The sequence below is a fragment of the Rhodococcus sp. SJ-3 genome, from assembly GCF_051918125.1.
Taxonomy (GTDB): domain Bacteria; phylum Actinomycetota; class Actinomycetes; order Mycobacteriales; family Mycobacteriaceae; genus Rhodococcus.
The window spans coordinates 2,346,206-2,403,876 of the sequence record NZ_CM123306.1 but is presented as its reverse complement, the minus strand read 5'-3'; the positions used below and the strand labels follow the sequence as shown (position 1 = coordinate 2,403,876).

The 57,671-nt window shown below is 63.9% G+C and carries 49 protein-coding genes, 2 tRNA genes and 1 pseudogene (2 of these 52 running past the window's edge); 19 read left to right on the top strand and 33 right to left on the bottom strand.

Annotated elements, in window-relative coordinates:
- From ACTDXD_RS11045 to mqo, 5 genes are all read right to left on the bottom strand, one after another.
- Nucleotides 1-393, bottom strand: partial view of a cytochrome P450 gene (locus ACTDXD_RS11045; protein WP_440127068.1) — the beginning only. The gene continues 810 nt to the left of window position 1, outside the view; the window shows 393 of its 1,203 coding nt (coding positions 1-393); the start codon lies at nt 391-393; the stop codon falls past the left edge of the window.
- Between the two features lie 78 nt (nt 394-471).
- Nucleotides 472-1,224, bottom strand: a complete 753-nt coding sequence (locus ACTDXD_RS11040; RefSeq protein WP_440127067.1) for a thioesterase II family protein — start codon at nt 1,222-1,224, stop codon at nt 472-474.
- Nucleotides 1,211-2,938, bottom strand: coding sequence for a non-ribosomal peptide synthetase (locus tag ACTDXD_RS11035; RefSeq protein WP_440127066.1), 1,728 nt, complete (start codon nt 2,936-2,938; stop codon nt 1,211-1,213). Before ACTDXD_RS11035 ends, ACTDXD_RS11040 begins: the two co-directional genes overlap by 14 nt.
- Nucleotides 2,935-4,389: a class I adenylate-forming enzyme family protein gene (locus ACTDXD_RS11030; protein ID WP_440127065.1), complete on the bottom strand. Its 1,455-nt coding sequence runs from the start codon at nt 4,387-4,389 to the stop codon at nt 2,935-2,937. Before ACTDXD_RS11030 ends, ACTDXD_RS11035 begins: the two co-directional genes overlap by 4 nt.
- A gap of 197 nt (nt 4,390-4,586) precedes the next feature.
- Complete coding sequence (mqo, locus tag ACTDXD_RS11025) at nt 4,587-5,984, bottom strand: malate dehydrogenase (quinone) (RefSeq protein WP_440127064.1); 1,398 nt, start codon at nt 5,982-5,984, stop codon at nt 4,587-4,589.
- A gap of 206 nt (nt 5,985-6,190) precedes the next feature.
- On the opposite strand from mqo, the gene ACTDXD_RS11020 reads away from it, so the two are divergent.
- Together ACTDXD_RS11020 and ACTDXD_RS11015 are read left to right on the top strand one after the other, a co-directional pair.
- Nucleotides 6,191-7,123, top strand: coding sequence for a LysR family transcriptional regulator (locus ACTDXD_RS11020; protein ID WP_440127063.1), 933 nt, complete (start codon nt 6,191-6,193; stop codon nt 7,121-7,123).
- A gap of 115 nt (nt 7,124-7,238) precedes the next feature.
- Nucleotides 7,239-8,479, top strand: a pseudogene (locus tag ACTDXD_RS11015) (IS256 family transposase).
- A gap of 392 nt (nt 8,480-8,871) precedes the next feature.
- Here ACTDXD_RS11015 and ACTDXD_RS11010 read toward each other — a convergent pair.
- From ACTDXD_RS11010 to ACTDXD_RS10995, 4 genes are all read right to left on the bottom strand, one after another.
- Nucleotides 8,872-11,103 (bottom strand): tyrosine-type recombinase/integrase, encoded by a 2,232-nt coding sequence (locus tag ACTDXD_RS11010; RefSeq protein ID WP_440127062.1) that lies wholly within the window; start codon nt 11,101-11,103, stop codon nt 8,872-8,874.
- 199 nt (nt 11,104-11,302) lie between these two features.
- A complete protein-coding gene (locus ACTDXD_RS11005) occupies nt 11,303-12,502 on the bottom strand; it encodes a tyrosine-type recombinase/integrase (protein WP_440127061.1) in 1,200 nt (399 codons plus the stop codon).
- A gap of 58 nt (nt 12,503-12,560) precedes the next feature.
- Entirely contained in the window at nt 12,561-12,989 is a 429-nt protein-coding gene (locus ACTDXD_RS11000) for an ABC transporter permease (protein WP_440127060.1), read from the bottom strand.
- A gap of 85 nt (nt 12,990-13,074) precedes the next feature.
- Nucleotides 13,075-13,899 carry an ABC transporter ATP-binding protein gene (locus ACTDXD_RS10995; RefSeq protein ID WP_440127059.1) on the bottom strand — a complete coding sequence of 275 codons (825 nt, stop codon included), beginning with the start codon at nt 13,897-13,899 and terminating at the stop codon, nt 13,075-13,077.
- Nucleotides 13,900-14,076: 177 nt separating this feature from the next.
- Between ACTDXD_RS10995 and ACTDXD_RS10990 the strand changes: the two genes are divergently transcribed.
- A complete protein-coding gene (locus ACTDXD_RS10990; protein WP_440127058.1) occupies nt 14,077-16,032 on the top strand; it encodes an acyl-CoA dehydrogenase family protein in 1,956 nt (651 codons plus the stop codon).
- Between the two features lie 61 nt (nt 16,033-16,093).
- On the opposite strand, the gene ACTDXD_RS10985 is transcribed toward ACTDXD_RS10990, so the two are convergent.
- A complete protein-coding gene (locus tag ACTDXD_RS10985; protein ID WP_440127057.1) occupies nt 16,094-17,386 on the bottom strand; it encodes a lipase family protein in 1,293 nt (430 codons plus the stop codon).
- 62 nt (nt 17,387-17,448) lie between these two features.
- On the bottom strand, nt 17,449-19,152 hold the full coding sequence (locus tag ACTDXD_RS10980; RefSeq protein ID WP_440127056.1) for an alpha/beta hydrolase: 1,704 nt from the start codon (nt 19,150-19,152) through the stop codon (nt 17,449-17,451).
- A 121-nt stretch (nt 19,153-19,273) separates the two neighbouring features.
- Between ACTDXD_RS10980 and ACTDXD_RS10975 the strand changes: the two genes are divergently transcribed.
- The 3 genes from ACTDXD_RS10975 to ACTDXD_RS10965 all read left to right on the top strand — a co-directional run bounded on the left by ACTDXD_RS10975 (nt 19,274) and on the right by ACTDXD_RS10965 (nt 22,235).
- Nucleotides 19,274-20,437, top strand: coding sequence for a hypothetical protein (locus tag ACTDXD_RS10975; protein WP_440127055.1), 1,164 nt, complete (start codon nt 19,274-19,276; stop codon nt 20,435-20,437).
- Between the two features lie 92 nt (nt 20,438-20,529).
- Nucleotides 20,530-21,438, top strand: a complete 909-nt coding sequence (locus ACTDXD_RS10970; protein WP_440127054.1) for a DUF2268 domain-containing protein — start codon at nt 20,530-20,532, stop codon at nt 21,436-21,438.
- 29 nt (nt 21,439-21,467) lie between these two features.
- Nucleotides 21,468-22,235, top strand: a complete 768-nt coding sequence (locus ACTDXD_RS10965; protein WP_440127053.1) for a MerR family transcriptional regulator — start codon at nt 21,468-21,470, stop codon at nt 22,233-22,235.
- Nucleotides 22,236-22,360: 125 nt separating this feature from the next.
- Here ACTDXD_RS10965 and ACTDXD_RS10960 read toward each other — a convergent pair whose 3' ends face one another.
- The 6 genes from ACTDXD_RS10960 to ACTDXD_RS10935 form a co-directional block, all read right to left on the bottom strand.
- Nucleotides 22,361-23,332, bottom strand: a complete 972-nt coding sequence (locus ACTDXD_RS10960) for a R2-like ligand-binding oxidase (RefSeq protein ID WP_440127052.1) — start codon at nt 23,330-23,332, stop codon at nt 22,361-22,363.
- A gap of 44 nt (nt 23,333-23,376) precedes the next feature.
- Entirely contained in the window at nt 23,377-24,549 is a 1,173-nt protein-coding gene (locus ACTDXD_RS10955) for a Dyp-type peroxidase (RefSeq protein ID WP_440127051.1), read from the bottom strand.
- Nucleotides 24,542-25,051, bottom strand: coding sequence for a copper chaperone PCu(A)C (locus tag ACTDXD_RS10950; RefSeq protein ID WP_440127610.1), 510 nt, complete (start codon nt 25,049-25,051; stop codon nt 24,542-24,544). Before ACTDXD_RS10950 ends, ACTDXD_RS10955 begins: the two co-directional genes overlap by 8 nt.
- A gap of 96 nt (nt 25,052-25,147) precedes the next feature.
- The gene (locus tag ACTDXD_RS10945) at nt 25,148-25,648 is read right to left on the bottom strand and encodes a hypothetical protein (RefSeq protein WP_440127050.1); all 501 of its coding nucleotides are present in this window, start codon (nt 25,646-25,648) and stop codon (nt 25,148-25,150) included.
- 65 nt (nt 25,649-25,713) lie between these two features.
- The gene (locus tag ACTDXD_RS10940) at nt 25,714-26,859 is read right to left on the bottom strand and encodes an RNA polymerase sigma factor (RefSeq protein ID WP_440127049.1); all 1,146 of its coding nucleotides are present in this window, start codon (nt 26,857-26,859) and stop codon (nt 25,714-25,716) included.
- 1 nt (nt 26,860) lies between these two features.
- Nucleotides 26,861-27,268, bottom strand: coding sequence for a YciI family protein (locus ACTDXD_RS10935; RefSeq protein WP_440127048.1), 408 nt, complete (start codon nt 27,266-27,268; stop codon nt 26,861-26,863).
- 190 nt (nt 27,269-27,458) lie between these two features.
- On the opposite strand from ACTDXD_RS10935, the gene ACTDXD_RS10930 reads away from it, so the two are divergent.
- From ACTDXD_RS10930 to ACTDXD_RS10915, 4 genes are read left to right on the top strand one after another with little or no spacing between them, the layout of a single operon-like run.
- On the top strand, nt 27,459-27,665 hold the full coding sequence (locus tag ACTDXD_RS10930) for a heavy-metal-associated domain-containing protein (RefSeq protein WP_440127047.1): 207 nt from the start codon (nt 27,459-27,461) through the stop codon (nt 27,663-27,665).
- Between the two features lie 30 nt (nt 27,666-27,695).
- Complete coding sequence (locus ACTDXD_RS10925; RefSeq protein ID WP_440127046.1) at nt 27,696-27,863, top strand: hypothetical protein; 168 nt, start codon at nt 27,696-27,698, stop codon at nt 27,861-27,863.
- Between the two features lie 26 nt (nt 27,864-27,889).
- Nucleotides 27,890-30,139, top strand: coding sequence for a heavy metal translocating P-type ATPase (locus tag ACTDXD_RS10920; RefSeq protein ID WP_440127045.1), 2,250 nt, complete (start codon nt 27,890-27,892; stop codon nt 30,137-30,139).
- Between the two features lie 48 nt (nt 30,140-30,187).
- A complete protein-coding gene (locus ACTDXD_RS10915; RefSeq protein ID WP_440127044.1) occupies nt 30,188-30,535 on the top strand; it encodes a metal-sensitive transcriptional regulator in 348 nt (115 codons plus the stop codon).
- 63 nt (nt 30,536-30,598) lie between these two features.
- On the opposite strand, the gene ACTDXD_RS10910 is transcribed toward ACTDXD_RS10915, so the two are convergent.
- From ACTDXD_RS10910 to dnaA, 14 genes are all read right to left on the bottom strand, one after another.
- Nucleotides 30,599-30,671, bottom strand: a tRNA-Ala gene (locus ACTDXD_RS10910).
- A 138-nt stretch (nt 30,672-30,809) separates the two neighbouring features.
- A tRNA-Ile gene (locus ACTDXD_RS10905) sits at nt 30,810-30,883 on the bottom strand.
- A 75-nt stretch (nt 30,884-30,958) separates the two neighbouring features.
- Complete coding sequence (locus ACTDXD_RS10900) at nt 30,959-32,146, bottom strand: DUF3566 domain-containing protein (RefSeq protein ID WP_440127043.1); 1,188 nt, start codon at nt 32,144-32,146, stop codon at nt 30,959-30,961.
- A complete protein-coding gene (gyrA, locus tag ACTDXD_RS10895) occupies nt 32,147-34,651 on the bottom strand; it encodes a DNA gyrase subunit A (RefSeq protein WP_440127042.1) in 2,505 nt (834 codons plus the stop codon). It lies immediately after the preceding gene.
- Nucleotides 34,652-34,779: 128 nt separating this feature from the next.
- Complete coding sequence (locus tag ACTDXD_RS10890; RefSeq protein ID WP_440127041.1) at nt 34,780-35,604, bottom strand: MHYT domain-containing protein; 825 nt, start codon at nt 35,602-35,604, stop codon at nt 34,780-34,782.
- A 460-nt stretch (nt 35,605-36,064) separates the two neighbouring features.
- Nucleotides 36,065-36,619, bottom strand: a complete 555-nt coding sequence (locus ACTDXD_RS10885; RefSeq protein WP_054715879.1) for a GTP-binding protein — start codon at nt 36,617-36,619, stop codon at nt 36,065-36,067.
- A 13-nt stretch (nt 36,620-36,632) separates the two neighbouring features.
- Nucleotides 36,633-37,007: a DUF742 domain-containing protein gene (locus tag ACTDXD_RS10880; protein ID WP_054805600.1), complete on the bottom strand. Its 375-nt coding sequence runs from the start codon at nt 37,005-37,007 to the stop codon at nt 36,633-36,635.
- Nucleotides 37,008-37,020: 13 nt separating this feature from the next.
- Nucleotides 37,021-37,437 carry a roadblock/LC7 domain-containing protein gene (locus ACTDXD_RS10875; protein WP_054805599.1) on the bottom strand — a complete coding sequence of 139 codons (417 nt, stop codon included), beginning with the start codon at nt 37,435-37,437 and terminating at the stop codon, nt 37,021-37,023.
- Entirely contained in the window at nt 37,434-41,021 is a 3,588-nt protein-coding gene (locus tag ACTDXD_RS10870; protein WP_440127040.1) for an ATP-binding protein, read from the bottom strand. Before ACTDXD_RS10870 ends, ACTDXD_RS10875 begins: the two co-directional genes overlap by 4 nt.
- A gap of 382 nt (nt 41,022-41,403) precedes the next feature.
- Nucleotides 41,404-43,440, bottom strand: coding sequence for a DNA topoisomerase (ATP-hydrolyzing) subunit B (gyrB, locus tag ACTDXD_RS10865; protein WP_440127609.1), 2,037 nt, complete (start codon nt 43,438-43,440; stop codon nt 41,404-41,406).
- Between the two features lie 214 nt (nt 43,441-43,654).
- A complete protein-coding gene (locus ACTDXD_RS10860) occupies nt 43,655-44,212 on the bottom strand; it encodes a DUF721 family protein (RefSeq protein WP_440127039.1) in 558 nt (185 codons plus the stop codon).
- Nucleotides 44,202-45,437 (bottom strand): DNA replication/repair protein RecF, encoded by a 1,236-nt coding sequence (gene recF / locus ACTDXD_RS10855; protein ID WP_440127038.1) that lies wholly within the window; start codon nt 45,435-45,437, stop codon nt 44,202-44,204. The genes ACTDXD_RS10860 and recF overlap by 11 nt, the downstream gene beginning before the upstream one ends.
- A gap of 25 nt (nt 45,438-45,462) precedes the next feature.
- On the bottom strand, nt 45,463-46,647 hold the full coding sequence (dnaN, locus tag ACTDXD_RS10850) for a DNA polymerase III subunit beta (RefSeq protein WP_440127037.1): 1,185 nt from the start codon (nt 46,645-46,647) through the stop codon (nt 45,463-45,465).
- A 544-nt stretch (nt 46,648-47,191) separates the two neighbouring features.
- On the bottom strand, nt 47,192-48,841 hold the full coding sequence (gene dnaA, locus ACTDXD_RS10845) for a chromosomal replication initiator protein DnaA (protein ID WP_169689081.1): 1,650 nt from the start codon (nt 48,839-48,841) through the stop codon (nt 47,192-47,194).
- A gap of 488 nt (nt 48,842-49,329) precedes the next feature.
- Between dnaA and rpmH the strand changes: the two genes are divergently transcribed.
- The 9 genes from rpmH to ACTDXD_RS10800 all read left to right on the top strand — a co-directional run bounded on the left by rpmH (nt 49,330) and on the right by ACTDXD_RS10800 (nt 56,269).
- Complete coding sequence (gene rpmH, locus ACTDXD_RS10840) at nt 49,330-49,473, top strand: 50S ribosomal protein L34 (protein WP_040744549.1); 144 nt, start codon at nt 49,330-49,332, stop codon at nt 49,471-49,473.
- A 21-nt stretch (nt 49,474-49,494) separates the two neighbouring features.
- Nucleotides 49,495-49,872, top strand: a complete 378-nt coding sequence (gene rnpA / locus ACTDXD_RS10835) for a ribonuclease P protein component (protein ID WP_440127036.1) — start codon at nt 49,495-49,497, stop codon at nt 49,870-49,872.
- Nucleotides 49,869-50,159 carry a membrane protein insertion efficiency factor YidD gene (yidD, locus tag ACTDXD_RS10830; RefSeq protein ID WP_440127035.1) on the top strand — a complete coding sequence of 97 codons (291 nt, stop codon included), beginning with the start codon at nt 49,869-49,871 and terminating at the stop codon, nt 50,157-50,159. Before rnpA ends, yidD begins: the two co-directional genes overlap by 4 nt.
- Before the next feature lie 71 nt (nt 50,160-50,230).
- Nucleotides 50,231-51,337 (top strand): membrane protein insertase YidC, encoded by a 1,107-nt coding sequence (yidC, locus tag ACTDXD_RS10825; RefSeq protein ID WP_440127034.1) that lies wholly within the window; start codon nt 50,231-50,233, stop codon nt 51,335-51,337.
- Between the two features lie 22 nt (nt 51,338-51,359).
- Nucleotides 51,360-51,902 carry a Jag family protein gene (locus ACTDXD_RS10820; protein ID WP_169689077.1) on the top strand — a complete coding sequence of 181 codons (543 nt, stop codon included), beginning with the start codon at nt 51,360-51,362 and terminating at the stop codon, nt 51,900-51,902.
- Nucleotides 51,903-52,009: 107 nt separating this feature from the next.
- Nucleotides 52,010-52,687: a 16S rRNA (guanine(527)-N(7))-methyltransferase RsmG gene (rsmG, locus tag ACTDXD_RS10815; RefSeq protein ID WP_440127033.1), complete on the top strand. Its 678-nt coding sequence runs from the start codon at nt 52,010-52,012 to the stop codon at nt 52,685-52,687.
- Nucleotides 52,688-53,338: 651 nt separating this feature from the next.
- On the top strand, nt 53,339-54,313 hold the full coding sequence (locus ACTDXD_RS10810; protein ID WP_440127032.1) for a ParA family protein: 975 nt from the start codon (nt 53,339-53,341) through the stop codon (nt 54,311-54,313).
- The gene (locus ACTDXD_RS10805; RefSeq protein WP_440127031.1) at nt 54,310-55,521 is read left to right on the top strand and encodes a ParB/RepB/Spo0J family partition protein; all 1,212 of its coding nucleotides are present in this window, start codon (nt 54,310-54,312) and stop codon (nt 55,519-55,521) included. Before ACTDXD_RS10810 ends, ACTDXD_RS10805 begins: the two co-directional genes overlap by 4 nt.
- Before the next feature lie 55 nt (nt 55,522-55,576).
- Nucleotides 55,577-56,269 carry a GNAT family N-acetyltransferase gene (locus tag ACTDXD_RS10800; RefSeq protein ID WP_440127030.1) on the top strand — a complete coding sequence of 231 codons (693 nt, stop codon included), beginning with the start codon at nt 55,577-55,579 and terminating at the stop codon, nt 56,267-56,269.
- 63 nt (nt 56,270-56,332) lie between these two features.
- Here the strand turns inward: ACTDXD_RS10800 and ACTDXD_RS10795 are convergent, their stop codons facing one another.
- On the bottom strand, nt 56,333-57,511 hold the full coding sequence (locus ACTDXD_RS10795) for an N-acetylmuramoyl-L-alanine amidase (RefSeq protein WP_440127029.1): 1,179 nt from the start codon (nt 57,509-57,511) through the stop codon (nt 56,333-56,335).
- 117 nt (nt 57,512-57,628) lie between these two features.
- On the bottom strand, nt 57,629-57,671 hold the 3' portion of the coding sequence (gene trxA, locus ACTDXD_RS10790; protein ID WP_169689071.1) for a thioredoxin. It continues 281 nt past the right edge of the window; only the last 43 of its 324 coding nucleotides appear in the window; its start codon lies off the right edge, out of view; its stop codon occupies nt 57,629-57,631.

The following is a 57,671-nucleotide window of genomic DNA, read 5'->3' as shown; positions in this document are numbered from 1 at the left end:
GTACTCGCACAGGTCGATGTCGTCCCCTTCGGGGATCTCGGCGACGATCTTGCGCACCTCGGACCTGATCGTGTCGGCCTGCCGCTGAATCGACGTCTTCGACAGACACCGGTTCGCCGGGCCACGATGATTATCGTGAATCTCCCCGTCCGAGACGGTCATCGTGATGTCGCGGGCAGTATCCGGGTAGTCGATCGACTCGATAATCGTGCCGTACCTCGAGGTGAACAGTTCGTCGTCTCGAAGAATCGTGTTGCACTCCGCGTATCCATAGAAGGAGTGATAGCGGCCGCCCGCGCTCGAGAAAGACTCCAGGTACCCGGAGTGCTCGTTCCGGACGGTAAACCATGCGGAATGGACGTCAGTGGAAGCATAGAATTCGGGATCGGACATCCAAGTCTTCGAGTCGGGTAGCGATACGATATTGGGGCTTGACTCACCTGTCTGCACAGGGCTTCCTTTCAGGAATGGTCAGTTCAGGCCATGACATAAGATGCGACAGAGATCGTCCGGCGCTTCCATGAAGGCGTAATGGCCGCCAGCAAGAACGCTGTATTCGATCGTGGCGTCGGGGAAACTCTCTCGCCACTCGTCACTGACCGCGACGTCGCACGGGACGACCTCATCATCCGACCAACCGACGATACGGATGTCGAGACCGCCGTCAGCGATCGCGTCGAAAACATAGGTCCGCTGCTGACGGACATCGAACTCGAGTTGCTCGGCATAGATTTCGACAAACTCGTCGATGAGATCAACACCCGTGGCGCGTGCCACGTTCCGGACTTCGTTGCCATACGAAATCTGTTCGAGGTCAGCAAAGTTCAGATCTCCGTACAACCCCTTGTGCGGTGGCCCCCAACCACTGAACACGACACTGTGCGGGAGACGATCGCGACCGTGGTTGTGCTCGATCGCCCGAAGGGTTTCGACGACATACGGAATGGCCCCGCAGTGCCCGAAGACCGCATACTTGCCGCCGACCGCAGATGCGATGTCACTCGCCAGATCACGAGCATAGGAGGCGTGTGATGCCGCGCGATCTTCGGTGAATCGCGCCTCGATGCCGGGCGGACGGATCGCGAACAACTTGACGCCCCATTCGCGCGAGAGCCTGTCCCCGAGGCGGTTGTATATCGACGGGCCACATCCCGCGAACGGAAAGGCCAGTACCGCCGGGCCGTCGATCTTGGCCGCGGAAAGCCACCCGCTAGGCGCCGACACCAGCGTTCTCTTTCCGATCCGAGATCGTCGTCGCAAGCTTACGCGGGCTCGGGTTGGAGAACAGTTCCCTCGCCGAGGCCACCAGGCCGGCATCGGACAACGACTGCAGAAGCGACATAGAGTTCAGTGAGTTCCCGCCCAACTCGTAGAAATTGTCGTCTGCGCCGACGTCGGCGATCCGCAGTTCGAGGCCGAACAGACCCGCGATCGTCGATTCGACCGCGCCCTCGGGCGCCGAGTACTCGGTCGAGAGACCGATCTCCCCGCGATTCAGATACGGCTTCGGCAGCAGCGATCTGTCGATCTTTCCGGATTCACTCGTCGCAAACTCCTCCACCTGTACGAAGAGGTCCGGAATCATGTACTTCTCCAGCGCAGAGTCAGCGCGCCTACGGAGCGTGGTCGCGTTGACGCGTGCCTGCGTGGAGACAAAATAGAGACAGAGTTTCGGGGCGCCGGTATCCGCGTCCACCACCACGCAGACGCAGTTGCTGATCTCCGATTGCGTCAAGTAGAAGGATTCGATTGCACCGAGTTCGACGCGGTACCCACGAATCTTGACCTGATGGTCGGCGCGTCCGCGGAAAGTGATCGTCCCGTCCTCACCGACGACGCCGAGGTCACCCGACCGGTACATCACTGCGCCAGACCCCTCAGGGCACGGCAGGAAACGCGTCGCCGTCGCGGCGAGATTGGCGTAGTAGCCGTCGGCGAGTCCGCCCCTGATGAAGATCTCGCCCACGTCCCCCGGGCTGCACGCCGACAACTGGTCGTCGAGGACGAGGACGTCCTTCCCGCGCATCGCCTTCCCGATCGGTACCTCGTCGGCGAACGACCCGTCGGACTGTTCGAGCGTAGTGAACACGACGGCTTCCGTCGGCCCATAGGCGGCGCGCAGTCGATCCCCCATCACTTCACGTGCACGAGAGAAGCTTTGCGGCGAAATGGTCTCTCCGCCGACGAAGAGATTCCCGATGGAGAAGAGCACATCCCGCCGCGACGACTGTTCGATGGCCTGGAAGAGCTTTGTCGTGAGGAACACGCGATCCGGAGCAGTCTGGGAGATGACGCCACACAGCTCGTCGAGATGGACCGAGTCCCCGGAATACAGGAGCAAGGTGCCGCCACCCAGGAGGGTCGGCCAGATCTCATACACAGTGGCGTCGAACGACACCGATGCACAGCACAAACAGCTTTCGGGCGAGTTCATCGCGATTCGCTCGTCGAGAGATACGAAGCCCCACAGCGCGCTATGGGATACAGCGACACCCTTCGGTGCCCCGGTCGTTCCCGACGTGTAGATGATGTACGCCAGGGGGTTGTCGCAATGCCGGCCCGCCGACCGCCCAGCGATCTCTTCCGCGATGCGTTCCACCCCAGGACCTTCCGGACCCGCCGAAATCGTCGCCGCAGCAGCACAATGGTCCGCGATCGATGTGCGTCGGGCCGACGGCGTATTCGCTGCTACCGGAACATATGTCACACCACTGCGAACGCAGGCCACCACCGCGGCGATGTAGTCGACCGACCTGTCGAGCTCGATCAGCACGCGGTCGCCCTGCTCGACCCCCGCACCACAAAGTGCGTCCTGGATGACCGCTGCCGCGGCAGAGAGGTCATTCCCGTGCACCAGCGTTGCGCCGTCCGAGACGACGACCCGATCATGCCCGCTACTCAGGGCCCGCTCGAGAGCGTCCTGTAGATGCGTCCTCATGCAACCAACCCTTTCTCGGCCTGAATCCGTTTGCGCGCAGCGCTTCTGTCCACCTTTCCGTTCTCCTTGACGGGCAGATCATCGACGACATGGACGGTCATCGGCTGCAAGGAGGAAGGCACGGCCCCCAGAATTTTCGATCGAACGTCGTTCCGTCCGGTACCCGGAGTGACTGTCACAGCAACCGCGACCGCCTCACCCAGTAGATCGTGCGGCTCCCCGAATGCCAGTGCACCACTGACCCCGTCAACCCGCTCCACGATTCGCTCCACCGTTGCCGGAGGTATGGTCTCGCCGCCCCTGTTGATCATCTCTTTCGCCCTCCCGATCAACCGGAACTCGTCGTCAAGCGACTTATCGACCAGATCGCCACTCGCAACGAATCCTGCGATTGACGCCGGTGACACGTCACGACGGTCGGTGTCGTAGAAGCCGCACATCCGATGCGGCCCATCGACCAGGAGCTCACCCCGTTCGCGTTCGGACGGAGCGGTTTCACGACCGACCCGACACACCACGGACGGCGTCGGCCTGTACGGCGAGGCGAGGTCGTCGATACGACGCAGGGTCCTGGTCATGATCGTGCCGGGCAGTTCGGTCAACGCGTACGTATCGATGACGGGAACCGAGTACGCATCGAGCAATTGACCGAGAAGTTGCGGGGTCAGGGTGTCGGATGCGATCCGGACTCGGTCCGGATTGAACCGATCGCCGTTGAACAGTTCGCGCACCTTCAAAATGTAGCGGTGCAACGTGGGCGACGCGGAAACACATGACACCCTCTGTTCCATGGCACTTCGCATCGACATCACATCGCGGGGATCCGCCAGCACCACCGTTCCGCCCGACGTCAGCGGGGCCAGGAGTGTCGTCACGAGGCCGTGCGTGTGGTTCAGAGGCATCACGGCAAGCGACACGTCGGCTGCCGACAGCCGCATCTCCTTCGCGACGAGTCCCGCCGCGGACGCAAGAGTGTTGCGCGAGTGCACGACCCACTTCCTCGCTCCCGTCGTCCCTGACGTCGACACGAGTATCGACGGCTCGCTCGGATCCGTCCGGGCACATGTCGAATCGCGAGCGCCATCCCGTATATCCTCGTAGCTGAGCCTGTATCGACCTGCAGCTGTTACGTGTTCCCCATCCGGAGCAACACTGATGTCGATCGGGACGTCCGAAAAGTGCCCGGCCTCGATGTCCCGTGATGTGGCAGGAATGGCCAGCCCGACGAGCGAGGCCGCGAGTAGCGCCACGACCGAGTCCACAGAATGGTCGATGACGACCAGAACATGGCGCCGGTATCCGGTCTTGGTAGCGGCAAGCTCGGTATCCAACACTGCGGCAGCGTGATTCACCCGAAAGGCGAGCTCACCGTAGGTCAGCTGTTCGGACAGGCTGCGTAGGGCGATTGCCGTGCGTTCTCCGAAGACGAAGCCATCGGGTATCAATTCCATTCCCCCCCTATGTCCGGGCATCAGGTGCCCGACGCGGCCGTCGAAACCTGGCCCGTTTCCGACATTTGTTCTGTCAGTAGCTTTGAAACCGCTTGGTCTTTCGGATTCATACCGACTCCACGCCAGTCTGGCGTGGCCCCCCGGTACGGTCCGCGTGATCGAATGCCCTCAGATAGGAGACGTTCGCCACCCGTCGATCACCTTGTAAGGCCGAGAATCTCTCCCGTGACCTCCAGGTTTTGGTCAACACCGATCTGATCGGTGTCCACTGGTGATTCCAGCGCCGGCACCAACGAGTTCAACGTTGGTTGCCACGATCTGTAATCATCAGGGAAGCACCGCGCTAGCAAGTCAAGCATGATCGAAGGCGCGGTTGATGCACCTGGTGAAGCTCCGAGTAGTCCAGCGATTGATCCATCGGAACCGGTCACCAATTCAGTACCGAACATCAGAACGCCTGCCCGGTCTTCGGCCGGCTTTATCAGCTGAGCTCGTTGCCCGGCTTGGATGAGGTGCCAATCCGCCGAAACCGCTTCAGGATAGAAGCGCTGTAGTTCTTTGAACTTCCGCTTGCGCGAGGCTACTAGCTGAAGCACCAGATAACGCACTAGCGAAGGATTCTGAATCCCGACGGACAACATTCCCTGGATATTGTTCAGCCTAATGGTGGTAAACAGGTCTATGAGCCGACCTCTTTTAAGTAACCGGGTACTGAAAGTCGCGTAGGGGCCAAACAGAAGCGACGAATCACCATCGACCACCCGCTTGTCCAGATGCGGCACGGACATGGGTGGCGCCCCTAGATCGGCCTGACTGTAGACCTTCGCATCATGACGGCGCACTACGTCAGGATTGTCCGTACGGAAGAACTGGGCGCCGAAGGGAAATACGCTATATCCGCGCACTTCGGGGATCTTTGCCTTCTGGAGCAGCTTAAGGGCGTACCCGCCAGCCCCGACGAAGACAAACCGTGACCGCACGTCTACCGTGCGCCGATTTCGCCGGTCTCGCACCTTAAGAGTCCAGAGTCCGTCCGCATTTCTCTTTAGAGCAGTCACTTCATGCTGAAGATGCACGTCGGCACCGGAGACGGTCATAGTCCGAACCAGAGCCTTCGTGAGCGCGCCAAAATCGACGTCCGTTCCAGCCTCATATCTGGTGGCCGCCACCGGCCCAGTATCAACTCGGCCCTCCATCAGCAGGGGGGACCACGACGCAATCGTCTCGCGGTCTTCTGAGTACTCCATCGCAGAGAACAGCGGCAAGCCCTTCAGCGTATGAAACCTCTGACGAAGATAGTTCACATCCCGCTCACCAAAGACGATATCCATGTGCGGAGTAGGATTGATGAAGGCGCCCGGTTCCGTCAAATCACCGTCCTTGACAAGAGATGCCCAGAACTGTCGTGACAGATGGAATTGTCGCGCGATATCAGCCGCCTTGCTTGGGTCGGCCGGATCCGGCATGTAGTTCAACTCACATAGACCGGAGTGGCCGGTGCCTGCGTTATTCCACGGGTTCGAACTTTCGTCCGCAAGCTCGTCCAACCGCTCGAACAACGAGACAGACCACTCCGGTTGAAGCTTGGCGATCATCGCTCCGAGAGTCGCAGACATGACGCCGCCACCAATGAGAGCCACATCGAGAACGCCCGCTGTGCTAGAGCCACCGTGGACACCGTGCTGCCCAGAACTATCGAGTACGCCCATCCGATGTGTCCTTTCGTTGTGCTTCTGCAGGCAACCATGGCGCACGTTGGGGGTTTCGTCCAATGTCCGTATCGCCGACTTATGATCCAGCTATGGATGAAACGTTGTCACCTCAGCTAGAGGGGCTCATTCCTCTGCTCGCAGCCTTCGAGGTCGCCGCCGAACAAGGCCACATCACGCGCGCTGCGCAGCGACTTGGGGTTCCGCAATCCTCGTTGAGTCGCAGGCTCAAGACCGTAGAGAGGACACTCGGGGTGCAGCTGTTTCAGCCAGCCGGACGACGGGTGACCCTGACACCACAGGGACGCGAATTCTTCGAGCGAACGCATGCCTTGGTCTCCGCGCTCGACGATGCGGTCCAGCTGGTCCGTGGGAACGCTGACGCTGAAGGTGGACGCGTACGGTTCGGCTTCCCCTTGTCACTCGGGCCGGTGAGCATCCCTTCACTTTTAGCGGAGTTTCACGAGCTGGCTCCGAGAGTCCGACTCCATCTAACGCAGGCGCACGGCGAGGCCCTCGCCAACGAGATACGTGCGGGCCGTCTCGACCTGGCCGTAATGATCCCTTCGCCAGACACTGCCTCCGCGAAAGTACTGGGCCGTCAGCAACTTCATCTGTACGTTGCGAAGGAGCACCCACTCTCTACCGCTGGATGCGTTGACCTCACTGACTTGCGCAACGAGATGTTCATCGCTAACCCACCTGCGTTCCACCTCCGCCAGGTGCTCGATTCGTTTTGTGCCGAAGCGGGTTTCGTTCCCCATGTCGCCTTCGAGATCACAGAGTTCGACACCTTGCGCGAGCTCGTAGCGAGAGGTCTTGGCGTTGCGCTCCTCCCTGCAGCTGAACGGCACCATCCCGAGCTTGTGAGAGTCGAACTGTCAGATCCCCGTTACCGCAACATCGGTCTAGTCTGGGCCGACCGCGCCAATCCCGCCGTACTTCGCCTCCGGGACCACATCCTTGCGAAGGCGCACGTCTTCGTACATGCCGACAACAGTCCACTGCCTGCATCGGACCGGTAGGTCACTTCTGTTCTGGGGGGGGAGTGTCTAAATATCGGTGGATCCGGGTTGGCCTGACACGCCGAGCAGTGGCCTTGGCGGGAGGGGGTCGACCGTGACGGAAACACTGGAGCCCATGGCGGACGAGGCGAACCAGCTGGAGCTGGCGCAGCAGCTGCTGGCGCAGGCCAAGGAACAGGGTGTCGAGCTGATGGGTCCCAACGGCCTGCTCGGGCAGTTGACGAAGAACGTGCTCGAAACCGCGCTCGAAGCGGAAATGACCGAGCACCTCGGCTAGCCGGCCGGCCGCGGCAGCAGCAACTCCAGAATCGGCACGAGATCGAAGACTGTGACCGAGATCGGGCCGGTCGAGATCGCTGCGCCCCGGGACACCGAGTCATCGTTCGAACCGAAGATCGTCCGCAAGCGTCAGCGCCGCTTGACCGGGATCGACGAGATCGTGTTGTCTTTGAACGCAAAGGGATTGACAACCGGAGAGATCGCCGCCCCCTGCGACGACATCTACGGCGCGACGGTATCGAAGGACACCATCTCACGGATCACCGACAAGGTGATCGAGGAGATGACCGAATGGCAGAATCGTCCGCTGGACCGCGTGTACCCAGTGGTGTCATCGACGCCATCCACGTCAAGATCCGCGACGGGCAGGTCACCAACCGGCCCATCCACGTGGCAATCGGGGTCGCCGTGAACGGTGAACGCGACATCCTCGGACTGTGGGTCGGCGACGGCGGCGAGGGCGCGAAGTTCTGGCTGTCGGTGCTCCCCGAGATCAAGAACCGTGGTGTCGAGGATGTGTGCATCGTCGTCTGTGACGGGCTCAAGGGCCTGCCGGACACGATCAACACGGTGTGGGAACTCGCGATCGGGCCGAACTGCGTAATCCACTTGATAAGCAACACCTTCCGGTTCGCGGCGCGCCAGTTCTGGGACGAGATGGCGCGCGACCTCAAGCGTGTCTACACTGCACCGACACAGGCTGCGGCGAAGGAGAGATTCGTCGAGTTCGCCGGCAAGTGGGGACCGAATTACCCGGCTATCGTGCGGTTGTGGGAGAACGCGTGGAGCGAATTCGTCCCGTTTCTCGACTACGACGTCGAGGTCCACAGGGTGATCTGCTCGACGAACGCGATCGAGTCGGTCAACGCCCGCTACCGGCGCGCGATCCGCGCCCGCGGGCACCTCCCGAACAACCAGGCCGCCCTCAAATGCCTGTACCCGGCGACCCGGACGCTGGACCCCACCGGCCGAGGTAGGGCACGATGGGCAGTCAGGTGGAAGCCTGCACAGAACGCCTTCGCGATCACTTTCAAAGGACGCATCAACCAACCAATCCTAAGCTGGATCCACCGTTGATCGGACACCCCCGTTCTGGGGGAGGCATATTCGTCCGTATGCCTGAGTCGGTGACGGAGTGGATATACCTGAAGCCGTGACCGAGGGTAAAGAACCCTCGATGCATTTGTCGATGGTCTTCTCGGTGCAGAGACGCATGGACCATGGGACGACGGCGGGCGGGAACACGCGAGGGACGATCCTCACCGGGGCCGCATGACGATGTAACCGATGGCGCAGCTGCTCGACGTCTATCACGTGTGTCGGCCAGCCCGCGGCGGTGAGGTATCCGTTCCTCATCGCGTCGATACGGTCGTTGACCACCGTCTGCCGAATGCCCGTGTCGCCGGCGCTGGACCGCTGACGGCCCCATGGCCCCCAGTGTGGACGGCGCCACTGGGCAGCATCCGATGTCACGATCCCACACCGCGCGTAGGAATTCCGAGGCTGACACTGTAGTTGTCGTGTGCGATCCGGCGGGCTTCATCGCGTTTGGATCGTAGGCAGGCCAGAGTTCGATCGATGGCCTCGATTTCGCCCAGCCATTGCTCGTCGATGGCGCGTTGTTTACGAGTGAGTAGGTCGGCTTCGAGTTCGTTCAGGCGGTCGATCATCTTCGGGTTGACGTGCAGCTGGCTGCATCGGAGGCATGCGTGTTCGTGTTGGCAGCTGGTTCCGTAGGGGCGGCCGCAGGATCCGAGTTCGACCTTGCGTTTGTCGAAGTGTTCCTCAAACTCCGTCCACTCCTCATCGGTTGTGGGGCGGTATTCCTCTTGGGGGCGCAGAGTTCGTCGACGGTCAAGGAACTGTTGGACGTGTTGGATCACGTGTTCTTCGAAGACTGCGACGTATCCCTGTGTGGTTTGGAGGTTGAGGTGGCCGAGCAGTGCCGCGCCAATGTGGATCGGCAGGCCGTTGTTGACGAGGTCGGTTGCGAACAGGCGCCTGAAGTCGTGCGGGGTGAAGTGAAGGTCCTGGAAGGCCGGGTTGGTCTCGGCGAGGAGTTGGCACTGTTTCCTGATGTTGTTGAGGACGGTTCCCGGGCTGGTTACTCTGCGGACTTCTCCGATCTGGCGTTGAAACAAGTACGGCATTGGTGGCGTCCAGAGTCGTTCGTGCCCGTCGTAGCGTGGCAGCGATGGGATCGGCCCCTGAGCGGTTTGGCGGGTGATGACTCTCGCGATGACGTGGAACAGCTCGGCCGACATGGGCAGGACCCGTTCGCGGTCAGTCTTGGATGGCGCGATGACGAGCAACGCGATGACTTCACCGTTGGGGCGTTGGTATTGGCGGATGCTGGTGTGCGCGAGCTCGACTAGCTCTTCTACGCGGATGCCCGTGTGGCGTAGTACCTCGACGTGCGCCCAGTCCCAGAAGGCGGATTCCTCTTCTTCGTGGATCTTGCGGATGCGCCCGGTTGCGTGGTCGCGGCCGCGCACGATCGGGAAGGTGTCGTCCTTGGTCTGCCGGTCTTGGCGTTCGTCCGGGCGGATGAATGTCCGGCCTGCGTGGGTGAACTCCGCGCCGAGTGGGGTATCTCGCGCTGTCTCGTAGAGCTTGCTGATGTCGACGTACCGGTCGTCGAGGTGCGCGATGAGCGCCGGAAGCAGTGGTTGGCGCTGGCGGGTCCGGTCGGTCATGCGTTCTTTGATTCGTCGTCGTTGAACCCCCATTCCTCGGAGGTCCGACGGTGGGATGGGGCACGGTGCCGCCCATCTCCCCCAGCGTTCCGGTTCCTCGAGCGCCCAGCTCTGGATATCCAGGTAGAACGCGCGCACCGGCAGTAGGACGCTCTGACCGCCATCGATCCGAGGGGTGCCGTCGCGGCGCAGGCGGATGTGGGTTCGCCACTGGTCGTACAGTTCGGGTGGGATCGTCAGGCTTCGATGTCCCGGCGCGAGTTGTTCGATCGTGGCCCAGAAACGTCCGGCGATCGCGCGGGCGAGGCCGTCTCGGGTGTTGTAGTCGGTGTCGTTTTGCCGGCGCAGTAGGTAGTCGATGATCAGTTGCCGGATTTGTGGGTCGCGGACGCCGTAGTGGTCGACCATCTGCTCCGGGGTGCGTTGCCCCTTGTAGATGAAGCTCCGCAGCGTGGGCGGTGTGTCCGGCGGGAAGTGTCCCATCTGGTGCAGGATCTCCCAGGCCAATAGGCCGGCGAAGCGGTTGCTGCCGGCGCGGGCGCCGGCGACGAGGTCGTGTCGACGGCATTCGTCGGCGTAGTGGAGCAGCCCTTCTGGTGTCAGATCCGCCAGGGCGATGCCCTGGGTGGTCAGTGTGCAGCACACGTCGAACAACGCTCGGTCTTGGTGGCGGGTACCGGCTCGTATCTGTCGGGCCTGATCGAAGAATTTGTCCAGCAACGGATCTTGCTGTGATCGACGAAAGAGCGTGGCGTAGTCGACGAACTTGTTGGCGCGGAATGCCGGCAGCGATGGCTTGATCAGTCGCATCAGCAGCAGTGATTTGAGTCCGTAGGTCATATCGTAGCCGTGGTACTTGGTGTCGGCGAGGCAGGAGACCGGTCGTGGGCGGTCGTTCAGCCCACTGGCCTCCCATCGATGTTGCCAGGTCTCGCCGGTGAACTCGGAGAGGTGGTTCAGCAATCTCCTGGTGCCTCGGCGACGCTTGCCGAGCGATTTGCCCATCGCTCCGAACGTTGGAGATCCGGCCAGCTCGACGACTTCCTCGATTGACGCCTGGGCGAGGTCTCCGAATGGGAGCACTGGACCGGACGGCGTCGATGGGCTCGGGGAGGTTGTGTCGACGGCGAAGCGCGATCGTCTCGCACGGTCTGCGTCATCGGCCCGGACCGACGGAGACCGCCGATTGCGCATGGTGTAGCTCTCAGCCACCGAACACCGCCTTGATGTCCTCTTCCGCGTATCCCGCGGAGTACGCCGGCGTTGGCCGGGGCCGATTGTAGTGCTCCTGCAGTTTGTCGAAGATGTCCTCTATTCTCACGGCGGTGTAGCGTCCGGTGGTCTCGATGCTGGCGTGCCGCAGCACTGATTGCACATCTGTCAAAGTCAGGCCCGGGTCGTTGGCCATTCTTGTTGCGGCTGTGTGCCGTAGGTCGTGAAGCGTCCAGTTGGTGCCGAGCTTGTCGTTGGCCCGCTGTAGTACACGCCGCATGGCCCAGTACGACAGTGCGCGCTTGTCACCTCGACGGGTCCGCCACAATGGCTCACCGACAGCCGGGATACCATCGGCGTCCAGATACTTGGCCAGGTAGCGCAACGCTTCCGCAGAGACAGGAACGGGCTGCCGGATCCGTGTCCCCTTGGACGTCACATACATCTGGCTGGCTGCCCAATCGACGTCGGCGACTCCGACGCCGAGGAGTTCACTGGCCCGGGCACCGCTCGAGACGTAGGCCAGCAGGAGGGCGCGATCGCGATCACACGTCATCGCCGCAACCAACTCGTCCCACAGAGCGTCCGGAATCGCACGCGGCGGGGCCTGAACGACCCGTTGCCGCAATCTGGCACGCCTGATCTGCGGCGTGACCTCGAGCGGGCTGCGATGAGCGAGCGCCGAACGACGTGACCGCGACGAGGGCACCGGATTGACGACTGGCCCCCGCCCACAATGCGCATGGAATGCATAGAAGCCGTGGACCACGCTCAGCGCATGGTTGATCGTTCTGGGCGAATAGCCTTCCCCCAGTGCTAGTTTCCCAGTTCGAGCGTTGACGGTTCCGGGAACTGATCCGGAGCGTCGCGGCCGCTGTCGTTGAGGATTGGGCGCGGACTTCAGCCAACCGACGAGAACATCGACCTCGCTCCCAGTTGCTCGGTCCCACTCGACGTCGAGCATCCACAGCAGGCGGAACCACCGCAACAGGTCATAGCCGTAGCTCCGACAGGTCAACGGGCTCACATCACTCAGCGCCAGATCACGCAGATACTGGGTGATCGGCTCGACCTGCGCACCAGCACCGTCCACCACGATGTACGGCGGAAATCTCGTCTCAGCCGCGGGCACCGCGCCGATCCGATCGCAGTCGACCTGGCCCTCCATCAACTGCCTTCGTAGTTCCGACATGCACCAACTCCTACGATCCGGGACGCGTGCCATCTTGGGTCGACGGCGCTTGGTGCAGTCAACTATTCAAGGCCGGCATGGGTTGCCCGAGAACGTAGACATTCGTGTCCAGTGTGAGCAGGCCGAGAGCGAGAGCGACCGTACACGAGAGCAGCGCGGCCACGAACGCGACCGTCGCGACGACCACGGCCTTCGCGGCAAGAACTGTGTGCCGCGCGGGAGCAGCGATCAGGATCGGAGTGAGCGTGCCGGACGAGTATTCGCTCGTGATCACGAGCGCGCCCCACACGCCCAGTGCGGCCATTCCGAGGATCGCACCGGTGAGTGCCCCGCCGAGGATCGTATCGTCGGCGTTCAGGCTTCCTGTGAGTCCGACGAACACCGCCATCACCGGGACGAGCAGTGTCGCGGCTATGGGCAACCATCGCAGATTCCGAACCGTCCGGATCTTGATGAGCTCTGATCTGATCATGTTGCGTGCCGACATCAGTGCACCTCCGTGTTCGCACGGTGACGGCCGTGCTCTTCGACGAGTCCGGTGTAGACGTCCTCGAGGGTCCTCCGGATCGGAATCAGTTCGGTGAGCGGTATTCCGCACTCAGGCTGATGCCACCGATCGTGCGCGCGTCGAGTCCGCGCACGAGCAGCCCCCCGCCGTCGACGTCGACGTGAGCGCCCCGCTCACGCAAACGAGCGCCCAATGCCGCATCAGCGGTCGATGCCACCCGCACCGAATGGCCGCTGTGCCGCTCGATGAAGTCGTGCAGCGGTTCGTCGGCGAGCAACCGTCCGGCACCGATGACGACGAGATGGTCTGCAATGAGTTCCATTTCGCTCATGACGTGGGATGACAGCAATACGGTGCGACCCTCGTCCGCGAAGGTCCTGAACAGCGACCGCACCCAGCGGATGCCATCGGTGTCGAGTCCGTTGACCGGTTCGTCGAGAATCAGGACCGGTGGGTCCCCCAGCAGCGCGGCGGCGATGCCGAGTCGCTGCAACATGCCGAGTGAGAACGCACCGGCGCGCCGTGAGGCGGCATCGACGAGCCCGACCGTCGCGAGGACGGCATCGACTCGGGTGTCGCCGATCCCCCCGACCGCGGCGAGCATCCGGAGATGGTCGCGTGCGCTGCGGCCGGGATGGACGTGTCCGGCGGCGAGCAGAGCTCCCACCGTGCGCATCGGGTCACGCAGGTCCCGGTAGGCACTACCCGCGACCGTAGCCGTCCCCGAGGTCGGGGAATCGAGACCGAGCACCATCCTCATCGTGGTCGTCTTCCCGGCACCGTTCGGGCCCAGAAAGCCGGTGACGCGGCCAGGCCCGACCTTGAATGACAGGTCCTCCACCGCCGTCGTGTCGCCGAACCGTTTCGTCAGGTTCTGTACATCGATCATGGCTTCGACGCTACGAAACGCCTGGTCGCTGCACATCCCGCTGGAGGGGGACCCCGACTGTCCCCCTCCAGCGGGACAGTCGGAGTTACCGGTCGGTATCGAATCCGTGCAACTGCATGACGCTTACCACAGAAGAGTGGATACTCGCGGGTAGACACTCTCCGATGGAGGCGCATCATGACCGGATCCGCGCACGTCACCGAAGAACAAGCACGCGCAGTCGCCGAAGAATCACGCGAAGCCGACTGGGACAAGCCCTCGTTTGCGAAGGAGCTGTTCCTCGGCCGGCTCACACTCGACCTCGTCCACCCGTTCCCACGACCCACCCCCGACGAGGACGCCCGCACCGAAGAGTTCCTGACGAAACTGCGGAACCTGTGCCGCACGATGGACGGCTCCGTCATCGAACGCGACGCGAAGATCCCCGACGACTACGTTGCAGGTCTCGCCGACCTCGGATGCTTCGGTATGAAGATCAAGCCCGAATACGGCGGACTCGGGCTTTCCCAAGTGGCCTACAACCGCGCATTGACACTGGTGGCGAGCGTGCATCCGAGCATCGGTGCGCTGTTGTCGGCCCACCAGTCGATCGGCGTGCCAGAGCCACTCGCGCTCGCGGGCACCGACGAGCAGAAGCAGGAATACCTCCCACGCTGCGCGAAGGGTGCCATCTCCGCGTTCCTGCTCACCGAACCCGACGTCGGCTCCGACCCCGCTCGCCTCGCCTCCACGGCAACCCCGATCGACGACGGCGAGGCGTACGAACTCGACGGAGTCAAACTGTGGACCACCAACGGTGTCGTCGCCGAACTGCTCGTCGTCATGGCACGTGTGCCCCGCAGCGACGGCCACAGTGACGACGCACATCGAGGCGGGATCTCGGCTTTCGTCGTCGAAGCGGATTCACCGGGCATCACGGTGGAGCACCGCAACACGTTCATGGGATTGAAGGGCATCGAGAACGGTGTCACGCGCATGTACAAGGTACGTGTTCCCGCGCAGAACCTCATCGGACGCGAAGGCGACGGCCTCAAGATCGCGCTGACCACCCTCAACGCCGGGCGTCTTGCGATTCCAGCGATGTGCGCGGGGGCGGGAAAGTGGTCGCTGAAGATCGCGCGCGAGTGGTCGTCCGCGAGGGTTCAGTGGGGCAGACCCGTCGGTGAGCACGCCGCAGTGGCGTCGAAGATCTCGTTCATCGCTGCCACCACCTACGCGCTGGAGTCCGTCGTCGAGCTCTCCGGGCAGATGTCCGACGAGAAACGCAACGACATCCGCATCGAGGCCGCCCTCGCGAAACTGTGGTGCAGCGAGATGGCGTGCATCATCGCCGACGAGCTCGTGCAGATCCGTGGGGGTCGCGGATACGAGACCGCGCAATCGCTTGCAGCGCGCGGCGAACGTGCCGTGCCGGCCGAGCAATTGGTGCGTGATCTGCGCATCAACAGGATCTTCGAAGGGTCGAGCGAGATCATGCGACTGCTCGTCGCGCGAGAGGCAGTCGACGCACACCTGAAGGCCGCTGGTGATCTCGCCGATCCCAAGGCCTCCGCCGAGGCAAAAGCGAAAGCCGCAGCGAGGGCCAGCGGTTTCTACGCCAAGTGGCTCCCCAAACTGGTAGCGGGCAAGGGCCAGCTTCCGAACTCCTACAATGAATTCGGTTCTCTGGCCGTCCATCTCAGGTATGTGGAACGGGCATCTCGGAAGCTCGCACGGTCGACGTTCTACGGGATGGCCCGCTGGCAGGCCGGGCTCGAGAAGCGACAGAACTTTCTGGGACGCATAGTCGACATCGGGGCCGAGCTGTTCGCGATGGCAGCGTGCTGCGTGCGTGCCGAACGACAGCGCGCCGACCGGCATCCCGGCGCCGAGGATGCCTTCGTGCTGGCCGACACCTTCTGCGAGCAGGCGCGCATACGAGTCGAGGGGCTCTTCGACGGATTGTGGACCAACACCGACGACGCCGACGTCGCGCTCACTCACGGTGTGCTCGAGGGGCGCTACACGTGGCTCGAGAACGGGGTGCTCGATCAGAGTGAGGGCACAGGTCCGTGGATCTCAGAGTGGGCGCCCGGACCGTCACAGGACGACAACCTGGCCCGCCGCTTCCGGCTGACACAGAATCCTGCGTGATCGCAAAAGAATTCGGCCCCCACTCGCGGAGCGGGGGCCGAATTCTACTGTCGTGGCAGGATCAGAATGCGCCGCAGTTGGACGGCGCGGGCTTGTCCGCGAAGCGATCGTTCATGTACGCCACCGCCTCGGGCAGGCCACCGATCATGGGCAACGCGTGATTGACGATGAAGCCGGGGAGGATCGGCGGCGTGTTGTTCGGGGAGAACTGCACCGCGGCACCCTGGGCGCACCAGTCGAGCGCCATCTGGCGGCCCTGGCCGTACGGCACCGTATCGTCCTGGGTGCCGTGCTGGACGAGAACCGGGATCTGCGGGGACAGTCGGCCGATACGCTGCTCCGCGATCACTTCCTGGACCTCGGGGATCCGAGAGATCACGACGTCGAGGGGCTCGCCGGTGCGCGTGTAGTCACTGGTCTGCTGGAAACCGAAGGTGAACAGCGTCTCGGGCAAGCACTGGTTCGCCACCGCGGCGAGCATCTCGCGCCCTCGTTCGTTGATCTCTGCGTCGAGGACGTCCGTCAGTTCCGGGTGTGCCTCGATGAGACCGTTGATCGTGTAGCCGATGGCACCGGTGAGCGCGGTTCCGTCGATCTGCTTCAGGGTCTCGACCAGATCGGCCGGAGGTGCGCCGGCATAGGCGCCCTTGATGTCGAGTTCCGGAGCGTAGGAGGGAGCGAGTTCCGCCGCGGCGGCTGTGGCGCCACCGCCCTGCGAGTAGCCGAAGAGGCCGACAGGTCCGTTTTCCGAGATGGAAGCCCCGGGCAGGTTCTGCGCTGCTCGGGCCGCGTCGAGCACCGCGTGGGCCTCCGCCTCGCGGTTGACGTACGTGTGGTGGCCGGGGGTTCCCAATCCGTCGTAGTCGGTGACCGCCACGGCGATCCCCTGCAACAGCATCGCGTTGATCGAGAGGAGTTCGTATTCGGTGAAGAGATCGAGCGGCGGTGTGTACTGCACGACGTGGTTGAGGGCCTTCGACGGTGCACACTGGTCGCCCTGGCCTTGCGTTCCGGGGGCCAGCACCACCAGGGGTCGCTCGCCCGGCCCGTTCCATGCCATGGACGGTTCGAGATAGGTGCCGCTCACGGCGTTTGCTTCGCCGTTGGCATCGTTGCTGCGGTAGAGCAGCCGTGTTCCCTGAGCGGGGAACACACCGTCGGCCGTGGGCACGCGGATCGCGAGGTCGGAAGATTCGGTGCGAATGAGATCGCCCGGTGCTCCCCCGAGCACCTCCGGCGGCTGATAGAAGTCGCCTTCTGCATTCGCTGTCGCCGGGGTGATCATCAATCCGGCCATCAGTGCCGCAGACGCCAATCCCGCCGTCATCCCCCATCGCCGGGTACGACCCGCCATTGATTCCTCCGTGCCTCGAAATGTGTGCCGCCCATCACGGCGATACGCAATGTAACATGCATTTACTCGGCAGTAAGTTCCGGCTCCGCGTTCTGTGACATGCCGGAAAGCGCTTCCTGCACCCGTATGGTTTCGTCACCGCCCCACCCCGGCGGGCTGAGAATGTCCGCCCACAATTCGGCTGCATCCACCCCATACGAATGACCGTGTCCGTCGGGCACGTCCGCCGAGAAGACCATGTCCAGAGTCACCTGCCAGAACGTCACGAACGGAATCCACCGCATCCCCGGGTCCACGTCGGGGCCCAGAGGTTCGCGCAGCCAGTCCGGCCGATGCAGGATCAGATCGAACGACCACCACGTGATGGGGTCACTGGCGTGCTGCCAGAACACCACACGTGGAAACTCCCACTCGGCGGGAAGATCTGCATCACCCGGATCCGACGCAAACCTGATGTTCCGCCCGCCGTCCACAGCAGGAAGACGCTCGAACGAACCTTCGTCGCGCATCTCGGTGATCCTCCCCCACGGCTGCGCGAAGTTCGGTGTGCCCACCAGCAACGCACCGTCGGTCATGGCGACGAGCGCATCGCCGGACGCGAAAGCGGCTTGACCACCGTATGATCCGAGGCTCTCTCCGAAGACCACAAGCTTCGGACGGGCATCGCCGGGTAATTCGGCCCACCGCTCGTACACCGCATCGAACAACGCGCGTCCGGCATCCTGCGGGGTTTCACGATCGGCAAGAAATGCCAACGGACTCGGCAGGAACGAATACTGCATCGCCGCAATCGCCGAATCACCGCCGCTCACGAATTCGAGTGCACCTGCGACGTTCTCGTTGACCCAACCGCGCCCGGTGGTGGTCACCACCGCGAGGACCGAGCGGTCGAATGCGCCCGTGCGTTCCAGCTCCGCAACCACCTTGCCTGCCCCCTCGGCGACAGTGGCGGCGGATTCTTTACCCACGTATGCGCGGATCGGTGTCAGCGCGGGTTCACCGGTGACATCGGCGATCTCGGCGGCAGTAGGGCCGCCCGCGACGAAGGTTCTTCCCTCCCGGCCCAATGTCTCCCAGCTTTCGAACGAGTCCGGTGAACCCGACCTCTCCGGTGCGGCCGGACGATCGACGCCGTCCGCCGTACCGTGATCCGATACGGCCGCGGAACGCTCTGCCACCGAGAGGATTCCCCGATACACCCCGTGGTCGAGAACCACCACGAGCAACACCACGACGACGACGATCGCAGCGACATTCGCAACTCCATCGGGCAGGAATCGCGCAGAGAACACGGACATCCGCATCACCCCGAATCTCAGCAGGCGAGCCCCCGCGATCAGCACGAGCGCCACGATCACCGCAACGAGAACGACCGGCAGGTACAGGAGGCGTTCGAGTCGTTCGAGGCCGACCAGCTCACGGACGATCTGCTGCCACCACGAGCCGAGAACGAGGAAGGTCGGAATCACCACGACAGCCACGACGGCCAGCAACCACCATCCACGACGACGAGTGGCTGCAGACCACCGGGGGTGCACTCCACATCTGCGCAGAACCCAGGCGACGAGGCAGCCGAGTCCATAACCCGTGGCCACCGAGATTCCCGTGGCAACACCCTGCAGGTACCACACACGCGGCAGCAGCGACGGCGTCATCGATTGCGCGAAGAAGAACAGTGCGACAGCGAGACCGACCGGGTGCGCTGCGCGCCGATAGACGATCTCCCGAAACGATCCGGGATCCGGGCGCTCCTCCTGCTGTGTCATCGCTGGAGTCTAAATGGGATATTCACGACAGGCGCGGTCTACGGTAGCCATACGGCGTGCACGCCCTCCCGGAAGAGCAAGGGGGCATGATGTAAGCAAATCGTTACAGGGAGGGTTCGAGATGGCGATCGGGGTAGGGCTTCGGATAGGCAGGATCGTCTCCACAGCAGTGGTGGCATCCAACGAACCCGGCACCCCCGATCCTGTTGTCATCGCCCGCGACACGGTCCTGCACATCGACCACGACGGCAACTCACAACTCGGCGGTTCCACCCGCACGGTCGACGAGGCACGTACGCTCTCCGGGTTCTTGTCACGTGTCGGAGATCCGGGGGGCATCGCGGCAAGCGACGGCCGCGTCTATCGCGCCGAGGACGCAATGGCAACCGCAGTTCACTGCCTCCTCAACGAATGTCACCCGCTTCCGACCTTCGGGGGCATGGACCGCGACACCGATCCCGGTTATACCGCCACCTACCCATCGCATTGGGATCCGTCCCGGGTCTCGGTACTCCGCGCCGCGCTCGACTACGCCGAATTGAGGCACGTCGACCTCGTTTCCGACGCTCAGGGCGCCGCAACGTGGTATGCCTCGGAGATCTCCGAAACCCCCGGTCTGCTCATCGGCGTCTACCACGTGGACGATGCCGGATCCACGGTCACGTTGGTGCGGTCCGGCGTGCCCGCAGGAAAAGCCTTCCGTGTCACGGCCAAGGGCGCGCCCTCCCCGGCAGCGCAACTCGCGACAGCGCTCGGGGCGTTCGGGTGGATGCCCGACAACCTCGATGCCGTCGTGGTCATGGGCGATGGGCTCATCGCCCGCGACCGGTCGCACATCCAGGACATCGCGAACAGCCTCGCGACCAAATTGATGGTTCGGAGCCTCGTCGGTCCCGGGCCCGAGCAGACCGCTGCGCTCGGCGCCGCGATTCTGGCAACAGGGTTCACACCTGCGCGAGAGAAGAAGGCACGCATCGGCCTGCCGCCGTCCTACGACCGAACAGACGTCCTCACCGGAGGCTTCGCGCGCCTGCGCGAAGCCGAATCCGACTCGGAGGACGACCCACCTGTGGCTATTACCACCACCACCGATTCGGGTCCGGTCCGAGAGTCCTCGCCCGGAGGCTCCTCAGCGTCCGAAGTGGTGGACGAAGATCAGAAAGCACTGAGCGTCGCGGAGGCCACCGAACCACCCACTGAGCCGAAATTGTCGGCGCGCACATACGCGCTGGCCGGGATCGGCGCGGTGATCGTCGTGTGCCTCGTGCTCGCCTTCATGCTCTGACCACCTGATCTGCGTCTAGCTGCACTGACCAAGGACATTGATCGAGGAAAATGTTGACCTTGTCGTAGCGGCAATGCTTACGGTCGCTTCTCATGACCATTTCGATGATTGACAGTGCCTGGGGCATGAGCCGAGTCCTGACGGCGGACGCGAAGGATCGCGACGACCTCATCCGTGACATGTGGGCTCCAATGGCGGGGATGTACCACTTCATCCCCGGCGGCGTGGACATGGCCACCGTGCACCAGCAGAACTTCGGCTTCCGTCCGGAGTCCGCAATCGGGCAGGTCCGCGAAGGTCTGGAGTCCCTTGTCGCGGCAGATGCGTGGACCCGCATCGAGAAGGCCCTCGAGAAGGGCATCGCCACGTTGAGGTCTGCCGATCCGGGTGTGACGATCCCCGATCTGAACGTGCTGCTCGTACTCGGGGATCCGACCAACAGGCACTTCGTCGACGAGGTGCAAGGGATGTCAGGATTCGGCGGCATCAGCGGCTACATCGCCATCACCGTCTGGCCCACTTCACGCGTCCTCGATCGCCTCGAGGCGATCGCGGTCCACGAACTGCACCACAACGTGCGCTACTCACCCGGCGGAATCGTGTGGGACCCACAGACAGTGATGGTCGGCGAGCACGTTGTGTCCGAAGGGCTCGCCGACATTTTCGCGTCGGAACTGTACGGCGACGCCGGCTACACCCACTTCGTGCGCGACGAAACCCGCTCCGACGACCAGGTCTTGGCGAAGGTTGCCAGCGGCCTGGGCGTCACTGGAATGGCAGACTTCGCCGCCTGGGTGCTGGGCGACTCCAGCGCACAACTATTCGGTGCCGAGCCCGTCGGCCTGCCGACCGGGGCCGGCTATGCAGCCGGTGCTCGAATTGTCCGCGCATACCTCGACGCCACGGGAACCACGGCCGCCCGAAACGTCAGCACTCCCGCGTCCGAAATCCTGCGCATTGCGCTGCCACCGCTGGGCCTGACCACAGACCCGGCACACTGAGCAACAAGTCGAACGACAGGAGCCCACTGATGGAATGGACGGTGCACGAGCTCGCTGAACGCGCAGGCATCAGCGGCCGCACACTGCGCCACTATCACCGCATCGGCCTGCTCGAGCCCGACCGCGTCGGGCCCAACGGCTACCGATACTACGGTCCCGACGCGGTCGCGCGCCTGCAACGTATCCTTCTCCTCCGCGACACGGGGATGGCACTGGCCAACATTGCCGCTGTCCTCGACGCCCCTGAGACTCCGACCGCCGAGGTCGAAGCGCTCCAGGCCCACCTGACACAGCTCGCCGATGACCGCGAGGCCCTGAACCGGCGCATCAGCGCGGTCGAGCACACCCTGCAGATGCGTCGAGAGGGCCGCGTACCACGCATGGACGTGATGCTCGAAGGCTTCAACGACCGCTACGAGGTCGAGGTCGTACGACGGTGGGGACGCGAGGCTTTCGACGCGTCGAACCGGTGGTGGCATGCCAAGTCCGTGGGACAGCAACGCGACTGGCAGGCCAGCGCCCAGGCCCTGCTCACCCGGTGGGCAGAAATCCACGAAGCCGGCCACACACCCGGCTCACCAGTTGCTCGAGCGCACGCTGCCGAGCACATGGCCTGGTTCGCTGACATCCCCGGAACACCCACCCACGCCGGCGATGCCGAACGATCCGCCGCAATGGTGCGAGGCATGGCAGACCTCTACGAAACCAACCCCGACTTCCACCAGACCTTCGGCAGCCCAGAGGCCGCGCAGTTCGCCGCGAACGCCCTGCGCATCCACGTGCAGCATCCAACCTGACAGCGGCGGGTGCCGCGGCGCCGTCCCGGGCCGAAAGATGCTACGTCCACACCGTCACCGACCCCACACGGCCTGGGCGAACCAGCCACCCTCACGCGGTTGATCAATGTCCCCGGTCAGTACATCTAGTCGGCAGTCTCCGTCTCGGTGATCGAGGCGAGTTCCGCTGCGTCCTCGGCACCGAACTTCTCCTCGAGAACCTCCGGTGTGTAGTCGAGGTCGATCTCCTCGACGGCCCGGCCCCGAGCCGATTCGATCGCCCCGAGTCGGCGTTGCGCCCGGTCGGCCGCGTAGGCGACGAACTCCTCGGGATCGAGTCCGTAGGGTTGTTCGTCGAACTGGTCGTTGACCCACCCGATCATCCCGAGGGCCATCGGAAGCAGTTCGTTCATGCGCTCCTGCACGACGTTCCAGTTCGAATCGTCCGCCGCGACGTGCCGGCGGCACGTAAACGTTCCCCACGCCATGTGGCGGCGCTCGTCGTCGCCGATGCGCTGCACCAGTTCTTGCATGCCCGGCAGGATTCCCCGTGTAGTGCACACCTTCTGCCAGGCGTAATAGCCGGTGAGGGCCAGACTTCCTTCGATCACGTGGTTGTAGGTGACGCTCGCGCGCACCTGGTTCGCAGGTGACGGATCCGAATCGAGCACCTTCAGCGAGTGAGGTAGTTCCTCGTAGAACAACTGTCGGTAGTACGGATTGTCCGCCACGTACGGATGCAGATCCGATGTGAGGCCCACTTCGTCCATCCACAGCCGGAACACCTGCATGTGTTTCGCTTCCTCGAAACAGAACTGCGTCAAGTACATTTCGTCGCCGATCCGGCCCTCGGCCGCCATCGCACGCAGGAACGGCTGGATGTCCTGAGTGACAGCTTCTTCACCCGCGGCGAACTGCGCAACCAGGAAGGTCGAACTGCGCTGTTGCTCCGGATTCAGCTCCGCCCAGTCCGACGCGTCACGCGAGAAGTCGAGGTCGTGAGGATCCCAGAACTTGGCGTTGCCTTTCGAGAAGAGCCGAAGCGGGAAGGCGTCCCAATTGAGGCCGCCTTCCCGCAGCGACGCAAACCCCTGACGTTCCTGTGTTATCCACGTCACAGCAACCAGGCTAGCCCCGAACCGAGCCTGCGTCACATATTCGGTCAGTTCTCCAACAGCACATCCCCCGGGTACCCATCGGGCCCATATCCAGGCGGTATGACGAAGACGGCCGATCCGACGGGAGTGGTCCAGGTATTGAGCGCGTCGTGCTCCGCGAGCCGCTCCTGCACGGGAACGAACTGCCGATCCACATCGCCCTGGTAGGCGGCGAACAGCAGACCTGCTCCGTCGTCGTCGTAGTTGTAGGCGCGGCGGAGGAACTGTTCGTCGGCGCTGCGCGGCCGGGCCCGAGCAACGTGCGCCTCCGGCGGGATCACCGGAATCCCGTGGTCGTCGAGCGCCTCGAAATCGGCGTCGTCGTGCTCGTCGGCACCGGTCAGCGGTGAGCCGTCCGATTGCCTGCGCCCCATCACGAGGTCCTTCGCGGGACGGTCGAGTTCGTCCCACGTGTCGAGCTCCACGCGGATGCGGCGCAACACGAGTGACGTCCCACCTGCCAGCCACCGAGGCTCGCCCGCATTCCAGACCTGGCGATCGAAATCCGGGGTCGCAGGCTGCGGATTGACGGTGCCGTCGACCTGGCCCATGAGGTTGCGCATCGTCAGCCCCTCGGGCCGGGTACCCGCGGCATGACGAAAACCCCGCTGCACCCATCTGATCGACGCACGCGATCTCACGCTCTTGGTGAGTGCGCGTACCGCATGAGACACCGTCATCGGGTCGTCGCCGCACACCTGCAGCAGCAGGTCGCCTCCAGAGAATCGGTCCTCGAGTTCGTCGATGCCGAACGACGGCAGCGGCCGAAGCCACGCCGGTCGCGCGGCGACCGATGCTGCCGCATCGAACACCGCGCTTCCGTATCCGACAGTGACGGTCAGGCGTGCGGGGTCGACTGCCAGCTCGGGTTCGGTATCGCCGAGCGCAGGCACTCCCCGGGTGAGTCGGCGCGTGTCCTCCGCCCACACTTTCATCACACCGATCAAGCCGACCCGATCGACATCCGGTTTCAGGTCGAGCGCCACGAACGCGGCAAACGCCTGCGGCTCGGTATCGATCCCCGCCTGGTGCACACCGTGGCACTCGACGGTGTGTGCGCCCCTGCGCTCAGGCTCCCGCGTTGCGGCGGCGACACCTGCGCCTCCCACTCCGAGCCCGACCACCCCGAGCATCGCAGCGCTACCGCCCAGCAGACGACGACGACTTACGTCAGCCACTGTGGTCGGCTCCTTCAGCGTGGCCTGGTGCGTATTCCTCCTGTGCACCAGCGAAGTCGCGGACCTGCGCTGTGAAGTCCTTCGTGGAACCGTCGTCGAAGGTGAGGGTGAAGGACACGTCCGCTCCCGGCACGATCGGACCGGTCAGATCCATGAGCATGAGGTGGTCGCCTCCCGGCTCGAGGCTGTGCACACTGCCAGCCTCGACGACGAACCCGGATTCGGACTCGCGCATCACCATCGCGCCACCGTCACCCGCGACCATCTCGTGTAGTTCTGTGTTGCCCGCGCCGGGACTCGCTGCAGAGACGATGGTCAGGTCTTCATCGCCGGTGTTCTCGAGTTCCGCAAACGCGGCGGTCATGCCTGAGTCGGCAGCTTTCGCCCAGGACGACGAGACGACGAGCGAGTCTGCTGCGGTGGTGTGGTTGCTGTCGGCGCCGCATCCCGCGACGAGAACGCCGGCGGCGGTGAGGAGCAGAGATGTTCTGAAGATCTTGATCACTTGGGTTCTCCATGCTGTTTTCCGGGCATGCGGCAGCGCCGATCGCCGCCGCGCGGCGGCGATCCCGGTGGGGACTCGTGAACGAGGTCGAGGTCAGGCCACGACCGGCGGACCTCGCGTGCCGAGCCCGGCAGCGGGAAGAAGCGCACGACGCGCGTGCGGGCGATGCGCAACGCACGGGAGGACGCGAGAACGTACGGGCGGCGCGTTGTAGCGCCGAGGGACGAGACGATGCACCGCTGCCAGGGCTATGCGGCAGCCCCGCTCTGCAGCGGTGATCAAGAAGGCTCCGGCCCCCACCGCCGCGACGTGCGCCGAGACCATGGCGGGACTCGGCATGTGCATGTGTTCGGACCCCAGCGCAAGTACGACGTGACCGAGGACCTGGCCCACCGCAAGGACCGCGATCACGGGAAGCCGACTTCCCATCGCGAGTGCTCCGACAGCGACCGCCGCCAGCAAGAGGAGTACCGCCGAACTCTGACCGGGCGCCGCTCCCCCGGCCGCCGCGTGTGCGGCGATGCTCACCGCACCGGAAGTGCCCCCGACGAAGCCGCCGCGCAGATGCGCCACGAGCCGTCGTTCGGTGGACATGAGCCCAGGGTACGTCGGTACTACGAACTGTCGTACACGGGCGTCGTTTCACGTGAAACATCCGGCTACCCGCGTAGCAGCCGATTCACTCTTGCTGCCTGCCGTGCGAGATGGTGCCGTTCGGCCAGGTTGGGTGCCGTCAGAGCAGCTTCGGCATACAGTCGAGCGGCGTCGTCGAGATCACCCGCCTTCTCGTGGAGGTACGCCGCCGCCGCGCTGTATCGCGGAAGACCTGGATCCACCGCAGCCAAGGCCGCGAGACCCGCCGCGGGCCCGTCGGCCTCACCGACCGCGACGGCACGGTTGAGCGCCACGACCGGAGATCCGGTGAACCGGAGGAGTTCGTCGTACCAGCCGACGATCTGCACCCAATCGGTTTCTTCGACACACACCGCGTCGGCGTGCAGGGCCGCGACGGCAGCCTGAGCCTGGAACTCGCCGAGCCGGTCCCGAGCTAGCGCGGCCTGAAGCATCTCCACGCCCTCCTCGATGAGTGAGGTGTCCCAGCGGGAACGATCCTGGTCTGCGAGTGCGACAAGACTCCCGTCCTCGCGCATACGAGCGGAACGTCGGGCATGGTGCAGCAGCATCAGCGCCAGCAACCCGATGGTCTCTTCGTCATCATGGATCTCCGCCAGCTGCCGAGTGAGCCGGATCGCTTCGGCTGCCAGATCGACGTCCCCCGTGTAGCCCTCGTTGAAGACCAGGTAGAGCACGCGTCGCACAGTTGCGAGATCGCGTATCTCTTCGAACCGCACACCGCTCACGGTTTTCTTGGCACGGCTGATCCGCTGCGCCATCGTCGCCTCCGGGACGAGGTAGGCCGACGCTATCTGCTTGGTCGTCAGGCCTCCGATGGCGCGGAGTGTGAGCGCCACTGCAGAAGCCGAGGTCAACGACGGATGAGCACACAAAAGGAACAGGTGCAGTGTGTCGTCGGCGGTCTCCGTCGGCCCGGGCGGCGGTTCGACGACCATTCGCTGCTCGCGCCCCCTCCTCGCCGCATCGGAGCGGCATACATCGAGGAACTTGCGCCAGGACACCGCGACCAGCCACGCTTTCGGATCTGCGGGTGGACGTTCCGGCCATGTCCGGATGGCCTCGATGAGCGCTTCCTGCACGGCGTCCTCGGCTGTCGCGAAGTCCACTCCGCGATGCACGAGGACGCCGATGACTGCGGGAGTCAGCGTCCTCAGCAGCAGTTCGTCCATCTCACTCGGTGATCGTCGGAGGCGCGGTGAGGAACGGCCGCACTTCGAGCCACTCGTGGATCGGCTTGCCGCCTGCGCCGGGCGCTGCCGACAATTCACCTGCGAGGACGACGGCACGCTCGTAGGAGTCGACGTCGATCACCATCCAGCCGGCGATGAGATCCTTCGTCTCCGCGAAGGGCCCGTCGGTGACCGGCGGACGCCCCTCCCCGTCGTATCGCACGAACGCGCCCTCGGGAGCGAGTGCCTGCCCGTCGACGAACTCACCGGTCTTCTCGAGTTTCGCAGCGAACTCCTGCATGTATTTCATGTGATCGTCGACCTCTCCGGGGGTCCATTGATCCATGGGGACACTGTTCACCGCCTCGGGGGCGCCGCGGTAATGCTTGAGCAGTAGGTACTTCGTCATCGGGGTCTCCTCGGTTCTGTGCAGCCAGTGTGGCTGCATACACCACTGGGACGGAGCTGTTCGCCGGGTCTCGACATCACCCGGCGGGAATCTCCGGAAGTTCTTCGCTCCTATACCCACGGTTGATACCCATGGGGGGTATAGGTATATTGGTGGGCGAAACACCTACTGCAGCGAGAAGAGGGAACTCATGAGCACCACCACCGTCACCGTGACCGGGATGACCTGCGGGCACTGCGTCTCGTCGGTCCGTGAAGAAATCAGTGAGATCCCCGGTGTCACCGGTATCGAAGTCGACCTCGCAAGCGGACGCGTAGACATCGAGTCGAATACCTCAATCGACAGTGCAGCCATAGCAGCAGCCGTCGATGAGGCCGGCTACAAAATCGCCGACTGATCCACCCCGACTCCGACAGGAAGCCCTCCGATGAAAACCTCGACGAAGGTCTCCGGATTCATCCTCGGCCTGGTCGCAGTCTTCGCCCTTGCGTTCGGGGCCGGCGCGCTGGCCGGCCCCGAGGACACGAGCCACATCGATCCCCCGCCCCACCCCGCGACAACCACCACCACCACCGTCGACGAGCACGGACACTGACCACCACATCCGAGAGGAGTACCCGAATGAACTCCATCGCCCGTCCGGCAGACGGTCGTATCGAACTCGAGATCGGTGGCATGACCTGCGCGTCGTGCGCCAACCGAATCGAGCGCAAACTCAACAAGCTCGACGGCGTCACAGCCACCGTCAACTACGCCACGGAGAAGGCGCGCGTCGACTATGTCGGCGAGATATCACCCGCCGACCTCGTCGCCACCGTCCAAGAGGCCGGATACACCGCCGCGCTACCCGCGCCGCCCACTGCCGCCGGATCCGAGCCCACCGCGGAGCCGGATCCGACCGCCGCGTTGCGGCAGCGACTGCTGGTCTCACTGATCCTCAGCATCCCGGTGATCGCGATGGCGATGGTTCCGGCTCTCCAGTTCCCGAACTGGCAGTGGCTGTCCCTGACCCTCGCCGCGCCCGTCGTCGTGTGGGGTGCCTGGCCGTTCCACAAGGCCGCCTTCACCAACCTCCGGCACGGCGCCGCCACGATGGACACCCTCGTCTCGGTCGGCACCCTTGCAGCATTCGGCTGGTCTGTATATGCCCTGTTCTGGGGCACCGCAGGCATCACCGGCATGACACACCCGTTCGAGTTCACCATCGCCCGCACCGACGGCACAGGCAACATCTACCTCGAGGCTGCCGCCGGGGTCACCACCTTCATCCTCGCGGGCCGATACTTCGAGGCCCGGTCCAAGCGCAATGCCGGGGCAGCGCTACGGGCGCTGCTCGAACTCGGTGCCAAGGAAGTCTCGGTACTCCGCAACGGAGAAGAGCAACGGGTACCCGTCGAGCAATTGTCCGTCGGCGACGAGTTCGTGGTCCGGCCCGGCGAGAAGATCGCCACCGACGGCATCGTCGTCGACGGCTCTTCCGCAGTCGACGCCTCGATGGTCACCGGCGAATCGGTACCGGTAGAAATCGGACCGGACGACCAGGTTATCGGCGCCACTGTCAACGTGGGCGGCCGAATCATCGTGCGCGCCAATCGCGTCGGATCCGATACCCAGCTCGCACAGATGGCCGCGCTCGTCGAAGACGCCCAGACCGGCAAGGCCCAGGCACAACGGCTCGCGGACAGGATCTCGGGAGTCTTCGTCCCCATCGTGATCGCCCTGTCGGTAGGCACCCTCGGGTTCTGGCTCGGTACCGGAGGCTCGGTCGCGGCAGCGTTCACTGCAGCCGTCGCCGTACTGATCATCGCCTGCCCGTGCGCGCTCGGGCTGGCGACACCGACCGCTCTGATGGTGGGCACCGGTCGCGGAGCTCAACTCGGCATCCTGATCAAGGGCCCGGAGGTCCTAGAATCGACCCGCCGCGTCGACACCGTCGTCCTCGACAAGACCGGCACCATCACCGCAGGCAAGATGACGCTGGTCGACGTGATCGCCGCCCCCGGTGAGGACACCGGTGAGGTTCTGCGTCTGGCGGGGGCTCTGGAGGATTCGTCCGAACACCCCATCGCACAGGCCATCGCCAAGGGTGCCCGCGACAGGGTGGGCAGCCTGCCACCGGTCGAACAGTTCGCGAACCTCGCGGGACTCGGCGTGCAGGGCACCGTGGACGATCGTGCAGTGCTCATCGGACGCACCCGGCTGCTCGCCGACTTCGCTCAGCATCTGCCCGCCGAACTCGACGACGCCATGAAGGCCGCAGAAGCCGACGGCAGAACCGCCGTCGCGATCGGCTGGGACGGCGCTGCGCGCGGAGTGCTGGTGGTCGCCGATGTCATCAAGCCCACCTCTGCCGAGGCGATCGCCCAACTGCGCGATCTCGGTCTGGCACCGATCATGCTGACCGGCGACAACACCGCCGCAGCCACGACCATCGCGGGTCAAGTGGGAATCGACGAGGTCATCGCCGAGGTTCTGCCGTCCGAGAAGGTCGACGTCGTCAAACGTCTGCAGGGACAGGGCAAGGTGGTCGCCATGGTCGGTGACGGGGTCAACGACGCCGCCGCTCTCGCCCAGGCCGACCTCGGGCTCGCGATGGGCACCGGCACCGACGTCGCAATCGAAGCGAGCGATCTGACTCTCGTCCGAGGCGACCTGCGCGCCGCAGCCGATGCGATCCGGCTCTCCCGCCGTACCCTCGGCACGATCAAGGGCAACTTGTTCTGGGCGTTCGCCTACAACGTGGCCGCGCTGCCACTGGCCGCGATGGGGTTGCTCAACCCGATGATCGCGGGCGCCGCGATGGCCTTCTCGTCGGTGTTCGTGGTCAGCAACAGTCTGCGGCTTCGCCGATTCCGCTCCACCGCACGATAGGCATAATCGACGATGCGCCACATGACAGCCGGATCCCAGGAGGACACAATGGCCACCCCCACCCCCGCGGCCACACCATCCGGTGTTCCCGCGGCCGACTGCCATGAGCACGCCGGACACGGGTACATCACTGAGAAGGACGCCTATCTCAAGCGACTCAAGCGCATCGAAGGCCAGGCCCGAGGGCTGCAGCGAATGGTCGAAGACGAGAAGTACTGCATCGACATCCTCACCCAGGTCTCGGCGATGACCAAGGCGCTGCAGGCCGTCGCGATGGGTCTGCTCGAAGACCACATCAGTCACTGTGTCGTCGACGCCGCGGTCGCGGGCGGGCCCGAAGCGGACGCGAAGATCAAGGAAGCGACCGACGCCATCGCTCGTCTACTGCGATCCTGATCCGACACTTCGTCGTAAACGACCGAAGGGCGCTTCCGATTTCTCGGAAGCGCCCTTCAACTGTGGAGCCTAGGAGATTCGAACTCCTGACATCTGCCTTGCAAAGGCAGCGCTCTACCAACTGAGCTAAGGCCCCGTACGCCGGGTTACCGGCTGGGTACCTCGTGCCACTCATCCTCGCTCCGGAGCATCCGGGCGATTCCGAAGACCACCAGAACTACCGTTCCCACCGCGATGAGAACCTTCATTCTGCTGCCCCTTTCGGCACGGGGAGTGGGCCTAGGAGGACTTGAACCTCCGACCTCTTCGTTATCAGCGAAGCGCTCTAACCGCCTGAGCTATAGGCCCTCGAACCGAGATGGAACACTACCCCACCGACACTCGAAGAACAAAATCGCCTCGGTGGGGCAGTATTCCTGCAGGTCAGTCCGGGTCTGCCAAAGTGACCTGCACTCCGCCGACGAGGTCGCTGCAGAGGTTGTAGATGAACGCACCGAGCGTGGCGAGAGCGGTCATCAGAATCATGTTCGCGAGACCGATCACCGTCGCGTAGCCGAACACCTGACCGACAGTGATAAGTCCGTCACTTCCCGACTCCGAGACGAGGTCGGTGAAGGCACTGTTCAACCGATCCCACACGCCCATGCCCGCGAGCACGCCGTACAACAGGCCCACCGCGATCATCCACACGAAGAACAGCGACAGGGAGATCAACGCGGACACCTTCAGCATCGACCACGGATCGATACGGCGGAGCTGCACAGTCGCCCTGAGCGCCTCACCCGCGGCAGGTGCCACGACGACGGGGCTCGCGTGCGGCGTTTCCGCCGCGGCGGGCGCTGCCGGCGTCGGGTGCTTGACGCTCGACAGATCCGGCAGGTCCTTCGCCAGGTCCTTGCGCTCGATGTGCCGGGTCGGGCCGTCGATGACCGCCGACTTCGCTGTCGCGGCGCCCCGATCGGATCCCTGCGCGCCACCGGTCATGGAGGCGGCTGCCGTACCGGTGACGACGGGACGAGTAGGCGCCGCACTGCCCTTTGCGGCGGGATTGTTCTTGGCCGCAGGTTTACCCACGGCCGGCTGGGAGCCCGTCGCGGGACGCTGAGCGGCTCCTGACGGGCGATTTGCAGTCTTCCCCAGGCCGGGCCCGACCCCGGGGAGATTCGTCTGCGGGGTGTTCTGTTGCGGCGCCGCAGCACCCTGCTTGTTGGCCGCAGGCTGCTGTCCACGCTGCCAAGGCGGTTTCTGACCCGTCGGACGCGCCGTCGGGCTCGAACGCTGTGCCTGTCGCGTCGCCTGATCCTCGGCGGCAGCCGACTCGCCCTTACCGGGAGCCGACTCCCCCTTGCCTGGGGTCGATGCGGGCTCCGATGACTTGGCGGACTTCTGGGCCGGCCCGCTCGTGGAATCTGCCGCAGGCTTTTCACCGGGCTTCCCCGACTGAGCAGCCTCCGGCGTCACGGCGTCACCGGCAGACTTCGCCTGCCCGGACGCCTGCTTGTCAGCGGCTCGCCCGCTCGGGTCGGTCTCCACCTCGCGTCCGTTCCGGTCCTCGGGCTTCCGGGCGGATTTTCCCTGGTCGGATCCGTTCGGCCCCTGGGGAGTGCTCACTTACGACTCCTTCGATTCGGATGCGTCGATCTCCTCGGGCTCGTCGGCGTTGCGTGCAATCGCAAGCAACGTGTCGCCCTCGCCCAGGTTCATCAAACGCACACCCTTGGTCTGTCGGCCTGCCTTGCGTACCTGCTTGGCAGCAGTACGAATGACACCGCCGCCGGACGTGATCGCATACAACTCGTCATCGTCCTCGACGATTCGTGCACCGACCAGGGTGCCACGTCGCTTGTCGTACTGGATGGTCAGAACACCCTTACCACCGCGACCCTGGACGGGGTAGTCCTCCATCGGCGTGCGCTTCGCGTAGCCACCGGAAGTTGCAACCAGCAGGTACGTACCTTCCTTCACCACGTTCAGCGACAACAGCTTGTCCTCGCCGTTGAACCGCATGCCCTGGACACCGGAAGTCGCGCGACCCATCGGACGCAATGCTTCGTCGGTCGCCGAGAAGCGGATGGACTGCCCCAGCTCGGACACGAGCAGCAGATCGTCCTCGGACGAGCACAGCACGGCGCCCACCATCTCGTCCTCGTCGCGCAGGTTGATCGCAACGATGCCGCCCGAGCGGTTGGAGTCGAAATCCGAGAGGCGCGACTTCTTCACCAGTCCGTTGCGGGTCGCGAGCACCAGGTACGGCGCATCCTCGTACGTCTTGAGCCGGATAACACCCTGGATGCGCTCGTCCGGCTGGAAGGCCAGCAGGTTCGCGACGTGCTGGCCACGGGCCGTGCGGTTCGCTTCGGGAAGCTCGTATGCCTTCGCGCGGTAGACGCGGCCCTTGGTGGTGAAGAACAGCAACCAGTCGTGCGTCGACGTCACGAAGAAGTGCTTGACGATGTCGTCCTGCTTGAGGTCGGCGCCCTTGACGCCCTTGCCACCGCGCTTCTGCGACCGGTACAGGTCGGTGCGGGTGCGCTTGGCGTAGCCGGTTTCGGTGATCGTGACGACCACGTCTTCGCGGGCGATCAGATCCTCGTCGGTCACGTCGCCGTCGGCGGGGACGATGCGGGTGCGACGCTCGTCGCCGTACTTGTCGACGACCTCCTTCAATTCGTCGCGGACGATCGCACGCTGCCGCTCGGGCTTGGCGAGGATGTCCTTGTAATCGTCGATCTCACGTTCGATCTCGGCGAGATCGTCGACGATCTTCTGTCGTTCGAGAGCAGCGAGCCGACGCAACTGCATCGCCAGGATGGCGTCGGCCTGGATCTCATCGACGTCGAGCAGATTCATCAGGCCGGCGCGAGCGATGTCGACGGTCTGTGACGCGCGGATCAGCTTGATGACCTCGTCGAGCGCATCGAGGGCCTTGACCAGACCGCGCAGGATATGGGCGCGTTCCTCGGCCTTACGCAGCAGATACCGCGTCCGGCGGATGATGACCTCGATCTGGTGATTCACGTACAACCGGATCATCTGGTCGAGACGCAACGTGCGCGGCACCCCGTCGACGATCGACAACATGTTGCATCCGAAGCTCGTCTGCAACTGCGTGTGCTTGTACAGGTTGTTCAGCACGACCTTGGCGACGGCATCACGACGGACCGTGACGACGATGCGCATGCCGATGCGGTCGGACGACTCGTCGTGGATATCGGAGATACCCGCGATCTTCGCGTCGCGGACCTGCTCCGCGATGGAGGTGATCAGGTTGTCCGGGTTCACCATGTACGGCAACTCGGTGATGACGATGAACGAACGGCCCTTGGAATCCTCTTCGATCTCCACGACGCCGCGCATCTTCACCGAACCGCGCCCGGTGGTGTAGGCATCATGGATGCCCTGCGAACCCGTAATCAGGCCTGCCGTCGGGAAGTCGGGGCCCTTGATGCGCTCCATGACCGCCGCGAGTGTGGCTTCCTCATCGGCTTCGAAGTTCTCGAGTGCCCAGTAGATCGCGTCGGCGACCTCGCCAAGGTTGTGAGGCGGGATGTTGGTCGCCATACCGACCGCGATACCGCCCGAACCGTTGATCAACAGGTTGGGGATACGGCTGGGGAGAACCGTCGGCTCTTGCGTTCGTCCGTCGTAGTTCGGCTGGAAATCGACCGTCTCGTGGTCGATTTCGCGCAACATTTCCATTGCGAGCGGCGTCAGGCGGCACTCGGTGTACCGCATGGCCGCAGCCCCGTCGTTTCCTCTGGAGCCGAAGTTGCCCTGTCCGTCGACGAGGGGGTACCGCAACGACCACGGCTGCGCGAGACGGACCAGCGTGTCGTAGATCGACGAGTCGCCGTGCGGGTGGTAGTTGCCCATCGTCTCCGCGACCGCACGCGCAGATTTCACATAGCCGCGGTCGGGACGGAAGCCGTTGTCGAACATCGCATACAGCACGCGGCGGTGCACGGGCTTCAAGCCGTCACGCACATCGGGGAGGGCGCGGCCCACGATCACGCTCATCGCGTAATCGATGTAGCTGTTCTGCATCTCCTGCTGGATGTCGACGGGCTCGATACGGTCGTGCCCCGCACCCTCCGGCGGCAACGTGATGTCGGTCATGAGCTCCTTCTTCTACTCGGCTCGAACGTCCGGTACGGGCTCACGCCCGACGAACCTCTCGCAACCACCCGAGTCTATAGGTGCAGGTCAGCAACCGCCGCGAAGGACATCCACTTTCGGGCCACGCATCACGACATCTCGGACTTCACCCCGCGCGAATCCACCGATTCCGACCAGTCCGCGATCTGGAACTCACGGCGCATGTCGTCGTCGCTGGGAGCAGCAAGCAGCAAGATCACCAGAACCGCGAGTACACCGAGACCTACGATGAAGCCGGGAAACATCAGGGACATCACGGTCATGCCGCCTGGAGCCGGCGCCGCCGGATCGATGATCACCGACACGCCTGCCATACCGGTGTAGTGCAATGCCACCACCGCACAGGCCATCAACAACGCTGCAGGTACACGCATGAGCGGGCTCGCGACACGCTGCGACAATGCCAGCGCTACGAGGGAGGCAGCCACGCCGATCGCGACCGAGGCAGCAACGAAGGTCGTGTCCTGGACGAGTTCCCCTTGTACGCGTACCGCGGCCATTCCGGTGTAGTGCATCGCGGCAGCAGCGCACCCCATGACACCACCGCCGACCACCAGCCGGATCCGCCGCGGGGCATTCGCCATCCAGGGCGCATCATTACCGACGATGCTCAGGCCGAACCATGTCGCGCCACCGGCGAGTACGACCGAGACCAGTGTTTCGATCAAGCCGTAACGCACAGAGGAACCGGGCACTGAGAACCCCATCATTCCGATGAAGTGCATCAACCAGATCCCGACGCCGCCGATCGAGATGCTCGCCAGCACGGTCCAGCGCATCCGGAGTGCCCGGGTGGGAGCGTGGTTTGCGCGGTGCGCGCAGGACAGGCCGACGTACGACCCGATCACCGATGTGAGCCAGGCCAGAACGAAGACCCACATTCCCATCGAGAAGTGGTGAAGCTCGTGCGACATATGTTCTCCAAGCAGGACAGCACACGACCCCACCAGCACGAGGAGGCATGCTGCACACGTGATTTCGATGCAACAGTGGCCCCGACAGCCGTCGGGAACATTACCCTGTTTTCATCGAAAACTGTTGTGCGAGAGGCTCGAAGGAGACACAGTCGGTAGTCCGAGCAATCGAGCGGTGCAGGCGACACCGTTCTCACGAATGTGACCTGACACCCATTGATCGGACACGACTTCAGTTGCGAAACACCACGATCGGGCACGCAGATCACCGCGGCACCCGCAACAGCCCGACCGACAAGACATTTCGTGATGATCAACCACCACACACGGACCCGTCGGCTGACGCAGTGCGCGCGCGACGCGCGCACCCGCCACTCCGACGAACACCCCGATTGCCGAGGTGATGGTGGCCCGCGCCATCATCCGTACCGAATGGTGAATGGCCGCGGGCACGAATCTCCTACTGCGCCACCGGCTGATGCAACTTCCGAAGTGCGTATTCGGTGACAGTGACAAGTGCCTGCTTGGCCGATTCACGCGACCGAGCGTCGATCGAGACGATCGGCACCTCGGGAGAAATGGCCATGGCTTGGCGAATGTCTTCGAGAGGGTAGCGCGGTGCATCGTCGAACTCGTTGATCGCGACGATGAACGGAAGATTGCGCGCTTCGAAGAAGTCGACAGCAGCGAAGCTCTCGTCCAATCGACGGGTATCGATCAGCACGATCGCACCGATGGCACCGCGGATGAGGTCGTCCCACATGAACCAGAACCGATGCTGACCCGGCGTACCGAAGAGGTACAGCACGAGATCCTCGGCCAAGCTGATTCGACCGAAGTCCATGGCCACGGTTGTGGTCGACTTCTGCGGCGTTGCGGCAAGGTTGTCGACGCCATCGCTGGCGTTGGTGACGAGCGCTTCTGTGCGGAGCGGAACGATCTCCGACACAGCCCCCACCAGCGTGGTCTTACCGACACCGAATCCGCCGGCGATCACGATCTTGGTCGAGGTCACGCGCTTCGTAGCGTTAGAGTTCGCGAAGTCCACTGAGGACCCTTTCAATCAGCTCACGACGCTCCGCGTCGCTCGAATCGTCTTTCAGCGTGGCCAGGATCTGTACATGCCCGGCTTCGACGAGGTCGGCGACGAGCACGCGTGCAACGCCGAGCGGCACACCCACCCTCGCCGCGATCTCGGCGACCGACGGAGACTCCTTGCACAGTTCCAAGATCGTGGCGTTGATGTTGTCCAGATCCCGAGCCCGGCTGTCTGTTCCCGGAATTGCCTGGATCAGGGCTTCCAACGCCAGTTCGACCGCAGGACTTGTGCGTCCCGAAGTCAGCGAGTACGGCCGGACCAGACTCGGCTGGTCCGGCACCGACTCCGGCTTGCGCGGTTCCATGGCCACCTCGACGTCAGGACCCCAGGCCGACCCGAGGCGTCGCCTCGACCGACGCACCCACCCGGTCGACCAGGAGCGCCATTTCGTAGCCGACCTGTCCGATATCGCATTCCGAAGCTGTGAGCGCAGCGAGGTGCGAACCGTCGCCGACACTCATGAGCAGCAAGTAGCCGTGCTGCATCTCGACGACGGATTGCAATACTCCGCCACCGTCGAACAACTGCGAAACCCCGTTGGAGAGGCTCGCGAGTCCGGACGTCACCGCAGCGAGCTGCTCGGCACGGTCGACCGGAAGATGGGCACTGGCAGCCATGAGGAGACCGTCGGCCGACACGAGGACCGCATGCGAGACACCAGGGACTTCGCGCGCAAAGTTGGAAACCAACCAGTCCAACGGACGAGCTACATCGGATCCATGATCAATGTTCATCGAACTCCCTGTTCATTGTTCTCGCGATTACTTGTCGTCGCCGAGGCGCGTCCATTACGGACGCCCTGCTGGTGGCGACTGAGATTGGCCCGAATGGATTCCGGGTCACGACGTCGAAGCGCGCGCTGTTCTGCGGTCGCAGGTTCGCGCACGGCACCCGGGACGAGGCGTTCGCCCGGCGCACGGCGAGGCAGGCCGGAGGTGGTGTGTTCCTCTACCGGAACTTCCGCTGCACGTTGCGCGGCCTGCCATCCGGAGTCGGCCGCCGAATGCCATTCGCGCTTCCGACGATCCTCGGGAAGGTTCGTCGGATCGACGAGCCAGTCCGACATCATGTCGGAGAAGATCGGGTTACCGGCCGCGGAGTGAGGTTTCGGCGAACCCACATCCGGCCGCGGCTGGAAGAACGACGCGGTCTTCGCGGAATTGGTGCGGTAACGATGCCGGGCCGCATTCTGCGCATCGCTCTGTTCCGATACCGAACCACCGTCGGCAATGCTCGCCGGGCGAGCTGCGGACTGCGGGATTCGCGGCGACGACCCCGGCTGCCGACGCGGCAGCCCGAATGCTCCACCACGACGATTCTCCGCGCTGGGCGGCGGACCTGCCTGTAGAGGCGCTACCGACGGAGTCGCACCGGGACGCCGCTGCGGCAGACCCGACGACGTGACCTCTGCCGGTAGTGCATCCGGCTCATTTCGGGTCGGCTGTGCGGTACGACCGTTCGACGTTGCCGATCCGTCCTGGCTCTGCGGCGGCAGACCCGGCGTGGACCCCGGCCGACGCTGTGGCAGACCCGGCGTGGCACCGGGATTTCGCTGCGGCAGACCCGATTCGGGCGCGTCCTGCGGGGGCCGCACCGCGCGCACCGGAACACCGGGAGTTGCACCAGGGTGACGCTGAGGCAGACCTGGGCCCGAGGCCGGCGGGTTCCCTTGGACCGGAAAGCGGTTCTGCGAAGCCGGATCCTGGGCCGGACGACGCTGAGGCAGACCGGATTCGCGGATCGGCGGAGTCGCGAGAGCTGCGTGGCTCGACGATTCCCGACTCTCCTCGTCCTGGTTCAGCGATTCCTGAACCGGAGCCTCATGACGTGACGACTCCTGAACCGGCGGATCCTGCTGCTCGCGTTCCGGACTCTCGCGACGTCCGTTCTCGGTATTCGGATCCACGGGTGTGCGATTGGCACGTGACGGGAGCGCCGAGGCGAATGCCGCCGCCGCATCGGGCTGGATCCGGCGCGGAGCCTGCTGTCCATCCGGCTGCGGAAGTCCTGGAGTCGAGCCGGGGCTGCGCTGCGGAAGTCCTGGAGTCGAGCCGGGGCTGCGCTGCGGTAGCCCCGGAGTCGAGCCCGGCTGACGCTGCGGCAGACCGGTCGGTGTCTGCTCGCGCGGCGGCTGCTGACGAGGCGGAACTGTCGGAGCGGCGTGGGCTGCCGGAACGGCGTGGGCTGCCGGAGCAGGAGGGAACGCCTGCGGCTGCGCGTGCGGCTGTTCCCGGTATACGGGCTCCGACTGCTGGAACCCGCCCGGAGCGGTGTCCGGGCGACGGATCTCCGTGAGCTGATCGTCGACGCGCGAGTCCTGACGCGAATCGGCGCGCACCGGAAGATACTCCGGAATCGACTGCGAGTGTTCGCGGTCCGGCGAGGTAAGAGGAGCTTCCTGCTTCTGTTCGACGGAGATCTCCTCCGCCTCCCCGTCGATGACGGGCACCGGCTGGGCCAGTGCCAGCGGCGACATGAGCAGAACGTCCGGAATATGGACACTCGCGGTGATACCGGGATTGCGCGCGGTGTCGAATGTCGGCCGCAGGCGCACAGTGAGCCCGTGGCGGTCTGCAAGACGCGAGGTCACGAACAGACCCATGTGCCGAGCAGTGTCCGGGCCCACCTCGCCACCCTGACGGAGACGATCGTTGATCAACTCGAGTTCGTCGGACGGGATACCGATACCGCGGTCGGCGATCTCGACGAGCAGGCCACCGTCGACGGCACGCGCAAAGCTGAACGTGACGGTGCTGTCCGGCGGGGAGGCACGCAGGGCGTTGTCGACCAGTTCGGCGAGCAGGTGGACGATGTCCGTTGCGACGGCACCACTGAGCGCACCGTCTGGCGTGGAACCGATTTCGACGCGCTGGTAGTCCTCCACCTCGGACATCGCTGCACGCAGGATGTCGCCGAGCTGAACCGGGGCGGACTGTCCACGGCGCATGCGTGTACCGGAGAGAATCAGGAGGTTGTCGCCGTTACGGCGCATACGTGCCGCAAGGTGATCGAGCTTGAACAAGCTCTCGAGACGGGACGGGTCCTTCTCTTCGAACTCGAGTCGCTCGATGAGCCCGAGCTGCTGTTCGACGAGCGACTTGCTTCGACGTGCGAGCGTCTCGAACATGTCGCTGATCTGCAAGCGGAGGTGGGCCTGCTCGCCGGCGAGGCGCAGCGCCTGACCGTGCATGTCGTCGACGGCGCGGGCGAGCTGACCGATCTCCTCGGTCGTCTCGACCGGAACCCGTGTGAACTCGATGTCCTCGATGCTGTCGCCGACCTTGATCCGGTCGATGGCTTCGGGGAGTTCCTGTCGTGCAACCTTGAGGGTGCCGTAACGCAGACGACGGATCGGTCCCACCAGCGACCGCGATACGAGCAACGCGAGAACGAGAGCCACGAGCAGCGCCGCGAGCACGAATGCAGTATCTCGGAGTGCAGCAGAACGAGTTTCCGACGCGCGGTCGATCACAGTTCCACTGATCGCCTGGGAGGCTTCGTTGATGATGTTGGAGTAGACGTCGACGCTGTGAAGCATCGATGCGCGCAGGTCCATCACCGGCAGCGGACCCTGGCCTGCGGCCTCCACCATTGCGGTGCGTTCTTCGATGCGGCCGCGCAGGTCGGCGATCTGTGAGTCGGCGAGGGGGTACGAGCGGGCAAGCAGATCGAGCATCGCGAGTTCGCCGCCGGACGCGGTGACCAGCGCAGTGCCCGAGGTTTCCGGGTTCTCGAGAATCTCGATCACGCCGAGAACCTGACCGAACAGGTAACGCTGCGAGTACCACGCGTTGATCAGGCGAGTCCCGTGGTCGAGGACCTCCGGGTCGTCGATCTGGTCGAGAATCGCCTCGACGATCCGGTTGAGGCTGTCGCGGACCTCGTTGTAGACCGTAGCCATCTGTGCGACGGGAACGGGGCCGGCCTGCATCTGCCCGTAGAGGGTCTCCGCGGCGGCAATCGTCTGGGTGAGGTCTGCAGTGATAGCAGGATCGAACTCGGGGTTAGCGGCAAGCGGCTTGATCTTTTCGAATGATGCCCGGAGCGTATCGAGTTCCTCCGGTGTCGCCGTGCCGGCTGCATTGCTAGCGGTCGTGGTTGCGAACGCAGTCGAGAAGTCGACGATATCGGGCACCGCCACGACCTGGTCCGCAGCAGACGAGAAATGGATCGCGTTACTGAGTTCCGCTTGGACGCGAAGTCCGCCGAGGACCATCGCCACTACTACAGGAACGGCGAGGACAGCGGTGACCTTCCTGCGAAGACCCCACCCCTCGATGCTCCACCACCGCTGCCGGCGCGGTGACTCGTCACTCATGGATTACAGCTCTCCTTCCAACCCGTTCGCGCCGGGCGACGAGCATTCGCAACCAACCCACTCGACCGGTGAGCGTGATTTTCTCTGGAATGCAGTCGAACGAGACGTTTCTGGGTGAGGGCACCATATCGGGACATACAAGGGATATGGAAGACGGGTTTCCACATACGCCCGATGATTCCCTTCATGGCCCTGTTCGGCGGCCACGCATACGAATGGCCGTTAGGAGTGTACTCATGAGTAACCGCTGAATGTAAGCGGCTTTAGTCCGAAATGAGAGTATCAGTAGGGCCTGCGACATGAGTTATCACACATCGCAGGCCCTATTGGGTCGACACACCGGAACGTGAGGCAAACCACGACGCCTTCACATCCGCAAGCATCAGACGTCGAGGAAGCGCACGTCCTTCGCGTTGCGGGTGATGAAGCTGCGCCGAGCCTCCACGTCCTCACCCATGAGCACGCTGAACAACTCGTCGGCTGCAGCCGCGTCGTCGAGGGTGACCTGACGCAGGATGCGCACGCTCGGGTCCATCGTGGTCTCCCAGAGTTCCTTGGCGTTCATTTCGCCGAGACCCTTATAGCGCTGGATGCCGTCGTCCTTGTTGATCTTCTTGCCTGCAGCGAGGCCCGCTTCGAGCAGTCCGTCGCGCTCACGGTCCGAGTAGGCGAACTCGGCTTCGGCGCGCTGCCACTTGAGCTTGTACAGCGGCGGCTGCGCCAGGTAGACGTGACCGTGTTCGACGAGCGGGCGCATGAAGCGGAACAGCAACGTGAGCAGCAACGTCGCGATGTGCTGTCCGTCGACGTCGGCGTCGGCCATCAGCACGATCTTGTGGTAGCGCAATTTCGCGATGTCGAACTCTTCGTGAATGCCGGTGCCGAACGCCGTGATGATGGACTGCACTTCGGCGTTCTTCAGCACACGATCGATACGCGCCTTCTCGACGTTGATGATCTTCCCGCGCAGCGGAAGGATCGCCTGGTACATCGAGTCGCGGCCCGACTTCGCCGAACCACCTGCGGAGTCACCCTCCACGATGTAGATCTCACACTTGCCCGGGTCCTTCGAGCGGCAGTCCGCAAGCTTGCCGGGCAGGCCGCCGATATCGGTGGCGCTCTTACGACGCACCAGCTCACGGGCCTTGCGCGCGGCCACACGAGCCTGAGCCGACGACACGGCCTTGGTCACGATCGTCTTCGCATCGGCCGGATTGGCCTCTAGCCAGTGCGAAATGTGCTCGTTGCACGCCTTCTGCACGAACGACTTGACCTCGGTATTGCCGAGTTTCGTCTTCGTCTGTCCCTCGAACTGCGGCTCAGCGACCTTCACCGAGATGATCGCGGCCAGGCCCTCACGGATGTCGTCACCGGTGAGATTCGGGTCTTTGTCCTTGAGGAGCTTCTTCTCTTTCGCGTACCGATTGACCACGCTCGTGAGCGCCGCACGGAAACCTTCCTCGTGCGTACCGCCCTCGTGGGTGTTGATGGTGTTGGCAAAGGTGTGGACGGATTCGGAGTAACCCGAGTTCCACTGCATCGCGAGCTCGAGCTCGTGACCGGTGCCCTTTGCGGTGAAGCCCACCACCGAGTTGTGGATCGGCGTCTTGGTGCGGTTGATGTGTCGCACGTAGTCCTCGAGACCACCCGGGTAGTGGTAGACCCGCGTCTTGGTCTTGTGCACGGGAGGCTCGGAAGCCTCCGCTGCCTCGTCCTCGGCACTCTTCGGAGCTTCGGCAGTCTCGGCGACGACCTCGTCGGTGATCTCTTCAGGGAGAACCCGCTCGTCGGTGAGCGTGATGGTCAGGCCCTTGTTGAGGAACGCCATCTCCTGCAGGCGTCGTGAAACGGTCTCGAAGTTGTACTGCGTGGTCTCGAAGATGTCGTCGTCTGCGAAGAACCGCACAGTGGTTCCGGTGCGCTTGGTCGCTTCACCCTTGATCAGCTCGCCGGGCTTCGAGTTCGTGTAGGTCTGTTCCCAGTGGTATCCATCGACATCGATCTCCACCTCCAGCTTGGTGGACAGGGCGTTGACGACAGAGATACCGACGCCGTGCAGACCACCCGACACCGCGTATGCATCGGAGTCGAACTTGCCACCTGCGTGGAGCTGGGTGAGCACAACCTCGACCGTGGGCGCACCCGACGCATGCATACCGACCGGGATGCCACGGCCGTCGTCGACGACCTCGACACCACCGTTCTCGAGAAGGGTCACCTCCACCTTGGAGGCATAACCCGCCATCGCCTCGTCGACCGAGTTGTCGACGACCTCCCAGATGAGGTGGTGAAGACCACGCTCGCCCGTGGAGCCGATGTACATGCCGGGACGCTTACGAACCGCCTCGAGGCCCTCGAGGACGGTGATGGAAGACGCACCGTAGTCACTTTTGTTCTTGTTCGACTTCTCGGCAGCCACGGGTGGGTAGCTCTCCTTTTCCGCCTCGGCCTCGCGCACATGCGCGTGGCGCATTCTTGTCCATTCTACTTGGCTCGAGCCCGTATGCCCCCGGCGACACAGAGCGCGCTTGCCGCACCGCTGACGTCCCCACAGTCGGCACGGCGCAGACCGGCGAAAGTGAATTCCTACATCGCCGGTATTTCGGCGCTCGCACGGAGACCCGGCGCCGCGGCTAACCGTAGGTGTCGCGGGGGCCGCGGCCATGGATATGCCGTTCGCCCTTGCGCCAGCTCGGCGCGGTGGGACCGGTGATCCGCAGTTCCTTGACCACACCGTGCCCCACGGACGCCGCGACCTTCGCGAGTATCTGCGATTGGATCATCCGCAGCTGCGTCGCCCATGCGGTCGACTCCGCCGAGACATGGAGGATCCCGTCGCGCAGCGTCGTAGGCCTCGCATGCGAGGCGATGTCCTCGCCCACGACCCGCGCCCAACTGCCCAGCACCGTGCCCTCGGATACATGCGCCGACCAGCCACGCTGCTTCGCGATCGCCCCGGTCAACGCACCCAGCCGCTGAGGATCCCGGTCGTCGGGGCCAGGACCCGACCAGCCACGCTTGCGGCGTCGCGGACGCACCCTTCCACTCGAAGCACGCCCTTGCCCCACCGATTTGCCACTGGCCTTCGCAGCGGCTCGAGCTTCCTCCAGCGCGCGCCGTGCCAGATCCACACCACGCAGTTCGGGTTCCGGTCCGTTGTCCTTCGATCCGGCAGCCTCGTCATCCGTCATCGGATACCTCCCCTACCGATTCTCCTCGCCTCGCGGCACCCAGCACCGAGATACGGCCGCGCTCGGTCTCCTCCGCGTACACCGGGAACCGTGCACCCGCCAGCTCGGACGGTACGTCCTCGGGCACGGCCGCGGTGATGAGGACCTGTTCCGCCGTCGCCGCGACCGCCGCGAGCGCGGCTCGGCGACGACGGTCCAGCTCGGCGAACACGTCGTCGAGCATCAAGACCGGATCCGTGCCGTCCGACCGGAGCAGAGCGAACGCACCCAGCCGGAGCGACAGAGCGAACGACCAGGATTCGCCATGGCTCGCATATCCTTTCGCGGGCTGATCACCGAGCGCCAATTCGAGGTCGTCCCGATGAGGACCGACCAGGCACACGCCTCGTTCGATCTCCTTGGAACGCATCTCCGACAGCCTCTGCAGAAACGCGACCTCGATCAGGCCCAGGTCGTCGTGCCCGGGTATTCGGGCGGGATCAGCAAATTCTGCAGGCAGTGCGTCGCCGAGACTGCTCCGGTACCGCAGGGCCGCCGGCCGTGATTCCGGTGCGATGGACCGGTAGGACTCGACCACGTGTGGGGCGAGGTCGTGCAGCAGCGCGATTCGTGCCGCCAGCAACTCCGCCCCGTGTGCCGCCAGGTGCCCGTCCCACACATCGAGCGTCGCCAGCGCGCTCGCGCCATCGCTCGAGCGCGCACCCTTTCGAAGGGCACCGCCGGCTGTCTTGAGCAGCGCGGAACGCTGACGCAGAACTTTGTCGTAGTCCGCGCGCACCCCACCGAGACGTGGAAACCGGGTGGTGAGCAGCTCGTCGAGAAACCGCCGACGGTCGCCAGGGTCGCCACGGACCAGCGACAGATCCTCAGGTGCGAACAACACCGTTCTGAGGATCCCGACGATCTCTCTCGGTCGCCTTGCCGGCGACTGGTTGATTCGGGCCCGATTGACCTTGCCGTCGTTGATCTCGATGTCGATTCCGAGTTCACGGCCACCGTTGACGACCACGGCACCCACGAACGCTCGTGCGGTCCCAGCGCGCAGAAGAGGGGAATCGGAGGACACACGATGCGATGACAGACCCGACAGGTACCCGAGCGCTTCGATCAGATTGGTCTTGCCGTGTCCGTTGGGCCCGACGAAAACGGTTGGGCCGGGCTCCAAATCGGCCGACGCGGTCTCCCATGAACGGAAATCGCGCAGCGCGAACGTGCGAACGTACACGGTCCGTTCACTTTCTGCTTGCCGGTCAGCCCGGCAGGCGCACCGGCATCAGGAGGTATGTGTAGGCGCTGTCGGGGGCAGCGAACGTACCCGACTCGTCGGGCACCGGCTCCTCATCGGTGGCGGGACGCAGCACGGCCGGACGGCTCGATGTGGTGAAGCCGAAGGACACCTTGTCGGTGTGCAACGACGTCAGACCGTCGAGCAGATATCCCGGGTTGAATGCGATGACCATCGGCTCGCCGTGGAACTCGGCCGGGTGCGATTCCTCGGCGCGCCCTGCATCGTCGCCACCGGCCGAGAGCAACACGCTGCCCTCGCTGAACTCGAGGCGGACCTGTGCTCCGCGTTCGGCGACGAGCGCAACGCGCTTGATCGCCTCGACCAGCGGTGCGATCTCGACCGTGGCCATCGCGGTGTGTTCGCTCGGGAGCAGCTGACGGAACTTGGGGAATTCGGCGTCGAGAAGCCGCGTTGTGGTGCGGCGGCCGTCGGCGACGATGCCGAGCAGACCGTCGGCCCCGACCGAGGAACCGCTGCCGAGTGCCAACTGGACCACTGGACTCGACGCTCCACCAACTGTTTTCGCGGCTTCGGAAAGGGTCTTCGCGGGCACCAGCACTGCAGAACTGGTGCTTTCACCGGTGGGCATCCACTCGAGCTTGCGCACCGCGAGCCGGAAACGGTCGGTGGCCGCGAGCACCATGTCGGTGCCCTCGATCTCGACACGGATGCCGGTGAGCATCGGAAGGGTGTCGTCCTTGCCTGCCGCAACCGCGACCTGGCCGATGGCCTCGGCGAACAGATCTCCGGACAGGGCACCCGTCTGCTGAGGGAGCTCGGGAAGCTGCGGGTAGTCCTCGACGGGCATCGTCGGCAGGGAGAACTTGGCGCTACCGCAGGTGATGAGCACGCGGGTGCCGTCGAGGATGACATCCACAGGCTTGTTGGGGAGTGCACGGGTGATGTCGGCGAGCAACTTGCCCGAGACGAGCACCTGGCCCGGCGTGATGACCTCGGCCGGGACGTGAACCTGCGCGGAGACCTCGTAGTCGAAGCCCGAGACGGTCAGGCCCTGCTCATCGGCTCCGAGAAGCACTCCACCGAGCACCGGAACCGGTGGGCGCGACGGGAGGCTTCGTGCCACCCATGCGACAGAGTCGGCGAAGTCCTCGCGAGCAACACGAAACTTCATGCTTCCAAGCTCCATCGCCCGGGGGATCCTCTCTCGATCGTGGTCATCGACAAGTCTTACGAGTCTGACACACGGCCCCGACTCCATTGCTCGGCGTCGGGGATGCGGCTCCACGGTAGGCCCTCGAGCGCTGCTTGGAAAGCCGGACCTCGTTGCGAGGGCACGACTCTCGAGGGCCTGTGGACTCGAGGGATCCACACACCTGTTTTGAAAGAGTATTTCTGAGAAGAACTCACAGAAGTAGTAATAGGTCCTGTGGAATCTGTGGACGAACGACCGTCTACGCTGGTGGCGAGGTCTTCTCGAGGCGTTCGACTCGAGGATGAACTCGAGGAATTCTCGAGGATGAATGTGGACTCCTCGAGACTGTTCTACTTCTGTCCACCGTTCGTCCACAAAGATCCCACGTTCTGCACACCGTTGTCCACAAGTGTGAGTGGGTCTGTTTTCTCGAGATCCGGGATGGAATCGAGGGGTTGCCCACAGGCTGTGGACAGAAAAAATCGGAAGCGCCGGGTCGGCGCTTCCGATTCGTGGTTGGTCCTGCAGTGGGTCTCGGCTACCGCTTCGAGCGCTGCTTGATGCGGGCTGTGAGCTCCTGCACCTGGTCGTAGATCTTGCGTCGCTCGGCCATCTCCTTGCGAATCTTCTTGTCCGCGTACATCACTGTGGTGTGGTCGCGCCCGAACGTCTGGCCGATCTTCGGCAGCGACAGGTCGGTGAGTTCACGGCACAGGTACATCGCGATCTGCCTGGCCTGGGCCAACGGGCGTGCCTTACCCGGCCCGCACAGATCGTCGATCGAGATGCCGAAGTACTCGGCGCAGACCGCCATGATCGTCGAGGCGTTGATCTCGAGTGCCGTCGAATCGGGCATCAGATCGCGAAGCACCACTTCGGCGAGGGTCAGGTCCAGTGGCTGCCTGTTGAGGGACGCGAACGCAGTGACCCGGATGAGTGCACCCTCGAGTTCACGGATGTTGCGCTCGATCCGGCTCGCGATGAGCTCGAGCACATCGTGCGGCACATCGAGCCCGTCCATCCGCGCCTTCTTACTGAGGATGGCGATGCGCGTCTCGAGTTCGGGTGGCTGGACATCGGTGATCAGACCCCATTCGAACCGGGTTCGTAGCCGCTCCTCCAGCGTGGCCAACTGCTTGGGCGGCCGGTCCGAAGAGACGACGATCTGCTTGTTCGCGTTGTGGAGGGTGTTGAACGTGTGGAAGAACTCCTCCTGGATTCCTTCCTTTCCTTCGATGAACTGGATGTCGTCGACGAGGAGAATGTCCGTCTCGCGGTATCGGCGTTTGAACGCGACCTTGCGGTCGTCCCGCAGGCTGTTGATGAAGTCGTTCGTGAACTCTTCCGTCGAGACGTACTTCACCCGCATTCCGGGAAAGAGTCGCTGTGCATAATGCCCCGCGGCGTGCAGGAGATGCGTCTTGCCCAGGCCGGACGCACCCCAGATGAACAGCGGGTTGTACGCGCGGGCCGGAGCTTCGGCGATCGCCACGGCCGCGGCGTGCGCAAATCGGTTCGACGCACCGATGACGAAAGTGTCGAAGGTGTATTTCGCGTTGAGACTGCTGCTCCCGATCGCTGGCGTTTCGGGAGGCGGCGGCTGAGTGAAGTAGGACGGCCAGGACTCACGTACCGCGGTGAGCGCTTCGTGATCGTCGTCGACCTCGTCGACGTCCCCGTGGTCGGGTTCGAAGGGTTCGTGGTCGTAGCCGGGTCCGAAACGGCGAGGGTGGAGGCTCCTGCCGTCGACAGCGGGCATTGCGTCGCGGGGAGTGCGCCGTTCCCGGGTTTCGGTGTCGCGACGTGCCGTTTCGCGGGATCTGACCTCACGAGAGGTGGGTTCGGTCGGAAGTCCCTCCAGCGGCAATGTGTCGCGAGGTTCGGCGTAGGGGTCCTCTGCGGGGTCGTCGACCCGCTCGCGGGGTTCGACGCGGACTCCGAGTCCTTCTACTCCCTGTCCGAGGTTGCGGTTGAGTACCCGCAGGATGGGCTCGCGCAGATCCCGCTCGATCGATTGCTGCGCCAGCGTGGACGGTACCGACAGCAGCGCGAAGCCCTGGGCCAGGGTGATGGGTTTGACGAGGTTGAGCCACGCCTTCTGGCTCTTCGACAATCCACCGTTGTCCACGGTGAGCTCGGAAACGACGTCCGCCCACACATCGGCAAGCGCGTTAGGCTCGTCGTTCACGAAGCTTCCTCCCACAGAGTCGACCGGATTTCCACATGATTATCCACAGGTGTGGACAACCAGGGGAAACGGCCCGGTCGGGTTGGGGATTCGATGCGCAAGCTGTGGTCAGCGCAAGTTGTGTACAGGGTGCAACCGCAATTGTCATCGGCGACGCCGGCTGCGATGGCCTGTCGTGAACCCAGTGTGGCACACGGTTGGCAGGGCGGCAGCGATCCCCCTCGACGCCATGATCGATACCTTACCCCACAGTGACTGCAGTCACAGGTCGTCTCGAAAGGTTCGGCGGAATTCGGATCGGCGTGTCGAGTTGCGTGAGCGGGCGGCTCGCGGTTTGATTTCGCGCCCGGACCCGAGTAGCCTCGAACAGTCACTCGTACTGCAGTGGCTGGTCTGTGCTGTGTCACTACGCGCGGACCATGCGAAATTCCGTAAACGTTGGACCAATGGCGCCTCCCGGTGCCGCAGATTATCGAGGAGTGTTGACCGTGGCCAAGGGCAAGCGGACGTTCCAGCCGAACAACCGACGCCGCGCGCGCGTTCACGGCTTCCGTCTCCGGATGCGGACCCGTGCGGGCCGCGCCATCGTGACGGCGCGTCGCCGTAAGGGCCGCGCTTCCCTCACCGCCTGATCCTGTAACCGGGAGCTCGGGGTGTTACCTGAGCCGTATAGACTGCGGCGCCGTTCGGATTTCTCCGAAGCCGTGCGCCGTGGTCGTCGTCAGGGGCGTCGAGATCTCGTTGTGCACGCGCTTTCGCGGGAGCAACCGGATTTCGTAGTGAGTGGTGTCGGCGGTCCTCGTTTCGGACTCGTCGTGAGTAAGGCTGTCGGGCCGGCGGTGATTCGACATCGAGTCGCGCGCCGGCTTCGTCATATCTGCGTGGAGCTGGTCGAGTCGATTCCCGAAGGCACCGATGTGGTGTTGCGCGCCTTGCCGGGCGCGGCTACCGCCGAATCCCGCGATCTCGAGCGTCAAGTCCGCTCGGGGCTGCTACGTCTCGGGATTCTCGAGGACGAGGGACGCCGGTGAACTCGCGCGGATGGAGTGCTGCGCTGCGAGCGGTCCGTACTGCCCCGGCTCGGGCGTTGATCTTCTGCATCGAGCTCTATCGCGTCTATGTGTCGCCGACTCGGATGCCGACCTGCCGATTCTTTCCCACCTGCAGCGAATACGCCGTCGACGCGCTGCGGATGCGGGGTGTCGTCGTGGGTTCTGCACTGACGGCTGTGAGACTGCTCAAGTGTGGACCCTGGCACCCTGGCGGTTGGGATCCGGTGCCGGAGCGCCGACACCGACATTCCCCAGCGGGAACCTGAGCGGCGCCTGAAGACCTGAGACCGACGCCGTTGCGTGGCGATCATGGACGACCAGAGGAGTACCTAGAGCCGTGCTCGACTTCATCTACTATCCCGTGTCCTGGATCCTGTGGGTCTGGCACAAAGCCTTCTCCTTCGTGTTGGCGCCCGACAGCGGACTGACCTGGGCGCTCTCCGTGGTGTTCCTCGTCTTCACCCTGCGCGTCATCCTGTACAAGCCGTTCGTGAAGCAGGTCCGCACGACGCGCCAGATGCAGGAACTGCAGCCGCAGATCAAGGCGTTGCAGAAGAAGTATTCGAACGACCGCCAGCGTCAAGCGCTCGAGATGCAGAAGCTGCAGAAGGAACACGGTTTCAACCCCTTGATGGGTTGCCTGCCGATGTTGCTGCAGGTGCCCGTGTTCATCGGTCTGTTCCACGTGCTCCGCTCGTTCAACCGCACAGGGACGGGGCTCGGTCAGCTCGGACTGACACCGGAGGAGAACGCACAGCTCGGCAACTACGCCTTCAGCCCGGAGGACGTCCAGTCGTTCCTCAGCGCGCGTATCTTCAACGCGCCGATCTCGTCGTGGATCACTCAGCCGATGGCATCACTTCAGGCCTTCACCGTCGACGGAGGAGACCTGCCGTCCCGCTGGGACATCGCGATGGTGGCGGTCCCGCTCATGGTGATCGCGGGTATTGCTACGCACTTCAACTCGCGTGCTTCGGTGGCCAGGCAGAGCGCTCAGGCTGCGGCCGCACCTCAGGCCGCCATCATGAACAAGCTGGCCTTGTACGTATTCCCCCTGGGTGTGCTCGTCGGTGGTCCGTTCCTGCCCATCGCGATCCTCCTCTACTGGGTGAGCAACAACGTCTGGACCTACGGTCAGCAGCACATCGTCTTCCGGCGGATCGACAGCGAGGAAGAAGCGAAGCGTGAGGCGGCGCTTGCACGCCGGAACGAGAATGCACCCAAGCCGGGGGCACGGCCCACCAAGAACAAGAAGAAGGGCGGCGCAGCTGCCGCACCGTTGGCTGCCGAATCTTCGTCCGAGGATTCATCGACCAACGATGACGCCGCACAGGCCCCGGATGTGTCGCTGAAGAAGACCGATCCCCAGGGCGGAAAGACTTCCGGCACGAGTACACCGAAGCCTGGCAGCCGTCCCAAGAACTCCAAGCGCAAGCGGCGCTGATCGAAGTAGAAGAGAGCTGAATATGGCCAGTGACCTGGACAAGGCACAGGAGGACCTCGAGGTGACTACCGAGCCGCGGGATGCAGAACTCGACGTGGATGACGACGATGATCTGATCGAAGAGGGCGAGATTGCCGGCGACTACCTCGAACAGTTGCTCGACGTACTCGATTTCGACGGCGACATCGACCTGGACGTCGAGGGCGACCGTGCGGTGGTCAGCATCGACGGAGGCAAGGATCTGTCCAAGCTCGTGGGACGGAGCGGCGAGGTTCTGGACGCGCTCCAGGAGCTCACGCGACTGGCAGTTCAGCAGGCCACCGGTGAACGCAGCAAGCTGATGCTCGATGTCGCCGGCTGGCGCGCGGGCAAACGGTCCGAACTGAGCGCTCTCGGTACGTCGGCCGCCAAGCGGGTTCTCGAATCAGGCGAGCGCGAGGAACTGACTCCGATGACGCCGTTCGAGCGCAAGATCGTGCACGATGCCGTTGCTCAGATCGACGGTGTGTCCAGCGAGAGCGAGGGCGCTGAGCCCAACCGGCGAGTCGTGATCATCCGAGACTGATCAACAGTTGATTCGAAGAGGAGCCCGGCCGGCCCGGGCTCCTCTTTTCATCGGTAGGCGCGACAGGTCGGTCCATTGTTTGTTGCACTACCCGTGTACGGGAGAGGATGTTTCACGTGGAACACGAAGAGTCCGACCTTCTCGCAATCGCTCACCGCGTCTTCGGTGACCGATTCGACCTTGCGCAGCGCTACCACGAGTCGTTGTCGACAGACGGTGTCGAACGTGGACTCATCGGCCCCCGCGAGGTTCCACGTCTATGGGAACGGCATATCCTCAACTGCGCGGTCCTCGGTGAATTGATCGAAGCGGACGAGAAAGTTGTGGATGTCGGAAGTGGGGCCGGCCTCCCCGGTATTCCGCTTGCAATCGCCCGGCCCGATCTTCGGGTGACGCTCGTCGAGCCGTTGCTGCGGCGTTCGGTGTATCTCGCGGAGTTCGTCGAGACGCACGGTCTCGAGAACGTGCTCGTGGTGCGCGGCCGCGCCGAGCAGCCAGGTGTGGTTCACGAAGCGGGCGGTGCCGATGTGGTCACGTCTCGGGCTGTGGCTCCGCTCGCCAAACTCGCGAAGTGGTCGATTCCCCTCATTCATGAGGGCGGGCGAATGCTCGCGCTCAAGGGAAGTTCAGCGGCTGAAGAGATCGAGCGGGATCGCGATGAACTTGCCAAGCTCGGAGCGGGAAACCTCGAGGTACTCGAGTGCGGTGCTGATCTCCTCGAGGTTCCCACGCTTGTGGTGAAAGCGGAGCGTATCGCTAAGCCTCAGCGACGCCGGAAGCGCTGACCGGTTTCACGTGAAACAGAACCCCTCCCCTCCCCCGCTGTGGCCGGAGGGGTTCTGCAATGTCCCGCTCTGGTGACTCCATCGCGCAAGAGTGTGGTGTGGGAGGGTGTCCCGATACCCCGCATTGCTTTCGTCACTGTGACAATTCGTGTCGGCTCGTTACAGCGAACTATCATCAGTGCATGAATTGCGTTGCTGTGCAGTAGTTTTCGATGACAATTCTCGAATTGCGTTGGTTCATAACCTTTTCCGTACTGATCGCAACCTCCTGGGGTCCGGAGGTCTCTCGCTGCGCTCGGTCTTCGTGGGTCATGTTTCACGTGAAACAGAGCGGCGCGTCCCTTGGTGTTGTTTCACGTGAAACCTGCGGACGTACGTTTCACGTGAAACAACGACGACGAGGTGTGGGCGGCGACGAGGTGTGGGCGGCGACGAGGTGTCAACGACACTGCCGAGAGTTCTTTTGACATACTTGAGCGCGAGCGAAGAAGTGGATGCGCCTCAAGTGTCGGGGATGCGCTGTGTAGGTCCCCCGTCCGGGCAATCCTTGCGAGGCCACGTCTTCGTCTGCAACCGCCGCGCATAGCAAGTATCGGAAGCGTGAAGGATGTAGCGTGCGAACCGAGCGGATCTATGTTTAAGGAGCGTTCTATGTCGGGTGGATCTGAATCCGCTGTTTCACGTGAAACCGAGGTCGCAAACGAAGACGACTTCTTTCCGGTCCCCGTCGATACCTTCTCGTCGATGGACACCCCGATCGGCGCGGCCGCGCATCGCGCGAGTCAGGTTCTGCACCCGAGTGAAGCAAACGCACTGCCCAAGCCACGTGAACGTCGCGTCCTCACCATCGCCAATCAGAAGGGTGGAGTCGGTAAGACGACAACGGCCGTCAACCTTGCCGCCGCCCTCGCGGTCCAAGGGCTCACCGTCCTCGTCATCGACCTCGATCCTCAGGGCAATGCGAGCACGGCATTGGGAGTGCCCCATCACTCCGGCATCCCGTCGAGTTACGAGATTCTGCTCGGTGAGGTGACTGCCGCGGAGGCCGTGCAACAGAGTCCCCACAGTGAACGACTCTTCTGCATTCCGGCGACGATCGATCTGGCGGGTGCCGAGATCGAACTCGTTTCGATGGTTGCGCGCGAGAACAGGCTCCGCAATGCGATCACGAAGGAAGCGCTCGGCGACCGCGACTACGACTACGTCATCATCGACTGTCCGCCGTCGCTCGGGCTGCTCACAGTGAACGCATTGGTCGCTGGGAAGGAAGTCCTGATCCCCATTCAGTGCGAGTACTACGCACTCGAAGGTGTCGGCCAGTTGCTCCGCAACATCGAACTCGTACAGTCACATCTCAATCCTGCGCTGCACGTGTCGACCGTTCTTCTGACCATGTACGACGGTCGGACCAAGCTCGCGGATCAGGTCGCAGCCGAGGTCCGTCAGCACTTCGGCGCCGCGGTGCTCCGGTCGGTGATCCCGCGCAGTGTGAAAGTCTCCGAAGCTCCCGGATACGGGACGACGGTTCTCGACTACGATCCAGGTTCGCGCGGTGCAATGAGTTACCTCGACGCAGGGCGTGAACTGGCGGCACGTGGGATTCAGGACAACCAGGGGAACCGATGAGTGCGACACGCAAGGGTGGGCTTGGACGCGGTTTGGCGGCATTGATTCCGACGGGCCCTCCCGTCGAGAGCTCTGACGATCCTGCACCCGCCACAGGTACCGCAACCAAGACGGATGCAGCCACCTCCGCATCCGGGAAGAAGTCGCCGGTCATCAAGACGCAGACACGGCGTCCGGGAAGTAGCTCCGGCTTCACGATCTCCCCGTCGGGCCTCGGGACCGCAGCGGCCGATGTGATCATCGGTGACGGGACGCCGGCCGCCGCCGGGAACACCGAGTCGGCAGCTTCCGAACCTGTCGGCCCCGACTCGACCGGCTCCGGTACGGAAACGAAAGCGTCGGAGCGACCCGACACCGCCGAACCCCTCCCCTCCCCCACCGGGGCGGTGTACCTCGAGATCCCGATCGACCGCATCGAGCGGAACCCGAAGCAGCCGCGTCAGGTGTTCGACGAGGAGGCGCTGGGTGAGCTCGTCCACTCGATCCGCGAGTTCGGGCTCATGCAGCCGATCGTCGTGCGCCGGATCGACGACGACCGGTTCCAGCTCATCATGGGCGAGCGGCGTTGGCGCGCGGCGCAGCAGGCCGAGCTCGAAACCATCTCCGCGATCGTTCGCGACACCGAGGACCACGCGCTCCTCCGCGATGCGCTCCTCGAGAACATCCATCGCGTGCAGCTCAATCCGCTCGAAGAGGCCGCAGCGTACCAACAGTTGCTCGAAGAGTTCGAAGTCACCCACGAGGAACTCGCAGCACGCATCGGCCGCTCGCGTCCCGTGGTCACCAACATGATCCGGCTTCTCAAACTTCCCATTGCCGTCCAGCGTCGTGTCGCGGCGGGGGTGCTCTCGGCGGGTCACGCTCGCGCACTGCTCTCCCTCGAGGCCGGAGCGGATGCCCAGGAAGTGCTCGCCGCGCGCATCGTGGCCGAAGGTATGTCGGTACGTGCCACCGAGGAAGCCGTCGTCCTCGCGAATCGGGCAGGCACACCCGACGTGGCGGCTCCTGTGCGGCGGAAGCCGATCCAGATGCCCGGATTACAGGACGTCGCTGAACGGCTGTCGTCGTCGTTCGATACCCGCGTCACCGTCAGTCTCGGCAAGCGGAAGGGCAAGATCGTGGTGGAGTTCGGGTCGGTCGACGATCTCGAACGCATCGTGACCCTGATGGAATCGCAGCAGCCGGGCGCCCGTCAGAACCCTTCTTGACTCCCCACCGGAGCAGGACGGCTGTCTAGACCAGAGGTGGAGGCGAAGGAATCGCGTGTCGACACGAGTCACACCGCTCTCGTTGAGTGGTATCGATCGGTTGCCGCGGCACTCCCGGCGGTGTGTGTTCTGGGAGATGGATCCCGACACTGTCGATGAGGCGCGCGGATTTTCGGACCCAGAGTTCGAGAAGGAGGCGTGGCTGTCGACGGTCATGCTGCAATGGGGTTCCTGCGCGCAGATCGCGACCGTCGGCGACAAAGTGGCCGCGTGCGCGTTCTACGCGCCGCCCAATATGGTTCCCCGGGCACAGTTGTTTCCCACTTCGCCGGTGAGTGCCGACGCGATTCTCCTGACAACCATGCGGATCGAACCGCATGCCCAGGGACTCGCGGTGGGGGCCGACCTGATTCGCGCCGTCGTGGACGATCTCGTACGGCGGAATGTGCGTGCGCTCGAAGCGTTCGGTATAAGAGCGGACACTGTAGCGGATTCGCTCGGTGACACGCCGTCGGCAACGGCAGCGAACACCTGCTCGCCGCACGAGTGCATGATCTCCGCTGATTTCCTCGAGGACATGGGGTTCGATGTGGTCGCGCCTCATCACCGGTATCCGCGCCTGCGACTCGAGCTCGACCGCGACCACGGCTGGAAGGAAGAGGTCGAAGCTGCCTTGGATCGGTTGATCGAGGCCGCATCGATCACGGTCGAGGATTTTGCAGGCAGGGCGACGGTGGGTGTGCAGTAGCGTCCTCACGCAAAATGGAGAGGCCCCCTCAGCGAGGGGGCCTCTCCATTTTGCGAGTGAGACTTACCGCGTCTCGGTGATCGACAGCTCTTCTGCGAGCAACTCGGCGAAGGTGTACGTCCCGGTCGGCTGGTCGTCCTGACCGAGCAGGTACAGGCGCTTGACCGCGATGAGTACCGCCTCGGCGATCGTGTCGCGGTGACGTGGGTCGGCGAGCACCATCGCGTCGTGTGCGTTGGTGAGGTAGCCGAGATCGATCTGGATCGTGGGCATATTCGTCAGCCGCAGAAGATCCCAGGTTCGTCCGTGGCTGCGGCAATCCTGGAGAGGTGTGCGCGCGACGATCTCACGCTGGATGTACCCGGTGAGGACCTGGCCGATCATCGATTCGGAGCCGTGCGAATTGCCGTAGTGGAAACTGGCGATTCCGCTTGCCACCGGATTCGAACTCGCGTCGCAGCGCAGCGAGATCATCAGGTCGGCGCCGAACGCGTTGGAGGTACCGGCGCGCTCGATGTCTGTCGGGTTCGCGTGATAGGGCCTCGACAGGAAAGTCTCCATGCCGGTGGCCGCCATGCGCCCTTCGAGCCTGCGAGCGAGATCCCACAGGATGTCCGCTTCCGAGATGGTGCCGTGCGGGCTGCGGAGAACGATCCCGTGGTGATTACCACCGAGGCCCGGGTCGATGACGATCCGTTTGCCGCTGAGCTGAGGACCGGACCGCCGGACGATCTCTTCCTCACTGATGGCGTGCGGCGACCCCCCCGACACTCGCGTGCCGAGGAGCTCGAGTGCCCGCAGAGTTTCGGGTCCGCAGATGCCATCGGGTGCGAGACCGATCTCCTTCTGGAACGAGCTGAGACCGGAGTGGGTGCGGGGGCCGAAGTATCCATCGACCCGATCCACGTAGAACCCGAGATCCTGAAGGCGCGTCTGCAGTGCTGCGACGTCGTCCCCGTAGAGGGGCGCCGACAGCTGATAGATCAGTGTGCGTGCACCGAGACGGTACGACGCTTCCTTCAGCGACCGATATGTTGCCGGGCCGACGATGCCGTCGACGAGCAGACCACGCTGCTGCTGGAAGGCGCGAACGGCACCGTCGAGCTCATGATCGAAGGTGACGTCGGAGCCGACCCACTCGTCGGCGACCTCGGCTCCGCCGTGAAGAAACCCCAATCCGGCCAGGGTGTTCCTGATCTCGGCTACAGCAGGGCCGTGATCGCCGTGACGAAGAGGGCGCATGTGTCGGGGGCCTTTCCGTGCTGACCGGAGTGCCCAGCACGCGCGGGGCAGCATCGAACGGAATTGTCTCAGATACGCCCGGGACCATGTCCACGGGCGCTCGATCCTGGGACGTTACTACAGGACCTCGTCGAGCTCCCGGAGCAACGCCGCTTTCCCC

Bases quoted from the DNA above. Each gene is read 5' to 3' on its own strand.
- ACTDXD_RS11035 (WP_440127066.1), bottom strand. From the start codon at position 2,938: ATGAGGACGCATCTACAGGACGCTCTCGAGCGGGCCCTGAGTAGCGGG.
- ACTDXD_RS11030 (WP_440127065.1), bottom strand. From the start codon at position 4,389: ATGGAATTGATACCCGATGGCTTCGTCTTCGGAGAACGCACGGCAATC.
- mqo (WP_440127064.1), bottom strand. From the start codon at position 5,984: ATGATCGCCAAGCTTCAACCGGAGTGGTCTGTCTCGTTGTTCGAGCGG.
- ACTDXD_RS11020 (WP_440127063.1), top strand. From the start codon at position 6,191: ATGGATGAAACGTTGTCACCTCAGCTAGAGGGGCTCATTCCTCTGCTC.
- ACTDXD_RS11010 (WP_440127062.1), bottom strand. From the start codon at position 11,103: ATGGGCAAATCGCTCGGCAAGCGTCGCCGAGGCACCAGGAGATTGCTG.
- ACTDXD_RS11005 (WP_440127061.1), bottom strand. From the start codon at position 12,502: ATGTCGGAACTACGAAGGCAGTTGATGGAGGGCCAGGTCGACTGCGAT.
- ACTDXD_RS11000 (WP_440127060.1), bottom strand. From the start codon at position 12,989: ATGTCGGCACGCAACATGATCAGATCAGAGCTCATCAAGATCCGGACG.
- ACTDXD_RS10995 (WP_440127059.1), bottom strand. From the start codon at position 13,899: ATGATCGATGTACAGAACCTGACGAAACGGTTCGGCGACACGACGGCG.
- ACTDXD_RS10990 (WP_440127058.1), top strand. From the start codon at position 14,077: ATGACCGGATCCGCGCACGTCACCGAAGAACAAGCACGCGCAGTCGCC.
- ACTDXD_RS10985 (WP_440127057.1), bottom strand. From the start codon at position 17,386: ATGGCGGGTCGTACCCGGCGATGGGGGATGACGGCGGGATTGGCGTCT.
- ACTDXD_RS10980 (WP_440127056.1), bottom strand. From the start codon at position 19,152: ATGACACAGCAGGAGGAGCGCCCGGATCCCGGATCGTTTCGGGAGATC.
- ACTDXD_RS10975 (WP_440127055.1), top strand. From the start codon at position 19,274: ATGGCGATCGGGGTAGGGCTTCGGATAGGCAGGATCGTCTCCACAGCA.
- ACTDXD_RS10970 (WP_440127054.1), top strand. From the start codon at position 20,530: ATGACCATTTCGATGATTGACAGTGCCTGGGGCATGAGCCGAGTCCTG.
- ACTDXD_RS10965 (WP_440127053.1), top strand. From the start codon at position 21,468: ATGGAATGGACGGTGCACGAGCTCGCTGAACGCGCAGGCATCAGCGGC.
- ACTDXD_RS10945 (WP_440127050.1), bottom strand. From the start codon at position 25,648: ATGTCCACCGAACGACGGCTCGTGGCGCATCTGCGCGGCGGCTTCGTC.
- ACTDXD_RS10940 (WP_440127049.1), bottom strand. From the start codon at position 26,859: ATGGACGAACTGCTGCTGAGGACGCTGACTCCCGCAGTCATCGGCGTC.
- ACTDXD_RS10935 (WP_440127048.1), bottom strand. From the start codon at position 27,268: ATGACGAAGTACCTACTGCTCAAGCATTACCGCGGCGCCCCCGAGGCG.
- ACTDXD_RS10930 (WP_440127047.1), top strand. From the start codon at position 27,459: ATGAGCACCACCACCGTCACCGTGACCGGGATGACCTGCGGGCACTGC.
- ACTDXD_RS10925 (WP_440127046.1), top strand. From the start codon at position 27,696: ATGAAAACCTCGACGAAGGTCTCCGGATTCATCCTCGGCCTGGTCGCA.
- ACTDXD_RS10920 (WP_440127045.1), top strand. From the start codon at position 27,890: ATGAACTCCATCGCCCGTCCGGCAGACGGTCGTATCGAACTCGAGATC.
- ACTDXD_RS10915 (WP_440127044.1), top strand. From the start codon at position 30,188: ATGGCCACCCCCACCCCCGCGGCCACACCATCCGGTGTTCCCGCGGCC.
- gyrA (WP_440127042.1), bottom strand. From the start codon at position 34,651: ATGACCGACATCACGTTGCCGCCGGAGGGTGCGGGGCACGACCGTATC.
- ACTDXD_RS10890 (WP_440127041.1), bottom strand. From the start codon at position 35,604: ATGTCGCACGAGCTTCACCACTTCTCGATGGGAATGTGGGTCTTCGTT.
- ACTDXD_RS10880 (WP_054805600.1), bottom strand. From the start codon at position 37,007: ATGGAACCGCGCAAGCCGGAGTCGGTGCCGGACCAGCCGAGTCTGGTC.
- ACTDXD_RS10875 (WP_054805599.1), bottom strand. From the start codon at position 37,437: ATGAACATTGATCATGGATCCGATGTAGCTCGTCCGTTGGACTGGTTG.
- ACTDXD_RS10870 (WP_440127040.1), bottom strand. From the start codon at position 41,021: ATGAGTGACGAGTCACCGCGCCGGCAGCGGTGGTGGAGCATCGAGGGG.
- ACTDXD_RS10860 (WP_440127039.1), bottom strand. From the start codon at position 44,212: ATGACGGATGACGAGGCTGCCGGATCGAAGGACAACGGACCGGAACCC.
- dnaN (WP_440127037.1), bottom strand. From the start codon at position 46,647: ATGGAGCTTGGAAGCATGAAGTTTCGTGTTGCTCGCGAGGACTTCGCC.
- ACTDXD_RS10820 (WP_169689077.1), top strand. From the start codon at position 51,360: ATGGCCAGTGACCTGGACAAGGCACAGGAGGACCTCGAGGTGACTACC.
- rsmG (WP_440127033.1), top strand. From the start codon at position 52,010: ATGTTTCACGTGGAACACGAAGAGTCCGACCTTCTCGCAATCGCTCAC.
- ACTDXD_RS10810 (WP_440127032.1), top strand. From the start codon at position 53,339: ATGTCGGGTGGATCTGAATCCGCTGTTTCACGTGAAACCGAGGTCGCA.
- ACTDXD_RS10805 (WP_440127031.1), top strand. From the start codon at position 54,310: ATGAGTGCGACACGCAAGGGTGGGCTTGGACGCGGTTTGGCGGCATTG.
- ACTDXD_RS10795 (WP_440127029.1), bottom strand. From the start codon at position 57,511: ATGCGCCCTCTTCGTCACGGCGATCACGGCCCTGCTGTAGCCGAGATC.